The organism is Pseudidiomarina insulisalsae (genome assembly GCF_003987065.1).
Taxonomy (GTDB): domain Bacteria; phylum Pseudomonadota; class Gammaproteobacteria; order Enterobacterales; family Alteromonadaceae; genus Pseudidiomarina; species Pseudidiomarina insulisalsae.
In genome coordinates, this window is the sequence record NZ_PIPY01000002.1 from 115,344 (window position 1) to 173,014 (window position 57,671).

Genomic DNA, 57,671 nt, shown 5'->3' on the forward strand with positions numbered 1-57,671 from the left:
TCTCTAGTGTTTGAGTGTCATCACGGCTGCCGGGCGACGCCACATACGCACGCCCACGGCAACCAATAGCAACATCCAATTGACGGGTGGAATCATTCCACACATTAGTACGGCAAGCATACTCCACAATGGCTGACGGTGGTGTTGCCCCACCAGCACATAAAACAACAATGCCGCCACTAAACCTTGTAATAAAAGAAGGCTAAGAGGCATAGGATAACCCTTGTTTAGTTCTCTGTTTTAATTGTCGGATTAGCCTACCGTAACTTCATGCAATTGTAAAAAAATGTAAATGACCCTTGAAGATCAAGCGTTTAACGCCTGATCCAGATCAGCGATCAAGTCATCCACATCTTCAATACCGACCGAAATACGGACGAAATTATCTAAGATGCCTAACTTTTCGCGGTTCTCTTTTGGAATCGAAGCATGGGTCATAATGGCTGGATGCTCGATCAAGCTTTCCACCCCACCGAGGCTCTCGGCCAGGGCAAAAATCTCAACGCTTTCCAGGAAGCGACGCGCTTTTTCGATGTCGCCTTTCAGCAAAATCGAAATCATGCCACCAAAGCCTGACATCTGGCGTTTTGCCAGCTCGTGCTGAGAATGGCTGCTGAGCCCAGGGAAAATGACTTTTTCAACTTGGGGATGCTGTTCCAGCCACTTGGCAATGGTCATTGCTGCTTCATTATGTGCTTTCATACGCAGCGCCAGTGTTTTCAAGCCGCGCAGCGCAAGGTAGCTGTCAAATGGCCCGGCGACAGCACCGACTGAGTTCTGCAAAAAGGCCATTTGCTCGGCCAGTTCCTCATTATCACCCACCACAGCAACGCCGCCGACCATATCGGAGTGACCGTTCAGGTACTTGGTGGCCGAGTGCATGACAATGTCGGCACCCATTTCCAGCGGACGCTGGTTATAAGGCGTGGCAAAAGTGTTATCCACCACAACGATAATATTGCGATCTTTGGCGAGCTTCACAATCGCCTCAATATCCACCAGCTTGAGCATCGGGTTACTTGGCGTTTCAACCCAGATCATGCGGGTTTTGTCGGTAATGGCGTCGGCCACCGCGTCAATATCGCTTAAATCAACGTAGGAAAACTCAAGTCCGGCAGAGCGACCGCGTACTTTATCAAACAAGCGGAAGGTACCGCCGTACAGATCGTCCATTGCTACAACATGGTCACCACTGTCTAACAGCTCCATAATGGTCGACGTAGCGGCCATTCCCGAGCCAAAGGCAAAACCACGGCTACCGCCTTCAAGGCTGGCGATACCCCGCTCCCAGGCAAATCGCGTTGGGTTGTGCGAGCGCGAGTATTCAAAGCCTTTGTGGACACCCGGGCTTTCCTGAATATAGGTCGAGCTGGTGAAAATAGGTGGCATCACCGCACCGGTTGCCGGCTCGGGTGACTGCCCGCCATGAATCGTTTTGGTTGCGAATTTCATTTTCTTAGCGTCTGCCATGACTTACTCCTCCAGCAGATTCTGAGCGGCCATCCACTCATCGTTATAAAGTTTTGACAGGTAACGGTTGCCGGTGTCACAGGCCAGCGTTACCACGCGTTTCGGTTCAGTTTGCTCGCGGCAATAGCGCAGCGCTGCCGCAATCAGGGTGCCACTCGACGACCCCACCATGACGCCTTCTTTGACCAGCAGTTCCCGTGCCGTATGGAAGGCCTCTTTGTCAGAAATTGCGTACGCTTTATTGGCAAGATCAATGTCACAAATATCAGGAATAAAGTCTTCACCGATACCTTCAACCAGCCAGCTGCCTGCTTCGACTTTCTCGTTACGGTTTACCAAAGGTTCCAGAATAGAGCCATCCGGATCGGCCAGTACCAGATCGATATCAGCTTGCTGCTCGCGCAGATAACGTCCCACACCCGAGAGCGTACCGCCAGAGCCGACGCCACAGACGAAAGCGTCCAGGTTGCCTTCCATCTGATTCCAGATCTCCGGACCCGTGGTTTCATAATGCGCGGTCACGTTCGCTTCATTGGCAAACTGGTTCACGTAAAAGTAGCCATTTTGTTCGGCAAGGCGCGCGGCCATGTCCTGATAATACTCCGGATGACCTTTTTGCACGTCAGAACGGGTACGCACAACATCGGCACCCATAGCTTTAAGGTTATTGACCTTTTCCGCAGACATTTTATCGGGCATGACGATTTTCAACGGATAGCCTTTACTGGCTGCGACCAGCGCCAGCCCCAGGCCGGTGTTACCAGCGGTTGCTTCAATAATCGTCATACCGGGTTTGAGCTTGCCTTGCTGCTCAGCAACTTCAATCATCTTCACGGCAATACGATCTTTAATCGAACCGCCCGGGTTCATCAGTTCCAGCTTTAAATAAAGCTCACACGGACCTGTGTCCATATTGCTGACTTTGACCATCGGCGTGTTGCCAATCATTTCCAGTACGTTTTGATAAACTCGCATGCTGTTTCGTCCATTGTCTTTCGAAGTTGTCGCATTATTGCACGAGCGGGCCCTATGATGCCAATTTGTGCCTGTTCGTGCCTCATGCTTTTTGGCATAAGTTATGGCACATTAGAACAACTTTCACGACACTGATGCCCTTATCGGCACCAAGGATTCACTATGCACGTACATCGAAGCCGCGCGCAAAAGCTGGGCGCAGCCGCTACCGCGCTCTTTGCGACATTATTTGTCGCAGCCTGCCAACCTCAGGCGGAGACCCCGCACGATGCCTTTCTGGCAACGTTTAAGCCTTACTGTGGCAATGCTTATGCCGCTAACGTCGTCACCGATAATCAACCAAGCGCTGCCTGGCAGCAAGAACTGGTAGTGCATATTCGCGACTGCGAAAAGGATACCATTCGTATGCCTTTGCATGTGGGTGAGGATCGCTCGCGCACCTGGGTACTGACCCATACCGGACAAGGTATTGATTTCCAGCATATACACCTGCACGAAGATGGCACCCCCGATGCGATATCGCCGTACGGCGGTCATACTGCCGCGGCAGGCGCTGCCAACCGGCAGGCATTTCCGGTGGATGAAGCAAGTAAGGCCTTGTTTATCGCAAATGGTCTTGATGTTTCGACCGCGAACACCTGGATCATCTCGTTCGACGGCGACACCATGTATTATGAGCTTAGCCGTCCCGGACGCGAATTCGTCGTCGCTGTCGATCTGTCGCAACCTATTGCTGAACCGCCCGCTGCCTGGGGCTACAACCTGTAAATTAATGTGAGGAGTTATCTGTGATTTTAGATTTACGCAGTGATACCGTGACCCAGCCAACCGCCGCGATGCGCGAGGCCATGGCCGCCGCCCCGGTTGGCGATGATGTCTTTGGTGACGATCCGACCATTAACGCCTTGCAACAGCGGGTGGCGGAAATGACTGGTAAAGAAGCGGCGCTCATTGCCAGTAGCGGTACGCAGACCAACTTATTGGCATTACTAAGCCACTGTCAGCGCGGCGAAGAGTATCTGGTCGGTCAGGAGTACCATACCTACCGTTATGAAGCTGGCGGCGCCGCCGTGCTTGGCGGTATTGTCCCGCAACCCTTTGAGATTGAATCGGACGGCACCCTCGATTTGCAAGCGGTAGAGAAGCGCATTAAACCCGACGACCCGCATTTTCCGATCACCCGGTTGCTGGCTCTGGAAAACACTCATACCGGTAAAGTCATGCCGCAGGATTTCATTGCGCAAGCCCGACAGTTCGTCGACAAGCACGGCCTGAAGCTGCACTTAGACGGAGCCCGCATATTCAATGCTGTGGTCGCCACTGGCCGCTCGCTGGCCGAGTTAAGCGCGCCGTTTGACAGCGTGTCGATTTGCTTTTCAAAAGGTTTAGGCACGCCCATTGGTTCCGTGCTGGTCGGCGATCAGGCGTTCATTAAGCGGGCGCACCGCTGGCGTAAAATGCTCGGTGGTGGCATGCGTCAGGCCGGCATTGTCGCCGCTGCGATGGACTACGCGCTGGATCATCATGTTGAGCGGCTGGCCGAAGATCACGCCAACGCGCTTCGATTGGCACAAGGGTTAAGCAAGCTCGAAGGCTTAGCTGTCGAACCGGCACAAACGAACATGGTGTATGTTAACTTTAACTCTACGGAGAAGGCTCACAATGTAAGTGAGTACTTACGTAAGCGTGACATTATCGTCGGTCGCACCCAACGCCTGCGACTGGTAACGCACCTGGGTATACCAGCTAATGCTATTGATCAGATTGTTGCAGCCTTTGCCGAAGCTCTGGCAGATGAGTCCTAATCACAGTTCCTGTAATTGTTGCATCAAGCGGTCGAGCGCGCGGTAGCTAAGCGCCTCGGCCAGGTGTGTTTTGTTAATCTTTTCCGCGCCAGCGGCATCAGCAATGGTGCGCGCCAGGCGCAATACCCGGTGGTAAGCGCGGTGCGACAGCTTAAAGCGTTCGATCGCCGAGACTAAAAAAGCATGGTCGTCGTCGCTCAGGCGACAGTGCTCGGCCAGCTGCGCGGTTTTCAGCTCGCTATTAAGGCATTTCTGGCGCTGTCGTTGCAGTGCACGTACCTTGGCAACCTGGGTGCGCAGCGCAGGCGTCTGCGGCTCTTGCGTCTGATGCTGCTGTTTCAGCACGTCGGGCTGACGCGGTACCGCGACCTGCATGTCCAGCCGATCCAGTAAAGGACCCGAAAGTTTACCCAGATAGCGACTGATTTGATCGGGCGTGGCCCGTGCGCTGGCCAAAGTGCCATCAAAGTGTCCGCACGGCGATGGATTCAGCGCGCATACCAGTTGAAACTGTGCCGGAAACGTTGCCTGATAACCGGCACGGCTAATCGACACCTGTCCTGACTCTAACGGTTCGCGGAGCGAGTCGAGTACATGGCGGGAGAACTCCGGCAACTCATCAAGAAAGAGCAGTGATTTATGTGCCAGTGAGATTTCTCCCGGTTGCGGCGGCGACCCACCACCCACCAATGCTGCCGCCGAGCAGGAATGATGTGGCGAACGCAGACTACGCTCCAGCCAGGCGGTCGGATGTTCAGCGTTGTAGTTATGCCCGGCGACACTGCGAATCGCTGCCACTTCAAGACCTTCGGTGTCAGTTAATGGTGGTAACAGGCCGAGTAAACGCTGCGCCAGCATGGTTTTGCCCGTGCCCGGTGGCCCGACAAAGAGCACATGATGACCGCCCATTGCAGCAAGGATTAACGCGCGTTTTGCCTGCTCCTGACCAATGACATCGGCCAGATCACCAACAGGCTGCTGCGCTGCGGACTCTTGCAGCGCGCTCAGATGCGGTAGTTGATGTGGTCCACGCAGGTGCTCAGTCACATCGCGCAGACTTTCCGCGGCCACACACTGTTGCTCGCGCACCACGCGTGCCTCGTTCTGATTCGCTAACGGGATCACGGCTTCACGTCCCTGTTCGCGACACGCCAGCATAGCCGGTAAAATACCGGGCACACCGCGTAACTCGCCATTAAGGGTCAGCTCACCATAAAACTCGCGGGTAATCACCGCGCGCTCACTTAACTGGCCATCGGCTACCAAAATACCAATAGCGATGGCCAGATCATAACGCGCGCCGTGCTTGGGTAAGTCGGCCGGAGCAAGGTTTACGGTTATTTTCTTGGCCCGGGGGAACTCAAATTCACTGGCCTGGATTGCTGAGCGCACCCGGTCGCGCGCTTCCCGCACCCCCGCCTGCGGCATACCGACCACAGCGAAGGCCGGTAAACCCGCAGCCAGACAAACCTCGACCGTCACCAACGGCGCATCCATGCCGTACAAGGCTCGGGTATAAACCCGCGCCAGCGATATCACATTCCCTGCCATACCTTGCGCCCTTTTCCCTGGCTAAAACACCAAGTCTAGCGCAACTTATCAAAGCCTTGTTGTGCGTCAGGGCGTCACTTGCTGTCAGCGATGACCTCAGCGCGGAAGGTTTTTAGTCGAGTTTCGCAATAAACCGGCGCACCTCGTCAACTTTTAACGGCCGCACCAGACGCGCTACTTCTTTACCGTCGTGTAGCAGTATCAAGGTCGGCCAGAGCTTCACCTTGAACGCGCGCCCGAGTCGTTTGCCCTTGCCGTCGTATATTCTGATATGACGCAGTCCTGAGCGCTCAGCTACGGCTTCTTTTATCGCGGGGGTTGCTGCCTGACAATGTCCACACCAGGGCGCACCAAACTCAAGCACAGTGTCGCCGGATAACTCGCTAATCTCTTCAAATGTAAATGATTCCTCGGTGTACTCGGCGTTAGATCCAATAGGGTTGGTTTTCATTGCGTTTTCTCCGCTTACCAGTAGTGCTCGACGGTGACATTGCCGGGTTTGCGGCGCAGGTTTTTCGGCAAGCCTTTATCGGCCAGCACCTGCCTGGCGTCGCGGATCATGTCCGGATTACCGCAGAGCATGACTTGTGCGTTGTTGTTGAGCGTGTCGTTCAGCGCAGCTTCAAGCTTGCCTTCTAAAATCAATGCCGGAATCCGGCCGCGCAGTGCGCCGATCGCGTCTTCGCGGCTGACAACGGGCTGATAGGACAGCTGGCCCGGGTGCTTAGCAACCCAATCCAGTATTTGCGGCTGATAAGCCAGATCATTGGCGTACCGCACGGCATGAATTAAGTGAATACGTGCAAAACGCTCGTAAGGAATTTGCGTCGTCAGCATCGACAAGTAAGGCCCGATGCCGGTGCCAGTCGCTATCAGCCACAAGCTCTCGCCTTCCGGGACTTCATTCAGGGTGAAAAAGCCGGTGGGAGGCTGGCTTACCTGAATGGCCTGGCCCGGGCGCAGGTCATGCAGACGTGGCGAAAACTCACCGTCGTGGACACGGTTCACAAGGAAGTCGAGCGTCGGATCTTGCGGGCCGTTTACCAGCGAGTAGGCACGTTGAAAACGCTGCCCACCCTCTTCCAGACCTAACCGAACAAATTGCCCGGCAATAAACTCAAATGGCTCTGGTACTTTCACCCGCAGGCTGAACAGCTCGTTATTCCAGGCGTAGTTTTCAACCACTTCGCCGGTCATCCATTGTGCCATAACGTCCTCTTTTGTGTTTCGTGTATCACTGCGCTAGCTTTATTGATAGAGTACGCTTTTCTTCGATTCGAGGCCAGTTTATGGGGTTTAAAAAGTGGTGGGTGCCGTTGCTGTTGACGCTTACCATCAGCGCTTGTGGTGAGCAAAAGCAAGCCGAAGTCGTGCGCTATTCGCATCCACAAGTGTGTGAGTTTGCCGATGCCATGGCTGCTTTGGATGCAACGCAACCTGACCCAAAACAATTACGCTTTTTAAATGAAAGCTGGCGCAGTTTGAAAAATGATGAGCTGTTCCGCCCGGCGGAGGCACCTATTGCCGCGCAACGCATGACCAAGCTGAACTATTATCTCGCGCAGGACACCCTGCAATTGCTGGATGAAGTGCTGGCATTAACGGCCGCAACCTATGAAGAAATTGAAGCCCTGCGTCGTTTCAGCAGTAACCCGAAAGAAATGAAAGTGCCCGAATCGATGATTCGCAATTATCGCAATGCGGTGCAGGCTTGCTGCGCTGACGCATTAAGTCGTAACGCGACGGCGCTGGTGCGCGCCGATAAAGAGTCAGGCCTTTATGCAGTCGGCCGCCGCGCATACTTTATGCAGCGCGACGTCAACGCCTTGCTCGACAATGAAATGTCGTTTGCCGATTACCGCGAAAAACTTGGCGCGGCGCGCGCAAAACTGCCCGCGAGCGCACCGCAACTTAACTTAGCCAGCGACTGGGTCACCTGCCGCTAAGATAACTTACAGCTGTTCAGGCTTGTCCTGGTCCTGCTGTAACTGTTGCACTTGCTGTTCAAGTTGTTCGACGCGCTGACGAAGACGCAGCAACAGTTGTTGCTGCACGTCAAGCTCTTCATGGGTTACCACATCGAGCTTTGCCAGCTGCTGCTGTAAAATTTGTTTAATGCGGTTTTCCATATTGCCAGCAAGATCTTTCACGCCGGCAGGAATGCTGTCGTTAATTTGTTTGGCAATGTCTTCAATTTTTTTCGCATCCATTTCAAACTCCTGGGACGAATGACCGATTAGTCTTTTAGCTTAGCAGGAGTTTAGGCTAAAATCTGCTGTTCCATTGAACCCTCTTTGCCCTGACAGGAACGCCATGCAACTGAATCCGCGCCAGCAAGAAGCCGTACACGCCATTAGCGGACCTGTCCTCGTGCTGGCCGGTGCAGGCAGTGGCAAAACCCGGGTCATTACTGAGAAGATTGCATACCTGATCACCCGGTGTAACTATCAGGCGCGCCATATCGCTGCAGTTACCTTTACCAATAAAGCCGCACGGGAAATGAAAGAGCGCGTGGGTCAGACCCTCGGCAGACAACAGACGCGCGGCCTGACGGTCTCGACCTTTCATACCCTTGGGCTCAATATTATCCGCAAGGAAGTCACGCAACTGGGCCTGAAGTCCGGATTTTCCTTGTTTGATGATCAGGACTCCTTCGCACTTCTAAAAGCGCTCACCGAGCCCGAACTTGACGGCGACAAAGACAGCCTCAAGCGCCTGCAAAGCCAGATCAGCAACTGGAAGAATGCCATGTTGTCGCCACAACAGGCACTTTCCCACGCAAGCACACCTGACGAAGAAGAGTTCGCCGAATTTTACCGTCGCTACCAGCAAAATATGCGCGCCTGCAATGCGCTCGACTTTGATGATCTGATCTTGTTGCCGACGCAGTTGCTAGCCGCAAACGAACACTCCCGTCAGCGCTGGCAGAAGAAGTTTCAGTACTTGCTGGTGGATGAATATCAGGACACCAACACCTCGCAGTATCAGTTAGTGAAACTGCTGGTGGGCGAGCGCGCCCGCTTTACTGTGGTCGGCGACGATGACCAGTCCATTTATTCCTGGCGGGGCGCGCAGCCGCAAAACCTTGCCCTGCTGCAAAAAGACTTTCCGCAGTTACAGGTTATTAAGCTTGAGCAGAACTACCGCTCGCACGGTCGTATACTGAAAGCAGCCAACATACTGATTGAAAATAATCCCCACGTCTTTGACAAAAAGCTATTCTCCGAAATGGAATACGGGGTGCCTCTGCGGGTCATCTACGGTCGCAATGAGGAGCATGAAGCCGAGCGCGTGGTTGCTGAAATCGTGCGCCGTCGCTTTTTGGAGCGCACGCCCTATTCGCAGTTTGCCGTGCTATACCGCGGCAATCATCAGTCACGTATTTTTGAAAAAGCGCTGCTGACCAACCGCATTCCGTATCGGATGACCGGCGGGCAGAGTTTCTTTGCCCGCGCCGAAGTTAAAGACATCATGGCTTATCTGCGCCTGCTGGTGAATCCCACTGACGACACCGCATTTATCCGGGTCGTGAATGTGCCCAAACGGGGTATCGGTCCACATACGGTCGAGCGTATTGGCGAGCTGGCGCACGAGCTGCACTGCAGTATGCTTGAGGCCGCGCAGCATCAGGCTTTGAAAACCCGGCTTGGCAGTCGCGAGTATCAGTCAGTGCAACTGTTTACCCACTTACTGGGACAAACCGCACGGCGCTGCGATGACCCGCGAGATGTCATGCCAGCGCTCTATCACCTGGTGAAAGAAGTCGGCTACGAAGAGTGGCTCTATGAAATGAGCCCTAGTCAGGCGGCCGCCGAAATGCGTTATAAAAATATCAGCGAGCTGCTGCGCTGGGTGGGCGAAATGCTCAAAGGTGACGATGAGTATGAGCCGCTCAATCTTGAGCAAGCGGTGGCCAAACTGTGCCTGCGCGATCTGATGTCGCGTAATGAGGAGGAAGATGTCGGCGATCAGGTGCAATTGATGACCTTGCATGCATCCAAAGGTCTCGAATTCCCGCACGTATTTCTGGTCGGCATGGAAGAGGGTCTGTTACCGCACCAGTCGAGCATTGACGACAACATGGTCGAAGAAGAACGCCGACTGGCCTATGTCGGCATTACCCGTGCCCAGCAGTCGCTGATATTTACCATGGCCAAAGAACGCCGTCAGTATGGCGATGTGATCCGTCCGGAACCAAGTCGCTTTTTGTTTGAGTTACCTCAGGACGATCTGGAATGGGAAGGCAAAACACCGGTAACGCCTGAGCGCGAAGAAGCCTCGCGCGCCAGCGGCCTGGCCATGCTGCGCAATGCGCTAAAAGGCTAAATCGCTTCTTGCTGTGCCTTAAGTTGCAGCCAGGTAGGTTCACCTAGTTGCTCACCAACACCTACCTGTACCCCGGCAGCCCGCAACGCCTGCAATTGCTCAGGTGTATCAACCCCTGCAGCAGCGATGGTAATGCTCAGCTCAGCACAAAGATTGACGACATTGCGCACCATCACCTTGGCACGCTCAGAACGTGTGGTCTCGCTGACAAAGCGAGGATCTAATTTGACATGGGTGAAGGGATAATTCAGCAGGTACTGCAATGCTCCGGCACTACGGCCAAACTCATTGAGAGCAAGCCCGACCCCGGCTTCGGCCAGGGTACGCAGCGCTGTTAGCTGCCGTTTCGAGTTATCACTAAGCTCGGTCTCACTGAATTCAAATACCAGCTTGCCGGGTTTTATCCCGGCGCGTTTAACGATCTCAAGCAAGGCCTTCACGTCGGCCAACTTATAAAGATGACGTGTCGACAGGCTGACATAAATGGGCACCTGCAATTGCTCTTCACGGACAATCTCGCAACAGCGCGTCAGCATCCAGTGGTCAAGCTGCAGAATCATGCCAGTTTTTTCGGCCACATTCAGGAAGCTTTGTGCCGTCAGTAACTGATCACCGCGTTGCCAGCGTACCAGCACCTCACGCGCCTGGGCTTTGCCCGTTGTCAGCGAGACTAAATCATACTGCTGGAGGACGAAGTCCTGATCGAACTGTGCATGGCGCAATTCAGTCTCACGGTGCAGCGATGCCACCAGATCTTTATGAATACTTTCATCGAAGACCACGTAGCGGCCGCGGCCCATGCCTTTGGCCTGGTACATCGCCGCGTCGGCGTCACGCAGCAAACGTTCAGCAGAATCATTGCGCGACTTACACTCAGCAATGCCGACACTGGCACCCGAGTAATGCTCACTTTCACCAAATACGAACGGCTTGCGCATATGTTCAATGATGCGACTGGCGACGTCTTTGGCATCATCGATATGCTTAATCAGACTCAGCAGAATGACGAACTCGTCGCCGCCCAGACGCGCTACCGTGTCGTTGTCGCGTACGCACTCGCCAATGCGGCGGCTGGCCTCAAGCAGAAACTCATCACCTGCCGAGTGACCGAGAGAATCATTGATGTCTTTAAAGCGATCCAGGTCAACAAAGAGCACGGCAAAATTATGTGTCGGAAAGCGCTTCTTCTGTTTTAGCGCCTGCTGCAAACGCTCGGTGAACATGGAGCGGTTCGGCAACCCCGTCAGGGTATCGTGGTGAGCATCGTAAAAGAGTTTTTCTTCGATCTTTTTACGCCGCTCAATTTCGCTGACTAATTCTTCCGTGCGCTCAGCCACTTTCTTTTCCAGAAAGGCATTCACACGCTTAACTTCATCGGCATTACGGCGTCGCTCCAGAGCTACCGCCACGTGTTGTGAAACGAAGTTGAGCACTTCAAGATCGTCGTGCTTATAGCTTATTTCGTCTTTATAGGTCTGAACTGATAATACGCCAATGACTTCATCATCAATGACCAGAGGCGAGCCCAGCCACTGCTTCGGCTGACTACCATAGTATTTAGTCGGGCCCTCAACGCGCCCCTCGCGCACCAAGCGGTCATACGTTGCTTCGTCAATGAACATCGGCTGGTTACTAGAGATAACATACTCGGTCATCCCCTTACCCAATGGACGCCGGTCCATCAGTTGCTGGTCACGTTCGTCGACATAATAAGGGAAGCGGATATGCCGCTTATCGTCGTCTATCAGCGCCACAAAGAAGTTATCGTTGCTCATTAGCAAGCCGATCTGTTCATGAAGCTTGGCGAAGAAGGTCGCCATATTTTCCGAAGTATTGGTCAGCTCTGAAATTGCGTACAGCACCGCTGAAAGTTTTTCGGCACGTTTGCGCTCGGCAATTTGCTCTTCCAGGTTGCGGTTAATGTCACGCAGATTGGCGGTTTGCCGATCAATTTCTTCGCGCATAAACTCGCGCTGCCGAATCCGTTCCAGCGCGTTGACAATGTGTTGCGACACGAACATAAACAGTTCTTTGTCATTCGTGGTATAACCCACGTTTGGCGTGTAGCTCTGTACCACCATGGCGCCAATCACCCGCTCGCCACTTCGCAGCGGCACACCGAGCCAGTCCACCGGCGGTGAGCCTAAATCACGAATTTCGCCCGATGCCACAAGCTCATTGAAATTCTCTTCATTGAACAAAAACGGCTGGCCGGTGCGCATGACATAACCGGTGAGTCCCTGGCGCAGCACTTCCGCCGGAAATTGCTCGTTGCTGGGCATGTCATCGTATTCGTCGACGAAGTAAACAAATTTCACCGTGTCGTCGGTATTGTCATACAAGCAAACGAAAAAGTTCTTCGCCATCATCAGCTCATCAATAATGGCATGCAGGGCGGGATAAAATTCAGACATGTCACGCGCAGAGGAGGCAAGCTCGGAAATACGGAACAAAGCTTTTTGTATGACTTCCGACTGGCGGTACTTTAAAGCAATGTTTTTCAGACGTGCAACAGCCTTGCGCAAGCGCGCAACTTCCTGGGGTGAGACCTTAGGCTGTGGTGATTTGTTCATTGGCTTTTAAAAGCTCTTTGTTTGTTTTTTAGACTGTTTTTATGTTTTTTTGTGAACAAACATGACTTCGATTATATCTTTACATTTAATTACAAGAAAGTCCTTTGCTGAATTTTTCGTCGTTAAAAAGGCAAAAAAAAACCGCCGAAGCGGTTTTTCATCAAACTATACAAGTAGTTCGCTATTAAATGTCGGCGATCATGTAATCAATAGCGGCCTGAATTTCGTCGTCGCTACAGTCTGAACAGGTGCCTTTCGGAGGCATTGCATTGTAGCCTTCAATCGCATGCTTTAGCACAGTGTCCATGCCTTGCGCCAGACGTGGCTCCCAGTCAGCAGCGTTATTAATTTTTGGCGCACCCAGCACACCGCCGGTGTGACATGCGGCACAGAAAGTATTGTAAACCTGTTCCCCGGAGCGCGCTCCGCCAGCACTGGCTGAATCGTTGGCCGCTGCAGCAGCATCGCCGGTGCGTACCTGACCAATTGGAGCGATACGTTTAGCAATGTCTTCGTTGCTGTCTTGCGGTAACATTGTTGCGCCCGCGCTACCCACTACAAAAGCTAAAGCGGCGGCGAGGAAACGACCAGATTTTACGACTTTAAATACGTTCACAGTGGACTCCTGTTTCAATACCGATGAGCTTGCACGCTCACAAAGTTGTTGCGATTATAGCCAGAATCCGTCCAAGGTTAAACATTTCGTTTCATGTCTTCTCCATCACTGTTAAATACGCGGAAAATTGCCCTGTTAGATCTCGACGCTTTCTTTGCCAGCGCCGAGGTTTTGCGTGATCCGAGTTTACGTCATCGGCCCTTTGCCGTGGGCGGTGGTAGTGAGCGCGGTGTGGTTGCGACGGCGAATTACCTGGCGCGTCAGTATGGTGTGCGTAGTGCTATGTCCGGTGCGCACGCGCGCCGCTTATGCCCGCAATTGCACTTCGTAAAACCCGATCATCGCTATTACCGTGAGCTTTCCCGGCAGGTGCTGGCGGTGTTAACTGCGGTTACCAGTGTGGTGGAACCCGCCTCTATCGATGAGTTTTATTTAGACCTGACCGACAACACCCTACACCAGGGCAGTGCCTCACTGACCATGGACGCCATTCGCAGCCAGTTGCGCGAGATGGGTTTAACCGCTTCAGCAGGCATCAGCTGTCAGAAAATGGTGGCCAAAATTGCCAGTGAAGAGCGCAAACCCGATGGCCAGTTTGTCGTGCCTCCCGCACAGGTACTGGACTATCTGGCGCAACTTAGCCTGAAACGCATCCCCGGGGTCGGCCCGAAAAGTCTGGAGCGCCTGCAAAACGCCGGTTTTTATACCGGCAGCGATATTCAACGCGCGGATCTTGCGCGACTGCAACGTTTACTTGGCGATAAAGCCGGATGGCTGCTTTTTCAGCGCTGTACCGGGCACGACCCGCGCGCCGTGGTAACCGAGCGTATTCGTAAAAGCATTGGTTGCGAGGAGACCTTGCGCCACGACTTTCAGCACTTGCGGCAACTGGAACAATTTCTTGATCAGGTACTATTGCCGCAGCTCCAAAAACGCACTGGCCAGAGCCGTTGGCAAGACATTGCCATCAAAAGTCAGACGGTGAAACTCAAATTCAGCGATTTTCAGCAAACCACAGTGTCGCGAACCGCCAAAAGCGCCTCGCCGAGTCTTTTTTACCAGTTGCTGCGAGAAGCCTGGGAACGACGCAACCAACGGGGGGTGCGGCTGGTCGGACTGAGCATTACCCTGCCCGACCCCGACGAACAGCTGCAACTGGAGCTGAATCTCGACTAATCAGACCGCTAGCGGCGCCGGCGGCGCCACCAGAACCACACGCCTGTTACCGGCAGTAAAATTAACGCCAGCCCGCCGAGCAAAGTCGCCGTCAGCCATGCCCAACCGCCGACTGCCGCGACATGCAACGGATAGATGGTCTGTGATAACCGAAAGCCCAGCGCGCGAGCGCGCACGTCATCCGAGCTTACCATAGGGCCATTGTCGGCAAAGACCAAATAGCTGCGGCCGTTCGGGTGCCACTCACCCTCATGCCGTAAGCGCATCCGGTAATTTCCCTCAGCCGTTGGCGCGAGATAAATCAGGCGCGGCGACTGCTGCGGCCAGTAATCCTTGGCCAGCGACAGACGCTGCTGCCAGTTGTAGGCAGGTGTCGTTGGCATAGGAGCACTGCTGATCGCCGAGGTCTGAGGTAACAGGCGTTCCAGCGACTGATTGACAAAAGCCGCGTACATAATGGCAGTGCCGGTTATAAGTAAGGCCGCAATGGGAATAATAAAGATAACGCCACTACTGCGATGCAACTGCCACAAGGTTGCCATAAACTGGCGCTGCCCGGGCCGGACAAAGCGCACACTGAGCACGCGCCAGCTCCAGTGCCGGGGCCACCAGCGGATCAGCCCGGCAATCACCAGCAGCAAACTGAGCAGGCCGAGTATGCCCATGATGTCTTTGCCCAGGTCATGCAGCAGCATGTGGTGGTGAAACTCGACCATCCACGACACCCAGTCACCTAGTTCCGTTCGTGCCAACAGGTGCTCGCCGGCCGCGTTGAAATAATGCGTGGTGCCGTCGCCATCAATAACTTCCGTCCAGGGTTTGTCATCGCGGGGAAGAAAAGCGTAGCCGGCGTCAAAGCGATCAAAAACCGCCGCCGCTTCGGCCATGGTTGGCAGGGTGGTCAGGCGCAATTGCGGGTATTGCAGTTGCAGAAGTTCAGTCTTATATAACAACAAAGTGCCCGTCAATGCGACGAGCACCATCCAAACACTCAGGGCAAGGCCGAGCCATTTATGAACTCGGCCAAAACCATGTCGCCACATCAGAACTGATAGTTCCAGTTAACGCTGACAGTGCGGCCACGGCCAGTAAAGTTGCGATTGTCTGACCCTGCTGTTTGCGCGTAGTAGGTGAAGTAGTACTCATCCAGCAAGTTCTCGACACCGATGGTAAACCGTCCGTAGTCGAGTGTTTCAATCATCACCTGGGCATCCAGGGTTTCATAACCGTCGAAGTTGTTGATCGCTTGTGCGCCCGAATAGATGTCACGATCAAACAGCATGTTGTATTGCAGGCGGCTGCTGACCAGGGTGCCCCACTGCTGTTCCCAGAACAGGTTAGCGCGTTCTGGTGCAATATTACGGCCACCGAGTTCAGTATCGACGCGGTCATCACCATTACTGTCGTATTCACCGTTGGTTTTCGCATAGTTCATACCGAAGCTGGTAACTGGCGACCAGGCATAGCTGGCGCTTAGCTCGTAACCATCAATTTCAGTGCGTTCACGCTTCACGCTATAAAAGCCTTCGGCGTCCGCCTGTAACCGCGCGCCTAAGTCTGAGTCAGACATAAAGTAGCTGGCGCTGAAGGTCATTGCCGAGCTACGATATTCAACACCTACTTCACGGTTATCGGCAATTACTGGCTGTAAGTCCAGGAAGCTGCTAACACTTAAGCCCGGCTCGCTAATACCGCGAAGCACACGCCCCACATCCGGCATACTGAAGCCTTCAGAGTAGCTGGCAAATACACGCCAGTCATTGCTCAGCTCATACACAATACCCGCATTCGGCAATAACTCGTTGAATGATGGCTCGCCGCCTTCAACCAACACACTGCCGTAGCTGGCCAGAGTGGTAAAGTCATCCACACTTAACTGGCCGTACTCATACCGTAGGCCGGCACTTAAGGTTAAACCGTTCGCTTGATAACGCACCTGAGTAAAGGGAGCCCAATTTTTAAACGTGGTTTCCGGTACCCATTTACGGTTGGTCTGTGCCAATTCCTGGAAGGTGGTATCGTTCAGATAATCCAGTCCCGCGGCAATGTTCACCGGCATGGCACCGACATTACGCCAGTTCATGGTCAGGCGCGAACCATACTTTTGTGAGTCGTTACGTGACTGATCAAACAGGTTCTCACCATAAGCCGGGTCCTGGAAGGTCGCGTAAGTGCCACCACCATAGAGCGCCGAGAAATCTTGCGAGAATAGCTGCCAGTTAACATCCGCACCCCATAAGTTGGCGTGACGATAGGTCAAGGTAGCGGTGGTTACCCGGTTGGTTGGAGCGTCTCCGGCAGCTGGTTCTGGAACTGAAATGGTAGGCTCCCCCGCGCTCCGGTCGCCGCCTTGTGAGGAGTAGTCACCGTTTCCTTCAAGCTCAAAATGATTGACCATGGCTTCAAGGCTTTGTTGCGTATCGATGCGATAGCCGAGCTTGGCGAATAGGTCATAACTCTCAGAGTCCATGGTGTCGCCCTGTGCAGTATCAACACCAATCAGCTGCCCGTTTCCATCAACATACATACCCGTGCTACGCAGTTGCACACCAGCGACCACTGATACGTCGTCAGCGGCGCCCCGGAACAGGTAGCCAGTACGATAGCTCAGGCCTTCGCTGGTCTCGCTGGTTGGCGCTGTAAAGCCCGCATTCACTTCATGGCTGGCCCCCTGCGTCGCCGATTTGGTGATGATATTAATCAGGCCACCACTGGCTCCAAGGCCTTGGATCGCGCTGGCACCGTGAATGATTTCGATGCGCTCAATCATGAGTGGATCAATGGTATAAGCTGCGCGTGCGCCGTTACGCAATGGGTTGGACTGTGGCACACCATCAATGAGATAAAGCGGGTCACGACCACGTAAGGTCTCGCCTGAACTGGTTAACTTCTGGCGCGAAGGTGAAAAGGCAGGTACCAGATTACCTAGTACATCCGACAGGGTATCGGCACTTGCCAGTTGCTGGCGCAGCTCTTCACCCTCTATCACGGTGACCGTTGCCGGAATGCTTGCTGCGGTCTGCTCGGTACGGCTCGCGGTTATTTTAATGCGCTCTGCTGCGGCTACCGGCTCCTGATTCTCACTTTGCTGGGCTAGAGCAGGTGCACTTAGTAAAGTAGCAATGGTTAAACTTAACAGTGTTTTTTGCATGTTCACGAATCCTATCAGCGCGAATAATAAAAAGTGCGCTAATGATAACGATTCGCATTTATAGATCAATACCTAAATAGGAATAGTTTTTATTTAGTATCGAGCAAATGATGTGAATTCATGCTTTCTTCCAATAAGGCGTCGACTTTCAGCGTTTGACACATCTGCACATAAAGCACATGACACAGATGCTGCATACCCAGTTGCATCAGCAGGCTGTCGGTGCGCACATGGGTATCACCACCTAAGGCAAATAATGCGATATCGGCCAGAATACTGGTAGGGTTATTGCCATACCGGGTCAGAGAAATCACCTTCGCGCCCTTATTTTTGGCCTGACGCACGACCTTTAGAATGTCACTGTTTTGTCCGCCATCACTGATGGCCACTAACACGTTGCCTTCGCTTAGCGTGGTTGCCATTTGAATCTGTAAAGCCGGATCGGTACTGCTTAAGGTAACCTTGCCCATTTGCATCAGGCGCAGCACAAAGTCTCTGGCAACAATGGCTGACTTACCAAAGCCCACGACCTGAATGGTCTCTGCGGCGACTAACAGCCTTAATGCCTGCTGCAGTTTTTCGTCTTCGTTCAAATCCGCCACGCCCTGCAATACCGCGTAGGTCGCATCACGCAGCTCACTGAACGAGCTTTCAATGGAGCGCTCTTGTGAAGGGCGGCTGGCGGCGCTACGCTGTTGACTGGACGCCGACACCACCGCCTCATTGACCGCAAACTTTAAGTCGGGATAACCGCGGTAACCCAGTTTCTGGCTGAATTTAACGACACTTGACTGACTGACGCCAATGGCATCGGCCAGTTGCTGCGACGAATAGTCGCGTAATAAATGCGTGTTATCGAGAATAAAATCAGCTAATTTGCGTTCAATAAGTGACATGTCATCACGCATGGCGCGGATTTTCAGTAAACAGGACATAAGCGCACGCTACTTCTCATAATCTATGAAAGTGAGTAGACCATATTGAATAATTTATTACTGGTTGGCAATATGGTCGGCGAAAATCCACCTATAACTACAAAATCAAGGTTGCTTTTATGAGCTGGATGTCGGTGCTACCCCCTTTGGTAGCAATCATCGTGGTGTTCTGGCGCAAAGAGGTTATTGTCGCTTTGTTGCTTGCCATCGTTACCTCAGAACTCCTTCTTACCTGGCAAGGCGGCGAGCCTCTGGTCTACACATTCGTTGCCACGATTGAACGCATTATTTCGGTATTTGGCTCGGCTGGCAACACACGTATTCTGATCTTTAGTCTGATGGTCGGTGCCCTACTGGCTTATATTCGTGAATCCGGCGGTGTCGCAGCAACCGTTGAAGCCCTGCTGGCCAAAGGCCTTGGCCGCACCAAACGTTCAGCAAGTCTGATGACGGTCTTCACCGGCATTTTTGTTTTCATCGAATCAAATTTAAGTGTCCTGACGGCAGGTATTCTTTCCCGCGGGTTGTTTGAAAAGCTGGGCATGAGCCGGGCGCGACTTGCCTATATTATTGACAGTACCAGTGCGCCAATTTGTATTTTGATTCTGCTCAATGGCTGGGGCGCGTATATTCTCGGTATGCTCGATCAGCAAGATTTACCAGGTTCCAGTGTCAGTACCTTATGGAGCACCATTCCGTTTAACTTTTATGCCTTGGTCACGCTGATTATTGTTTTCTACACCGCCATCAGTGGTCGGGTTCACGGTCCTATGCGTAAAACCGAACAGCAGCCCGTAGAGCATCAGGACATTCCTGAGCATACCCCAAGTAACAGCAAAGCCCGTTTCATGCTGGTGCCACTGACTGTTATGGTGGTCGGCATGGTGGCATTTATGTTCGGCACAGGCGGCGGCGACATTACCCAGGGGGATGGCTCCAAGTCGGTGCTGTATGCCACAGTATTGGCCTGTGTGGTGGCCTACTTCATGCTTATTTTAAGCCGCCGCAACACCCATCAGCAGCTGGTGGATATTGGCTTTAAGGGCATGAGCGAGTTGCTGCCGCTGGTGTCCATTGTCCTGCTGTCGCTGGCATTAGGCGCGAGTCTGCGCGAGCTTGGCACCGGCATTTTCCTGGCCGGGCTGGTCGGCGAGTTCTTACCGCTGTTTTTAATCGCGCCGATGCTATTCATTGCCGGCGCGCTGATTTCATTTACCACCGGCACCTCGTGGGGCACCTTCGCTATTTTGATACCCATCGCTGCGCCCATGATTCTGGCGCTCGATTTGCCCGCACCCTTGTTGCTGGCAGCGGTTTTAGGGGGCGGTGTATTTGGCGATCATTGCTCGCCGATTTCAGATACCACCGCGGTCTCGGCGCTCGCCTCGGGCTGCGACCTGCTTGAGCATGTGCGCACCCAGTTGCCGTATGCGTTGACGGCCGGCGGTATCACTCTGGTGCTTTATGTTGTCACCAGCTTTGTCATGATTTAGCAGGAGCCAACGCAGATGCAACCGATCACAATGAAACAAACAGTTCTCAGTAGTCTGATCATCGCTCTGGGATTGGTTTTAACCTGCCCTGCTGCTGCTGAACCGAGTAAAATCAGCGCGGCCAAAATTGACGCCACGGCGGCGCGGGTGATGGATACCTACAGCGTGCCTGGCATGGTTGTCGGTATCGTTGAGGGCGATGAGATGGTGTTCGCCGGAAGCTATGGCGTGCAGGAAATTAATCAGCCGCAGCCGGTCACTGACAAAACGCTGTTTAAAATTGCCTCAGTTACTAAAAACTTTACCACCGCAGCACTGGCTCTGTTGGTTGATCAAGGTAAGCTGAACTGGGACGACCCGGTCATTGATCACATTCCTGAATTTCGTGTACAAGACCCCTGGATCACCCGTAACTTCACCGTACGTGACCTGCTAATTCATAAAAGCGGGCTGGGTCTGGGCGCCGGTGACCTAATGTTCTGGCCGACCCCGAATGACTTTAGCCGTGAGGATATTTTACGCGGCCTGCGCTACCTGCCCATGGAAGGCGGTTTTCGTACCCGCTATGCCTACGACAATATTCTGTATGTGATTGCCGGCGAGCTCGCCGAGCGCGTAACCGGTCAGCGTTGGGAGACCTTTGTTGAAGAAAACCTGATGCGTCCTTTAGGCATGGAGTATTGCTTTGCCGGGCCAGTACCCGAGCCGTATAAAAACTACCTTGCGCAACCGCATGGCTGGCTGGACGAGCAGCCGCAGGTGGTGCGCCGTGATTTTGCTGATGACTATTTAACTTCAGCTCCGGCCGGCGGCATACGTTGTTCCTTACGAGCGATGACCAAGTGGATGAAAATGCACAACGCACGCGGCGCCTATGTCGATAAGAACGGCGAGCAACAGCAGCTTATCAGTGCCCGCCAGCATGCAGAAATGTGGTCACCGCAAACCATTATGAACGTCGGCTCACGCGCCTACGAGTGGGACAACACCCATTTCGCCGCCTATGGCCTGGGCTGGCGCATGCACGACGTTGACGGTCTGTTACGAATTCACCATACCGGCACCCTGCACGGTATGAATGCCTACTTGTCGTTCTTTCCCGAGCTTGACGTGGCTTTTTTAGTCATGCTCAACCGTTCGCACAGCGATGCCCGTACCGCCATGATGCAAACCCTGATTAAGGCCTACACCGATGCCCCCGAGCGCGACTGGCTGGCAGTGGTACAGGAATGGCGTGAGCAAGTCAGTCAACGACGCGCGGCCAGCTTTACCGAACCTGAAACCCAAACGGTCACTGATAAAATTGCCAACCGCGTGGTAGGCGAGTACATCGACCCGTGGTTTGGTCAGGTCAGCGTCACCTGGGACGGCGAGCACCTGCGCTGGACCTCACACCGCTCGGCCCGTATGGCGGGCGAGCTGTTTCACATTGAAGGCGATACCTTTGCGGCGCGCTGGGACGACCGCACGCACCATGCCGACGCCTTCGTACGTTTCACCAGCTCGTTGCGCGGCGAAATTGACGGTATGATCATGGCGCCTATTGATCCCGACGCCGACTGGAGTTTCAACTTCGATGATCTGAAATTTACCAAACAAGACGTCACTGATTAGGAAGTTACATCTGCATGAGTAATGGCTTGCATTTTCGACCCACGCGCGCCGAGATCGATACCGATGCGCTGCGTCACAATGCCACTATGGCACGAAAGCACGCGACCCACTGTAAGCTGCTGGGCGTGATTAAGGCGAATGGCTACGGCCATGGCGCGGTCGAGGTGGCGCACGCGATTAATGGTAGCGTCGATGCGTATGGTGTGGCCTTTATTGACGAAGCCCTAAAGCTGCGCGATGCCGGTTTCACACAGCCGGTGGTGTTACTTGAGGGTTGCTTCTCACCCGCTGAGCTGCCGGTTTGTGCCCATTACGATCTGCAGCCGGTCATTCACCAGCAGCATCAGCTGGACGCCATTTTGCAGGCGCGTCTGGTCAAGCCCATAGCGGTCTGGCTCAAAATTGATACCGGTATGCATCGACTGGGGTTTGCGCCAGACGAGATTGACGCGGTGGTCGCCAAGCTCGACCGCTGCCCGCAGGTGGCCAGCATTACCCTGATGACACACTTTGCCAACGCCGATGTCAGTGATCACCCGCTGAATGAGGCACAGCTCGATCGTTTTGACGAAATCTGTGCCCGTACCTCGCCCGCGCTAAGCTTAAGTGCCGCCAACACCGCGGCGTTGCTCAGTAGCGCACTTGATCTTGGCGCGCAAGAATCGCAGTGGTGTCGTACCGGTATCATGCTGTACGGAGTGAACCCGACCGACACGGCCGCGACGTTTTCGTTGTTACCCGCAATGAAGCTCATCGCGCCAGTGATGGCCGTGCGTACGGTGGCCAGTGGTGATGCCGTAGGCTACGGCAGTACCTGGCGTGCGACGCGCACCAGTCGTATTGCGACGCTGGCAATCGGTTATGCCGACGGCTACCCGCGCCACGCCCCGAACGGTACACCGGTCTGGCTCAACGGCCAGCGCGTGCCGCTGGCGGGCCGCGTGTCGATGGACATGATTACGGTTGATGTCACCGAGCTGGCGCAGGTAGCAGTTGGCGATGAGGCGGAGCTGTGGGGACCCAACCTTGCGGTAGACGAGGTCGCCGCAGCGGTGCAGACCATCACCTATGAGCTGCTAACCCGGGTCAGTGAAAGAGTTCCTCGCCACTACAAATAATTTATGCCAGAATAGCTATAATTTTGGAATAATATTCCTTACGCAATTTGCCAGCCCGATAGGGAGTTACTGTGAAAAAACTTGCACTTCTATTCACAATGAGTCCGCTGCTGTTCGCCTGCAGCCCAGCGGAACAAAACACTGTTACGCAACAGCGCGACGCCTCGGTAGCGGTGAGCACCGTCGATTACCAGCAGTTGCCCAATTACACCACCGACGTGCCTGGCATCGAGCAAGACTATCTGGCCCCCGAATTCTGGTTACAACGGCTGGAACAGCCTCATGCGCTGATCATGACGCGCGATGAAATTGCCGATTTCAACGCCCGTTCCTACCGGGTGCAAGACGAAATGGTGTATTTAAACGAGCACCCGCTTGAGCTCTCAGCTGCTGAGCTGACCGCGAAAATTGACAGCATCAGCTCGCTGCCTGGCTACCCGCGCCATTATGCCGACGGCACCCGCGCCACGGCAGAGCAACTGGATGCCTATCGTAATGCCGCCCATTTTGACGCCATTCGCGACGTCAACCCGGTGCGCTTTGCCCTGGTCGTGAAACGCACCCCGATGCGCACTTTTCCAACTCTGGATAAGCTCTACAGCGACGACCTTGATACCGATATCGATCGCTTTCAGGAAACTGGCGTGTTTCCCGGCACCCCGCTGGCTATCTTGCATACCAGCGCTGACGGCCAGTGGTATCTGGCGCAGTCGTATCATTATTTAGCCTGGATTCAGGCCAAACATGTGGCCATCGGCCCACGCGAGGAAGTACTCGGTTTCGTCGAAAAAGAGCCTTTTGCGATCGTGACCGAAGCCAAGGTTCATACCAATTACACGCCGAGTATGACCGCCGTATCTGAGGTTCAACTGGATATGAGTACGCGCCTGCCTTTGCTTAGCGCCGCTGAAACCGGTCACAATGTGCATGGTCAGAATCCTTTCGCCAGCTATACGGTCCAGATGCCGATCCGGGACGCCCTGGGCGATCTGGCCTTTACTCCGGCGCTTATCCCCCGTCATAACGATGTCAGTGTCGGCTACCTACCGTTCACCGAAGCGAACCTGATTGGCCAGGCCTTTAAGTTCTTGGGTGAGCGTTATGGCTGGGGCCACGACTACAACGCCCGCGACTGCACCGGCTTTGTGCTGGAGGTGTACCGCAGCATGGGCATTGATATGCCGCGCAATTCCAGTCAGCAAGGCTATGGTGCCTACGGCACGACCGTGGTGTATGACGAAAACGCCAGTAATGAAGAGAAACTCGCCCGGCTGGCAAAAGCACAGGTGGGCGATCTTATCTACTTGCCGGGTCATGTGGTGATGTATCTGGGCCAAATTGACGGCTACCACTATGTTATTCACGACGTTCATGGCCTGAGCTATACCGATGATAACGGCAATTATTACGAAGGCACCCTCAATGGTGTCTCGGTAACGCCATTGACGACGCTGGGTTTTGGAAAAAACGACACCTATCTTGACCGCATTTATGCCATCAAGTCAGTACGCTAGACAGGAACATTTATGAAAATTACTGATATCAAATTAGCGATGTTACGCGTGCCTCTGAAAACGCCTTTTAAGACCGCGTTGCGTACTGTTGAGTCGATCGAAGATATTGTGGTGATGGTGCATACCGATACCGGCCATATCGGTTATGGTGAGGCGCCGGCCACTGCGGTCATTACCGGTGACACTCATGGCTCGATCATTGAAGCCATCGATCGCATTATCAAGCCCAAACTCATCGGCCAGAACGTTTCGGAGCTGAACCATATCGTCGGCTTGATTCAAAACGGCATTATTCGTAACTACAGTGCCAAGGCCGCTGTTGAAATGGCGGTATATGATCTCTGGGGACAGTTTTATAAGGCCCCACTTTACAAAATGCTGGGTGGCGGCGTACCAACCATTTCCACCGACATCACCATAAGCGTTGATTACATCGATAAGATGGTTGCCGACTCGCTGGAGGCGATTGATCGTGGTTTTGAAACCTTAAAAATCAAGGTCGGCAAAGACATTGGCGTCGATATCGAGCGCGTCAAAGCGATTTATGCTGCGGTCGAAGGCAAAGCCCTGCTGCGTCTGGACGCCAACCAGGGCTGGACACCCAAAGAGGCTGTCTATGCCCTGCACAAGCTTGAAAGTGCCGGGGTGCGGCTGGAACTGGTAGAGCAGCCGGTGAAGGCACGTGATATTGACGGCATGAAATACATTACCGAGCGGGTTCATACCCCGGTGATGGCAGATGAAAGCAGTTTTGGTCCGCGCGAAGTCATTGAACTGATTAAAATGCGGGCCGCTGACATTATTAATATCAAGCTAATGAAAACCGGCGGTATTTCAAATGCGATTAAAATTGCTGATATCTGCTCGGTTTACGACATGCAATGCATGATCGGCTGTATGCTCGAGTCGAGTGTCAGCGTTTCAGCAGCGGTGCATCTGGCCGTGGCAAAAGCCAATGTCATCACCAAAATAGACCTCGACGGTCCGTCGTTATGCGCCTTCGATCCGGTCGATGGCAGTGTTCAGTTCAAAGAGTCTGAGATTTCAATTAACGACGCGCCCGGACTCGGTATCAACTCTATTCAGGGACTGGAACCGATAACCCCAAGAAGCTAAGCAAGCCCAGCAGCAGGGCGTAGCGCCCTGCTTTGCTGATAAACACAATGATTAAAAATTGCCAGAACGACAGACGCATCATTCCAGCGATAAACGTTAGGGTGTCGCCGATAAATGGCGCCCACGCCAGCAGAAGTGACCACTTACCGTAACGCTCGAACCACCAGTGCCCGCGATCCAAAGACTTGCCCTGAAACGGAAACCAGCGGCGCTCGCGATACTGCAATAAGAATCGCCCCAGGCCATAGTTGATAACGCTGCCAAGGGTATTGCCAACGGACGCTACCAGCCAGATCATCCAGGGGTTGTACCCAAGCCGCTGCGCCGTAACCACCAGCACTTCCGATTGTGCTGGCAACACGGTTGCCGCCAGTAAGGCGACCAGAAACAGGCTCAGGTACATAGACGCATCCTAGTCTTTCTGATAGCGCTTGAACCACGCTAATGTGTGTTCAATTTTAGCCACCGTACGTGAAGGTTTTGCCGTTACACCATGGTAGGCGTCGGGTACCCGCACCATCACCGTGTCGACCTTTTGCAGCTTTAATGCCTGATAAAACTGTTCGGTTTCAGCCATTGGCGTGCGACGGTCTTTCTCACCGGTAAACAACAGCGTCGGGGTCGTCACATTACCCACCAGAGACAACGGTGAACGCTGCCAGTAGTGTTGCAGATCTTCCCATGGCATGCCAGGGAACTGGTTTTGGATCTGACCAATCGAGCTGTCTGCTGTCAGCGTCTTACTGACCCAGTTGATCACCGGGTTGGTGGCCGCTGCCGCATTAAAACGATCGGTTAAACCCACAGCATAGGCAGTGGCGATGCCACCTGCCGATCCACCCGCAATAAACAGGTTATTCGGGTCAGCAATGCCCATTTCGATCAGTGTATCAATGCCAGACATGTGATCGGCAAAGTCACGCTCTGAAGCATAGTGCCCGTCAAGCAACATGGCAAAGTCTTTGCCATACGAGGTACTGCCACGGTAGTTCACATACAGCACCACATAGCCCTCTGCGGCATAACGCTGATGCTCGGCGGCAAAGAACGGTCCGTAGGACAGATGCGGTCCACCATGAATTTCAACCATAGTTGGGTAGCGCTTACCCTCTTCATAGTCGGGCGGCAAAATATACCAGCCGTGGATTTCAGTGCCATCAAACGACGACTTATAGCTAATTTCGCGCACTTCACCCAGATCACGCTGCGCCAGTACATCCGCGTTTAACGCGGTCATAGTTTTTGGTGCAGCGCCGCTTTGCACCGCAACGTTGGCAAGGTCATACGCCGATGCCTGCGTATAAGCAACGGCGCCGGTGTTGCTGGCAACAGAGTACATACCCATGGTGTAAGGGCGCGTCGCGTAAATGCCGCCAACGTCCGTGACGCGCGTGGTTAGTTTGCCCGCAAGGTCGACTTCAGCGACGGTAATGCGGCCGCGGTCAGCGTACTGTATCGTCAAGCGGTCGCTCCCCACCCACTGCGGGTTGTCCAGCGAGCGATCAAAGTCAGCAACCAGCGCCCGGGTGTCACCCGAAGCCACCGTCATGCTGTGTAAGCTCGCGTTGCGATAAGGTACCGGCTCGTTGTTACCGTGTAAAAACGCCAGGGTCTTACCATCTGCCGACAAGGTCGCCGCGTATTCGTCACCCGGCCAGTCGGTCAGCTGCTGAAGGCTGTTGTCAGCCAGGTTCACTTGCCACAAGTCGCTCTCGCGCGATTGATACTCCCAATCAGCATTGCGATTGGCAGTGAACACCAATGCGCTATCGCCCTTCACCCATGCAAGTGGGCCACGGTGTTGAAACGGACCAGTGGTCAATTGGCGGGCACTTCCGCCCTCACTGGGAACCACAAAGATCTGATTGTAGGACGATGCCATCACGCCACGGCCATCACGCTGGTAAAGGGTTCGCTCGACAATGACCGGGGCCTTGCCCCATTTGGCTTTTTCCGGCTTCTTAACCGACTTCACGCTTTTAGCGAAGTCACTTTTCGGCTCTGGCAGCGCCATCAGAAACGCTAACTGCTGACCGTCGCTGGACCAGGCCAGTTGACTTGGGCTAGGCACCACCTCGGTCACCGGCGCAGTGCGCTGCTCTGCCACCCAGAAGACGTGAATCTGGTTGCGCCCTGAGCGATTCGAGGTAAACGCCAGGCGGCTGCCGTCAGGCGACCAACTGGGGTTGCCGTAACTGTGCTGATCAGCAAACAGCGGGGTATGCTGTCCCGTTTGCGTGTCCACCAGCCACAAGCTGCGGCGGGTGCTGTCGGTCATAATGTCGAAGCTGTTACGAATATAGGCGACGTAGCGACCATCGGGCGATATCTGCACGTCATTGGCGTATTCAAGGGCAAAAATATCTTCAGCCTGCAGCTTAGGTTTCACTGCAACCTGATGCTCGGCAACGGCAGTTTGGTTCTGAGCAAAGGCAGGAGCGCCCGCAACCGCAGTTGCGAGCAGACTTAAGGTAAACAATAAAGGTGCTTTCATAGGTCGCTCTTGTTGTGTGCTTTCATTTGGATAGCTGTGAGCCTACCTAAACAAGCACCCTTAAGGCAACGAATCGCGACCAATGCGGGGGTTTGAGAGTTTAATTGTCGCCAGTTTTACGGGTCAGCTTGTCAAGATAGCCCATGGCAAAGGCCGAACCCACAAAGGTCAGGTGAATAATCACGTACCATTTAATCTTTTCCACTTCGACATTGTCGGCGTTCATAAAGACTTTCAGTAAGTGAATTGATGAAATCGCGACAATCGATGCAGCAACCTTATTCTTCAGACCACCTGAGTCAATTTTACCCAGCCAGGCTAGCTTTTCGGTACCGCCGCTTATATTCAGCGTCGAGACAAAGTTTTCGTAGCCGCTTAGCATGACCATAACTAACAGTCCGCCAACCAGCGCAATATCAATCAGGGTTAGCGTCAGCAGAATTAAATCGACCTCAGGGGTGGTCAGAATAGCTGGAATTGCGTGAAACAGCTCCTGAAAAAATTTCACGCCTAACAGCATGACCGCCAGACTCAGACCTAAATAGATAGGGGCCAGTAACCAACGCAGGCTGTACATTAAATTTTCGACGATACGCTCCATGTGCGCTCCCTTCAGTTTCAATCTCAGGCATTAGTTTACCTATTCGTGCCGTCGCTGACGAGCAAAGTTCGTTTGCCATACCTCAGGTAGGCCGAGCCATGAATAATAATCCTGAAAAAAATGAGTATTTTACCTACAAATTTTAGTGAACCTACCTACAATTAAGGAGTTCCTGAAATAACTAGGGGTTCCAGCATGATCGAAAGTTTGTTTTCAGATGCGGATGCACTGTTCCTGGCGCGTTTTCAGTTTGCCTTTACGGTCGCTTTTCACATTATCTTTCCGGCGTTTACTATCGGCTTAGCAAGTTACCTTGCGGTACTCGAAGGCCTGTATCTGAAGACCCGCAATCCGGTATATCAGAAACTCTTCCGCTACTGGGTGAAAATATTCGCGGTGGCATTCGGTATGGGCGTGGTGTCAGGAATTGTCATGAGCTACCAGTTTGGTACCAACTGGTCGGTATTTTCTGATAAAGCCGGGCCGGTCATTGGTCCCCTTATGGGTTACGAAGTACTGACGGCATTTTTCCTCGAAGCGGGTTTTCTCGGCGTCATGCTGTTCGGCATGAATCGCGTCGGCGAGAAGTTGCACTTTTTCGCCACCCTGATGGTCGCCATCGGCACCGCTATCAGTGCCTTCTGGATATTGTCGGTCAATAGCTGGATGCATACCCCGGCCGGTTATGCCATGAATGACGCCGGGCAATATATTGTCAGCAGCTGGATGGAGGTGATTTTTAATCCCAGCTTCCCGTATCGACTGGCGCACATGCTGCTTGCTGCTTACCTGACCACCGCGCTGGTGGTAGGTGGTGTCGGTGCCTGGCACCTGCTGCGTGACCGGAGTAACGCCGTGGCACGGAAAATGTTTTCCATGGCCATGTGGATGGCGCTTCTGGTTGCACCATTACAGGTTTTCGTGGGCGACCTGCACGGCTTAAATACACAGGAATACCAACCCGCGAAAGTCGCTGCGATGGAAGGTCATTTTGAAACGCAAACGCGGGCGCCTCTGTATCTGTTTGGTATGCCTGACGAAGCAACTGCCACCGTCGACTACGCCATTAAGATTCCCGGCCTTGCCAGCCTGATCCTCAAGCATGATATCAATGCTGAGGTCACCGGCCTTGATGCCTTCCCGCGCGACGAATGGCCGCCGGTTCCGGTGGTGTTCTGGGCCTTTCGCGTCATGGTTGGACTGGGCCTGTTAATGCTGTTTCTGGGCCTCTGGGCCGGGGTGCAACGCGCTCGTGGCCAGTTGTATCAGGCACCCTGGCTGCACCGTGCCGCGGTGGTGATGGCGCCGGCCGGTTTTGTCGCTGTAATTGCAGGGTGGATCGTGACCGAAGTCGGCCGCCAGCCCTGGGTCATTTATAACCTGCTTCGCACAGCTGACGCTGCTTCACCCATTGCTGCGGAGGGCGTTGGCGGAAGCTTATTGGCGTTTATCGTGGTTTATTTCCTGGTCTTTGGTGCCGGCACTTTTTACATTCTGCGCAAAATGGCCGCCAACCCCGAAGACGTTCATATTCCCGACTACGCCAAACCCCAACCCGTGGGAATGGCTGCTGAACGCTTAATGAATGAGGAGGACTAACCATGGACTATGCGCTTATCTGGGCCATTCTCATTTCAGTTGCAGTGTTCGCCTATGTTGCACTGGACGGTTTTGACTTAGGCGTTGCCATGCTCTTCCCGTGGTTCAAAAAAGAAGAAGAGCGGGACATTATGATGAATACCGTTGCCCCCGTATGGGATGGCAACGAAACCTGGCTGGTGCTTGGTGGCGGCGGCTTACTCGCGGTCTTCCCATTAGCCTACTCGGTGCTTATGCCCGCCTTATATATGCCGGTCATCGCCATGCTACTGGGCCTCATTTTTCGTGGTGTCGCCTTTGAATACCGCTTTAAAACCAAGCGCGCCAAAGTACTATGGGACTGGTCCTTTATTATCGGCTCCTTTGTCGCGGCTATGAGTCAGGGCATTATGCTCGGCGCCATGCTGCAAGGCGTAGCGGTGGTTGATCGTGCTTATGCCGGTGGCTGGTTCGACTGGCTCACCTGGTTTACTGTGTTTTGCGGTTTTGCGGTGGTGGTCGGTTATCTGCTACTTGGCGCAACCTGGCTGGTCATGAAAACTGAAGGTGATCTGCAAAAACGCGCTTACCCACTGGCCTTCAAGGCGGGCATTGGCCTGTTTGCCTGCATCGCTTTCGTCAGCCTGTTTCTGCCCTGGCACGACCCTTACATCTATGAACGTTGGTTTACCTTCCCGGCATCCATTGGTTTGTGGGTATTGCCAGTGTTATTAGTGATACTCACAATTGGCCTTTTGAACGCGCTCACCAAGAAGCAGCAGGTGCGCCCCTATTTATGGTCATTGGGTTTATTTCTGATTGCTTACTGTGGCTTCGCGGTCAGTATTTTTCCGTACCTGGTGCCACGCGAAATCACTTTATGGGAAGCCGCCGCGCCCGACAACAGCTTAATTTTCATGTTAGTCGGGGCTGCCATACTATTGCCAATTATTTTCGCCTATACCGGTTACACCTACTGGGTGTTCCGTGGCAAGGTGCGCGCTGACTCGGGGTATCACGACTAATGGCAAAACAAACCTGGCAACGCCTGGGCTGGTTCATTCTGCTCTGGCTGCTTGGCGTTGTCGCCGTCACTACCGTCGGTTTGCTCATTCGCTGGGTGCTTCTTTGAGTTCAGGTTGAAAAATGCTCATGTGATCTATACTTACTGGTAAGGCGTAAGCAAATTACGACAAAAAAGTAAGGGAGGCTATTGATGTCGAATGCAAAACCAATCGAGAAAAATGCAGACTTTACCGCACCCGGCCTGAAAGATAAGGCTGCCAGCGAAACCATCAAGTTGCTTGATGACAGAATGGTCGCGCTGATCGATCTGCAACTGACACTTAAGCACATTCACTGGAATGTCGTTGGCCCCAATTTCATTGGCGTGCATGAAATGCTCGACCCGCAGGTTGACTCCGTACGCGAAATGACAGATACCATTGCCGAGCGCATTGCGACCCTTGGCGGGGAACCATTTGGCACACCCAAGTCACTGGTCGAACGCCGCCGCTGGGACGATTACACCCTGGGTCGCGCTCTGGTCAAAGACCATCTGGTCGCGTTGGATAAAGTGTACGAAGGTGTCAACTCTGACCACCGCGCAGCGATGGAAAAGCTGGCTGATCTTGACCCAGTGTCCGAAGACATGCTGACCGGACAATTGGCCGAGCTTGAGCAATACCAGTGGTTCGTCCGCGCGCACCTTGAATCAGCAGCAGGCGAACTTAAAAGCTAAGCGACAAAGTTCATATCACCAGAAAGGGCTCGCGCTTCCAGCGCCAGCCCTTTTTTATTTCCTGTGCGCTAACCGGCGCTGGGGTAACTGCCTAAGACAGTGACTTTATTACGCAGTTGAATAAGCGTAAGCGCCGCGCGAATGGCACTGTCTTCAAGATGCCCTTCGCATTCCAGATAGAAATGATATTGTCCAAACTTCTGACCGGTCGGACGCGATACCAACGACGTTAAATTGACACGGTAAGCAGCAAATACTTGCAGATGTTCAACCAGTAAACCGGGATGATCGGTATCGTCAATAATCAGTAGCGAGGTTTTGTAGTGCACGCCAGCTTGCGGCGCTTTTCGACCAGCATGCGGCTCACGTACTGCCACAAAGCGGGTTTCATTATGCGCGTAGTCTGTAATGTCATGCTCAATATGCGCGAAGCTTAGATCACCTAAGCAGTGCTCAGGCACGACAGCTGCGGCAGGCTCGCGACTTTGCTGCAGCAATTGCAACGCCTCACTGTTGCTGGCTGTATTCATAATTGGTACATCATAACGGCTTAAGCATTCACTGCATTGCCCCTGTGCCACAAACTGCGCGTAGATTTTCTCTGGCCGCTGGTGGTTGGCAACCAGCGAAAACCGTACCGGAATACTGAGCTCCCCGACAATCTCAAGTGGCCGTTTTACAAAGGTATCGATGACCGGCGACACCATACCTTCGACAATATTTTCAATGGGCACCACGGCAAGATCAGCATCCTGCGGTACGGCTTTGAGCACGCGCGCCAGCGCTGGGTAAAAAGCTAAGGTGTAGTTCGGCAGTTGGCGGCCAAACTCACAGGCGGCAAGTTCTGAAAAGGTGCCGGCGGGCCCCAAAGTAGCGATGCGCATTGACAATCTCGTCGTTCACAGGTGTTTATCCCATAAGGTAAACAGGAACACTGGCGATTGCCAGAGCAACAGATCTTTTCTGATAACCAAATGTCGGGTTTTGACGAAAAAATACCAGTTTTGACTTAAGCTAGGTTATTAGTCAGCTGCTCTAAAGGAACCTGCATATGTCATTATTACGCCTGTTTAGCACTTTTTTCTGTGTTGCATTTCTCGGTGCCGGCGCTCAGGCGCTACCTGCAATAGACGTTGAAACCGTGGTCCGCAATGTCAACGTAATTACCTGGGACGGTCAGCGCGCCCGCGTACAACCGCAGCAATCCATTGCCATTCGCGACGGCAACATCGTGGCGGTAGGCGACAATGTTGCGGGATCTGAAGCGGCCAAGGTCATTGACGGCAATGGCGGGTACGTGATGGCAGGTTTTACTGAAATGCACGGTCATGTGCCGGCGGCGGTCAGTTTTGGCGGTATGCCGGAGCGTTATGCCGATGACATGCTGTATCTGTATATTGCCAACGGTGTCACCACGGTGCGCGGCATGCTTGGTTATACCGATCAACTGCAACTGAAGCGCGATATCGCCGCCGGCACTCGCATGGGGCCAACGCTCGTACTTGCCGGCCCAAGTTTTAATGACCGCACCGTGACGTCGCCTGAACAGGCCGCCGAGCGCGTGCGCGAGCACGTCGCTGAAGGCTGGGATTTATTAAAAATTCACCCGGGTCTGCAACTTGACGAATACCGCGCGGTTGCCGCTGCAGCGCGTGAGGCAGGCATCGATTTTGCCGGGCATGTACCGCTTGAGGTTGGTATTGATGTCGCCATGGCCGAGGGTCAGCGTACGATCGACCACTTAGATGGCTATCTGCGTTATGTTGGCGCCATCGACCGGCCGGTAACCGGAGCAGAGCTGTCACAGTTGGTCAGTATGACGGTGGAAAGCAATACCACAGTAGTGGCTACGCAAGCACTCTGGGCGACTCTGATTGGTGCTGGCGATGCGCGGCAGTTAGCGGCTTACCCCGAAATTCTGCTGGTGCCGCAGCCCGTACGTGACGGCTGGCTTGAGTACTACCCACGCCAGGGTTCAAGTTACTTTAATGCAGACACTGCGGCTATCCAGCAGGAAAATCGCCAGCGGCTGTTAAAAGCCTTATACGAAGGTGGGGCGACCATTATCTTTGGTACTGACGCGCCACAACTTTTCAGCGTGCCAGGGTTTTCTATTCATCACGAAATTCGCTCTATGCAAGACGCCGGTATCCCCCTGGAAGCCATCTACTACACCGCAACTGCTGCTGCGTCGGATTATTTCGCCGAGAGTCACGACCTTAAAATCGGTCATGTGGCACCGGGCTATCAGGCCGACTTTATATTGCTCAAAGACAACCCGTTGGAGTCAGCCGCAGCGCTGGAGCAACCGCGCGGAGTGATGGTGCGCGGCCAATGGCTTGACCGCGCGACCATTGATGCAAGGCTTGAGGAAATTAAGGCAGCTTATGCAGCACCGCCTCATACACAGCCGTAATGACACTGCCATAGTTACCCGTTTCAAACTGCTTACCCACAAACTCGTAGCCCTCGCCCTCTTCTACAATGGGCGAATGGCGCGTGTTGGTCAGTAAAATAATACCGAGATCTAAAGCTGGATCGATGACGGTTGCCGTGCCGGTCCAGCCGGTATGGCCAAAGGCCTGATGGCTTGCATAGGGACCAAAATGCCAGCGCGTTTCGCCATCAGCGGCACGGCGCCAGCCAAGCCCAAAGGAGCGATCACGCGCGTGGGGCGCGGTGAAAATATCCAGCACGCTCTGCTCGAATAAATGCACGTTGCCATAGCCGCCGCCATTGAGCAGGGTTTGCACCAAAACAGCTAAATCAGGACCGGTGGAAAACAGACCCGCATGCCCCGCGACACCTGCCATGGAGTAAAAAGCTTTTTCGTCATGCACTTCACCCTGTAGGGTGTAGGTACGGATGCCCGGAAACTCAACGCGTCCGCCACGGGTATTGCCTTGAAGCTCTGTGGCCGCATATTCATGCGCTAAGCGCCCTTTGCGTAGCGGGGTGAACAATGTGTCATGCAAACCCAACGGGGCATAGATATGCTGCTCAACATATTGATCGAGCGGCATACCACTAACACGTTCAACAATGGTACCGAGCAATTTAAAACCGGTATCGCTATAGGTCGCCTTGACCTGATTACCGATGCTGAACGGTACCTGGGTGGCGATCAGTTGCTGGGTTTTGGCTTTATCCCGCGAGTAAAATAGTTTGCCCAGTTTATTTTCCGGATCAAAAAAATGAACCTGCGGCCCATAACCCGACTGGTGATTCAGCAAATCGCGCACACGGCGCGCTTCGCGCCCTTGCCCGCGGTATTCTGGCAGGTAGTGGTAAACCGGCGCATTGACATCAAGTAAGCCGCGCTCGACCAGATGCATCATGGCCATCGCCGTCGCAAAGGACTTGGTATTTGATGCAATATCAAAGCCGGTTTGCAGGGTCATGGGCGTTGGCGTGGGCAGCAGTTCACCATTTTCGTCGTAGCGTTTGGCATAGCCATAAGCGCTTTGTTTAATAATTTTGCCATCCTTAACCACGACCAATACTGCACCAGGAAAGCCATCGGCGATGTCCTGCTCAATTAAAGCGTCGACCTCGCTAAAGGCTTCACGATAATCATTACTGGCGTCGACGAGCATCGGATAAGGTATTTGCACGCGCAGCTGCGCACCTTCTGGCTGCACTGATTTAACAAACAAGGTATTCAGGCCGTCTTCGGTGCGACGCCGTAGCGAGTAGTTGTAGACCTTCTCGCCGCGTAGTGGCGTCGCCAGATTCAACGTCTCGCCGTTGACTTGAATCTCCGCAGTCACATCCTGGCTGGCTGAGAGGGTAATTTCGCTACGCCCCTGATAAGCTTTAAAGCCTAACTTGTCATTTACTCCCTCTCGGCTTGAGCGTTCTGCTTCCGGCTCTGGGAAAACTGCATCAATTTGACCCTGTTTAACCTTCGTCACTATCACAGGTGTAGCGGCAGTCTCTGCTTCATACCGTTGCCATAATAACTCTAGCTGATCAGGGAAGTAGCGTTCCAGCAACGCAAATACCGCGGCACTGGTCTGGCTGTCATTTTTGCCGTCCACCTTCCATGGCAAAAAGTGCATCTGAAAGGCTGACAACGCGCTGCGGGTTTGTTCGTCATATACGCCGGTCTCTATCACCCCGTAACCGTAGGCGCGCAACGCAGCTTGTAACAAGCCAATACGCACCGGCTGCAGATTAAACTGACGCCAGAAACGTGCCAGCGTCGCTTGCTCGTACCAGGCGCCCACCCCCTGCTGATACAGTTGGTACCAGGGAAAACGCGGACCCGGATCGTTTTTGCGCATAAAGGCGATATCAGAATGACCCACCACCGCAGTCGGATGAATGTCCGGGTGGCGCGCTAAAATTTCCTGTGCGAGTTCAATCACTTTTTGAATTTGCTCAGGATCGTAGTCCGGGAAGGTGCACAAACGGTTCTCGCCGTGCTCGGCCCGCCCTGGCTGCTGCCGGGTGTCCCACTGACACTTAGGTACATTGACAATCTCGATACCAATGGACGAGTCATTGAGCTCGGTGCGGCCCTGCCAATAGGAGTCGCCGGCATGCCAGGCACGGTCATGTTCATCGACCAACTGGAAGATTTTGATGTCGTCATAAGGGTAGCTGGGGTCGCCGCCCTCGGGCACCAGATAATGGGAACTTAGCCCCTTGGGTTCGACCAGCGCACGCACGCTTTTCTCATAATCAATGGCGGTGTAATGCAGTACTAACGACTTCACCCGCTGGCTGTAATTCGCCGACGGCATTTGCTCATAATCGTTACTGCTACAGCTGCTTAACGCCAGCAGCGCAAGCAGACTTAGACTCGCTTTTTTCATCACTGTTAAACTCATCATGCCTGGCAATGTTTCCGGATAAATGCTGCGTGGCTTGGCAGTTGTGCCACCGACTGTTTAAAAATGCCCTGAATGGTCTTTAAATGCTGCTGTAAATTGGCTGCAGGCATCTGCTCAGCCAGAGGATGCACGTTTTTTGGCGTCAGACCCTGACCATGGAACATTGAAAACCAACTGATTTCATTAAATAGCTCGTTATTACTGTTGCGAAAAATACTGGCATTTTCACGATAGAGCTCGAGCCGCTCCTGCAACGAATCGGGTATCGCCATATCGCGGCAATAGCGCCAAAAAGCAGAGTCATCACGCGCGGTTAACTTATAGTGACACATGACGAAATCGCGAATATTGGTGATTTCTTCAGCCGTGTAACGGTTAAACGCGTGGGCCCTTTCTGTCATACTGCCTGCGCCTGGTAGTAAGCTAATCAAACGCATAATGCCAGATTGCGTGAGTTGCAAACCCGTCGACTCCAGCGGCTCGATGAAACCTGCGGATAGGCCGATTGCGCACACATTGTGCTTCCAGGCTTCATCCCGGCGGCCATTCATCCAACGCAAGTGATTGGCCTTGGAGTCAAAGTTGCCGATGGTTTCACGGAACTCACGCTCCGCTTTATCGCTGTCGGTAAAGCGGCTCGAATAAACCCAACCCTCGCCGGTACGATGTTGCAGCGGTATTTTCCAGCGCCAGCCCTCATGATGCGCAATCGAACGGGTATAGGGCAAAATAGTATCGGCGTCATGCTGGCCCGGCAATGCCACCGCGCTGTCACAAGGCATCCACTTACGCCAGTCATGGTATTCAACACCCAGCGCTTCACCAATGAGTAGCGCTTTAAAGCCACTGCAATCAATAAAGAAGTCAGCCTGTAGCTCGCCGTGCTGTTCCAGTATTAAGGCCTGAAGAGCACCATGCTTCTGCGCTTGTTTTGCTTCGAGCATGCGGTCTTCAAGCGCCACTACACCGCGCTGCGTAGCGTATTTTTTCAGATAGCGGGCGTACGCATGTGCGTCAAAATGATAGGCATACTTAATATGGCCCAGCGGACTGCGCTTGTCGGCAATGGGGCGACTGAATTTGTTGCCATTCGCCATACTCCACTCAAGGTTCAGCTCATGCAAAGGCATCGCCGCACCTTGCCCCTGCTCACGCTCATGGCGTAAATAATAGTGATGAAACGGCACGCCGTTTAATGTCACGCCATAAGGACCAAAGGGATGCATGTACGCATCGCCAATGTTCTGCCAATTCTCGAAAGCGATACCCAGCTTAAAACTACCCTGGGTTTCACGCAAAAACTCGTCCTCGTCAATCTGTAGCAGTTGGTTGAATTCACGTATGCCCGGAATGGTCGCTTCGCCAACGGAAACCGTGCCGATGGCGGACGACTCCACCAGAGTGAGTTTGTAGTGCTTTTGATCGAGCACTTTGGCAAGAGCCGCGGCAGTCATCCAACCGGCGGAGCCGCCACCGAGAATGACAATGTGATAAGGCTGAGTCATGGACACATTCACCCAAAAGCTGAAGGCCAAAATAGCTGCGGCCAGCCGAAGCTGACCGCAGTACCTCTTACTTCCTGCTATTAACTTAGAAGTTGTAAGTCAGTTGCAGGGTGTACGAGCGACCACGAGGGTCGGCGACACGCGGGTCGAACGCTGCACCAGGCGAGTAATCGTTCTGGTGTGCAGTGAACGGTGGATCGCGGTCAAACAGGTTCTTGATACCGAAAGTGATATCCCAGTCTTCCAGCGCCATGTAACGTACGCTGTAGTTGTAGATAGTGTAGCTACCTACTTCGCCGTCATAGTACGTTGGGAAAGCGATGCCTGATTGCACACCTGGTGGGATCTCATCGTCATAGGCATGACGATAAATCTGCGTCAGGTTATGGGCAAAGTCACCTTTTGCATAGTTAAATACAATGGTGTGCTTCCAACGCAGCGGGATATTACCACGTGAGTGCGTACCAACTAAGTTGTCGCCCCACTGTGCGTTGTCGAGGAGTTTTTTCTTATCCTCAATCAGGTAGCTACCATTGAAGTTAACGTCCCACAAACCGCCGGCGAGCTCGCCGTTGGACTGAATACCCACTTCAATACCGGTCGTTTCACGCTCACCTGCGTTGATGTAACGCGAGTCGATGGTTACCAGGTTACCCTCTGAGTCACGAATAAAGTTGTCTTCGAATAACTCGTAGTTTTCAATTAAGTCGCGCAGACTCGGAACCTGAATAGTACCGTCGATGACAATGCGCCACCAGTCAACGTTCATTGAGAAGCTGTCATTCGGCGCATAGACCACACCAAAGCTTTGCTGCTTCGACTCTTCCGGGCCTAAGTCTTCTTTACCACCGAACAGTCGGGTTGGCTGAATGGCTTCGTCACAGTTTGGATCACTTGCGTCCACTTCACCGTTCGGACAGTCGCGCGGGTCAGCAAGATCCTGCCCCGTATAAGGCACTTCAGTTACACCATTAAACAACTGATTGAAAGATGGGGTCCGGAAACCAGTACTGTAGGCACCGCGAACCAAGACATCTTCCGTCGGTGTCCACATCAGGCCAACTTTCGGATTCGTGGTACCGCCAAAACCATCATAGTGGTCATAACGAACCGCAAGGTTCATTTCGAAAGTCTCAACCACCGGTACTAGCGTCTCAACAAAGACCGCTTTTACCGTACGATCGACGTCATCAAGTTCGTTGGCATTATCAAAAGGAGCGCCATAAATTTCAGGACGATCGGCCGCTTCACGGCGGTCGCCATTAAACTCATAACCCTCATTGCGAATATCAATACCACCAGCAACATAAATATTGTCGCCGCCCAAGCCAAGGTTGAAACCCGAGTCGCCGGTAATTGAAGCATCAAACTGGGTCAATGTGGTTTTGCCGCCATAAAGAATGACGCCTTCAGCTGAGGCCGCTGCCAGTGCTGCCATGCCAGCTTCAGACTGTGACTGACTTGGTAATAAGAACGGGTTGATCGCCCCGCTACCGATACCTTGTGCCAGCAAGCTGGTGTAATGGTAACCGCCACCAAGTTGTGACTCTGACTCATTGGTTGCATGGCCTAAGCCAACACGGTAATCCCAAAAGCCGATCTGGCCTTCGACACCAAACTGAATTTTCATCGCCTGGGTGGTGGTTTCAATTTCACGCGGACCACAGTCCATACAACGCCAGCGATATGCAATCGGCGCGCCGATATTCAACTGGTCAGCACCATAATAATCGGTCAAAGCATCAACGATATAGTCGTATGACTCGCCAGTACTTGGGTACCAGCCTTCGCGACCAATTGACCAAGGGGTAATCTGATTCGGTTCAAATACTTTTTCTGAAGTGACTTCTGAGCCCATTAACTCGACAAAGCCTTCGGCATTGTCGCCCAGGGTCATGGTCGCGCGGCCCACGAAGTCAACACTGTCAACCGGCTGTTGCAAGGCTGCAGCACGAGGATAGTCCCAGGCACAACTGACACCAGAGTTGCGCGCACGGTTCCAAAGCTCAGCAGCGTCAGGACCCATATTAGGGTAGACGTCACAGCCTGGCATGCCAGGTAGCGCAAGAACGTTCAGTACGTCGTTCTCAAGGCCGGTGTTCGGGTTAATGAGTCCAGTACCGATCAGGTTGTAGTTCGGACTGGTAGGGTCATCGCCACCCGGACGGTCATTCAGTGACGCGAACGGTGTACCACGGGTATCTGGCGACAAACCACTTTCTGGCTGGAAGGTGTTGGTGAAATCACGATCAACACCGCGCAGAATTTCTGCTTTGCGGTATGACAGTGATGCCATAACATTGTAGCCATCTGAATAAAGGTCACCGGTACCAGCAAGCGCGTTTACACGATAGATATTACCGCCACCAGCTTCAGTGTGATCGACAAAGGTACCGACCTGCGCGCCCTGGTAGTCTTTTTTCAGGATGAAGTTAATAACACCACCGATTGCATCGGTACCGTAAACGGCTGATGCACCGTCACGTAATACTTCAACGCGCTCAATGGCAGAAAAAGGAATTGAGTTCAGGTCAACTGACCGGCCTTTAAGACCGTGTGTCGCTGTGCGACGACCGTTTAACAGAACAAGTGTAGAACCTGAGCCCTGCTGACGCAGGTTGGCGCTTGATGCACCATTATTGCCGCGCTCTTCACCACTTACGATACCGGTATTACTGGCCAGGTTGTCGTTTGAATTTGAAGCAACGTTCAGTTGTAACATTAACTGCTCTGCAGTCGTGATTCCCTGCGCATCAATCTCTTCACGCGAAATAACAGTCAGCGGTAAATCGCCTTCTATCGCGGTACGCTTAATGCTGGAACCTGTGACTGAAATTCGTTCAACTTTTTCTGCTTCTTCGTTTTGCTGTGTGTTCTCTTCTTGACCAACATCCTGAGCATAAGCCATACCGCTCATACTCGTGGTTAGTCCCAGCACGAGTGCTATTTTATTGAGTTTCACTTTGCAATCTCCGCTCGTTGTAAGAATCTGGTACGTATATAACTACGTCTTCTTGTTATATTTCCGGCCGTCGTCGACTGAAAATTACTACAACAGATGGTCAAACCATCAATACGTTGAAAGTATCATATATTCTTATAATGTAAATAATAAATTATTCCAAGTTGTTTTCTGTTCATTTTTTAGTCTTTGCGACTAGTGCTCGTTTGTATACGATGAAGTTTCTTACTTTTTCTCCACACTTAGCGCTACTTCTAGAATTTGTTGCCGAATGTTGCAAAGGTAAATCAGCGTATTCTTTCGCCCTCAACACTGTGACTCGTGCCGATTAAATCACAGTCAGGATCCCGGTGCCGGGTCGGCGTTAGTAATCGCTTGGAATAATTTATTTTTCGTGGGCGCTCACGTAGTATAGCCCCGTACCTTTTCATGTTATTGATCCACTGAGAGAGCATTATGCGCCGTTTTATCGTTCTGTTGTTTAGTTTAATTGGCCTCGCTTCATGTAGCCCGCAACCAGTAACTGACGCGGACGACGTTCGCCATGTGCTCGGCCAGAAACTGATGCTCGATTTTCGCTATTTCTGTCAGGACGGCACGTCTGCCAGCGAATGCAAGCAGGCCGTAACTGAATTACCCGAGGCTTTAGCCGAGGTCTTGCGTCAGGGTCATATTGGCGGCGTGATATTATTTGCCGATAACCTTGAGACCGCGCCGCAAATTGTGTCGCTGATTGATGAAATGCAGCAGGTGATGCATTCAGCAGGGTTGCCACCACTTTTTATTGCCGTGGATCAGGAAGGTGGCCGGGTTGCACGTTTACCGGCAAGTATTTCTACCCGCTTTGCCGGCAATATGGCGCTCGGCGCCACTTATGCTGCACATGGCACCACTTACGCTGAGCAGGTTGCGGCCGGAATTGCCGAAGAGCTAAAACTGTTCGGTTTTAATCTCAATTTCGCACCCACCGTCGATGTCAACGTGAACCCTGACAACCCGGTCATTAACGTGCGTAGCTACGGCGAGGATGCCGAACGGGTTGCCACCCTGGGCCAGACCACCGTCGCCAGCTTGCAACAGTATGGCATCATGAGTGCGCTCAAACACTTTCCCGGTCATGGCGATACGCACGTCGACAGCCATACCGGACTTCCACGGGTTGACCATGACCGTGCGACCATCGACGCTGTAGATTTGCTCCCCTTCCGTCGTATTATTGCCAGCCCTACACCGCCGGCGATGGTGATGACTGCCCATATTCAGTACCCCCAACTTGATAGTACGAAGTTTGTCGCGACGAACGGCGAGCCAACCATTGTGCCTGCCACTATGTCACGCGCTATTCTAACCGGAGTCTTGCGTGAACAGCTTGGCTATGAAGGCATCATCGTCACCGACGCGCTGGACATGGCGGGCATTGCGCATTATTTCGCGCCGCTGGAAGCTACGGTACAAACCTTTCGCGCGGGTGCCGATATTGCATTGATGCCGTACACCCTACGCACGCCGCAGGATATCGAGAATTTCTGGCAGTATTTCGACGGGCTGATCGCAGCGGTAAAAGCGAATCGCCTTGATCGACATGCGCTGCAGCTCTCGGCACAACGCATTGCCAGGCTCAAAGCTGCTTACCAACTGGAGCAACAGGCTGCGGTACCCCGCAGCGAGCGACTGGCGCAACTGCAGCAACTGCCCTTCCCAAGCCTGCGACAACAAGAGCAGGAATTAGCGCAGGCGGCAATGACCCGGATTTACGATAACGGTGTTTTGCCTTTAACGCAGTCGCATTGGCAGCTCGTCATGCCTGATACTTTGCGCTGTCATGCCTTCACTGCGGCTTTGCGCGCGCAAGCACCGCACATTACCAGTACTTGTCTGAGCCTGGCCGCACTGCCAGCGGAGGAGCCATGGCATGACTGGCCAACCGATGTGCCCGTTATTATTGGCGATATTACCCCGCATCACAGCCTGGCGGAAATGGGCGGCATGGATGACTTAGCCAGCTGGCGCGAACGCCCGAGTAAGGAAGAACAGTATGCGTGGGTCACAGACCTGCTGCGCGTTACCGATGCACGGCAACAACCCACGGTGTTGGTCGCGCTGCGCACGCCCTATGTTGCCAGCCGCTACCGTGAGCTGGCTGACGCCGCGCTTGCCAGCTATGACTACAGTGCCGAAGAGACCGCTGAAGGAGAGCTCCACAGCCCCAGTTTCCGAGCTATCGTGCATAGCCTGCTGACGAACGAGGCACCCGGGCAACTACCGGTCAGCGTCGACTAACTGCAACAGTTCTTCAGCTGCGGCGCCCAGGCGCGGCAGCTGTTTCCAGGTCAGTCCCTGCGCTGATAACTCCCGCAGCCCCCGCTGCCCCCGCGCGTCACCGACAAACTCAATCACGTAGGCGCTTGTGTCATTGTCACGACACTTCAATAAGATATCCGCCAGGTAAGGCGCATGCTGACCATCGTCAATAGTCAGCTGCGTAATTTTGATGTCGACAAAGCCGTCTGCAAAGTTGGCCGGAATAGCGTAATAGTCGGCCAGACTGTAGTCCTGATAGACGCCACTAAGAACCGCGCTTAAAGCCGCTTGTAGCGCGATGACATTGAGTCGGCGGGCAACCTGTCGTGTGGAATCGTCACGATGCGCGCCACTTTCAATCAAGATGGTGCTTGCGCCGCAACCCGCTATGGCATCACCAAATGAACGCTCCGAATAGCTATCGTCATAACGGCCGATGCCTTTGGGCAGGTAGTGCGACAAAATTTGTCGCATATGGGCAATCAGCTGCTTCGCCCGCAACCGTGGGCCGTCGACATGTTTGTCGGGATGATACGCCGGCGCCAGAAAGGCGATCGTTGCCGGCTCACCCTGCGGGCCTGCGGCATAATAAGGGTTCTGATCGTGTAGGTTAAATGCTACTGAAGGTTTCAGCTCTTGGACCTGCTGCCATAGCAGGCGTCCTTCCGGGGTTTGCCGGGCTAACGCGTCACGATTCATGTCAATGCCCTGTGCGGTTTCCCGGGTGCCTGCCGCAGCACCATCAGGGTTCAGCATCGGAATGACATGCAAGGTCATCAGTTGCTGCCAGTCAGGGGGCAGTTCTGTCAGTTTCTCTGAGCTAAGTAGTTTTAACCAGTCCAGTACTGCAGCGGTCGCTGTCGACTCGTTACCGTGCATTTGCGTCCAGGCCAGCAGCACCAGCGGTCCCTGCCCAATACTAAAGCGCCGGATCGGGGTGCCCAGATAAGAGCGTCCGATGTGCTGGTGACGGATCATGGGTAGCGCGCTAAGCGCATCGAGCACGGGCTCGATCTGTGTATAAGTCAGTTGACGCGTGGCCAGGTCGGGCCATTTGTGCTGCTGCCAAAGCGACTCGAGTGCGCTCACAGCACTGTTCGGGTGGGTCATAGCGGTTCCTTATTGCTTAAATTGCAAAGTTCATCGAGCACATAAGCAATATGTTGATAGTGAACTTTAGGCTCGCCCTTACTACCGCTGTGGTGGCTCAATCCGATCTCACAGGTGCGGCTATTGCTAACGGCGAAACGACAATTTTCCGGCACCTGCTCGGCCAAAGGCGCCAGTGCACTGGCGTTTAGCTCTGGCTGGGTAAACCCTTTGTCACCAGCAAAGCCGCAGCACTTAATGTACTCAGGCTCAGTTACCTGATGGCTGCATGCCGCCGCCAGAGCGCGCAAGGCGTTGCCCTGATCCAGCCGTCGACTGCTGCAGGTGACATGTAACAATAAAGGTTCATCAGCAGGCTTAAAATCGAGCTCGGGTAAGACGAAGCGGTATAAAAACTCGCTTAATTCATAACTGGTATAGACAGCAGAGTCCTGCAACTGCAAGGCACAGGGGCTGGCGTCCAACACCACCGGCCAGCGACCATCTTCACTAAGCTGCTGTAAGTAGCTTTGCAGTTGCTGTTGCTTGCTTTGCGCCTGTTGCGGATAACCTTTACTCTGCCAGGGCTGACCGCAACATTGCTGTGGGCTATCTGCCAGAATCAGTTCATAGCCAGCGCGCTGGCATAAACGTTGCACCACCTCGGCCAGCGGCGGCTGTCCCGGCGTGCCAAACACCCGATTCGGGCAAGTTGTGAAATAAACCAGGCGCTTTTGCGAAGCGTGCGGCTGCGACAATTTTGTTTTTGCTGCCGGTAGTGGCAGTGCTGGCCGGCGTTGTTGCCAGCGACTCAGCGGAGCGCCTACGCGTAGCGCAAAACGCGCAATGGTTTCGGTGCCACCCTGATGCTCTGCCAGCCAGCTTGCCAGCCGAGGATGTTTTGCCTGCGCGGCGCGCAACTGCTGTACCCAGGTACCGGTATTGATTCCTACCGGACACGCAGTAGCGCATAAACCCGTCGCTGCGCACGAATCGATACCCAGGTGCTGAAAGTCATTCATGATGGTGTCACGCTCTGCGGGCTCTAATGCCGCGGCACGACGCATCAGCGCAATGCGCTGGCGCGGGCTCAGCGTATAATGCAGCGACGGGCACTGCGGCTCGCAAAAACCACATTCAATGCAGGCATCAACGGTACTGTTTACCTCTGGTAGCTTTTTCAGATCTTGCAGGTGCGCCTGCGGGTCGTCATTGAGAATAACCCCGGGATTTAAAATGTCTTCCGGGTCAAGCAGCTGTTTGATACGGCGCATCACCGCCAGTCCCTCGCCGCCCCATTGGGCATAAATATAAGGCGCCATGTTGCGCCCGGTACCATGCTCTGCTTTCAGGGTACCGTTGAAGTCGCGCGTGATGAGTTCGGCCACGGCATCCATAAAGCGGGCGTAATGCTGAATTTCGTTGACACTGTCAAAGGCCTGGGTAAAGACAAAATGCACGTTGCCGTCTAAGGCGTGGCCAAAAATGATGGCTTCATGATAGCCAAAGCTGACTAATAACTGCTGCAGCGCATTCACCGCAAGGGGTAGCGCTTCTAGCGGCACGGCCACGTCTTCAATCACCACAGTAGTACCGCTGGCGCGTACGGCCCCGACCGCGGGGAACAAGCCTTTGCGAATTTGCCATAGCGCCTGGATGGTGGCAGGGTCGGAGCTAAAGGGGCAAAGCGCCAGCACTTCTGCGTCAAGCGTTTTAAAACAGTCATTAATGGCTCTTTCTGCAAGCTGTAGCGCGGCGCGATCATCACGGCCAATATCGATTAACAACGCAACGGCACCGGGTTCTGGCTGCACCTGACTGTGACGCTGCAGTAGAGAAGCAACCGAGGCCAGTGCCCGGTCGTCCATCAGCTCCACTGCCTCTACGCCAATTTCCTTCAGTTGCGGAATGATCGCGCACGCCGCATGGCTGTCGGGAAACAAATACAAACCCGTGGCGCTGGTCTGTGGTAGCGCAACAGTGCGATAGGTAATATCAGCAATGAAGCCGAGCGTACCCTCAGAGCCAATGAGCAGATGGCTGAGAATAGCAACCGGATCATGATAATCAAGCAATGCGTTCAGGCCGTAACCCATGGTATTTTTCAGGCGATACTGACTTGCGATTGCAGCCGCCAACTCGGTGTTTTCCCGTACTTCTTCTGCCAGTTGTGCCAGGCCGTCAAGCAGCTCATGGTGGCTGCTACGAAAGGCATTTACAGAGGCTTCATCAGCAGTATCCACACAGGTGCCGTCGGTCAGCACAAAGCGAATGCCAGCCATGGTGTGGTAACTATTATGCTTAACCCCACAGCACATACCCGATGCGTTGTTCGCCGCAATACCGCCAATCTGGCAGGTATTAATAGAGGCCGGGTCCGGACCGATTTTGCGTCCATAAGGCAGCAGCGCCTGGTTCGCATGCGCGCCAATAACACCGGGCTGAAGTTTTATGTAAGCACCGTTAGCCAGAATCTCGTGGTTTTGCCAGTCGCGGGTCAACATTACTAATACCGAGTCCGAGATAGCCTGACCCGATAAGCTGGTGCCTGCTGCACGAAAGGTCAGCGCAATGTTATGTTGCCGCGCCAGACGAAGCAGCTGCTGCAACTCAGCTAACGCAGCAACTTGCACCACCAACTGCGGCAGCTTGTGGTAAAAACTGGCATCGGTGCTGTAAGCCATACGCCGGCTCAGATCTGTGATCAACCGCTGCGCAGGAACCACATGGCGCAACTGGCGCAAAAACATGTCAAACTGTTCGGTCACCGTTTCTCCTGCTGTCGCCTTTATCTACGGAGGCTCTGGTCATTAAAGGTGATTTTGATATTCACATCAACTGGTTTATATTTGAATAAAAAATTCCGCAGATCTTCTGCAAGCTCTCAAAAGGTGGGACACGATGTCCGCATTTGCAAAAATAAAAGCCATTCAAAAATCGTTATCCAACAGTGAAGCCAAACTGGCCAGCTTTACGCTGGAGTCGCCTGCCGCACTGCGTGACTTATCGTCGCAAGAGCTGGCTAGCACCGTCGGCGTCAGTCAGTCCAGTGTCGTCAAGTTTGCGCAAAAGTTGGGCTACAAGGGTTACCCTGCGTTTAAACTCTCTGTGATCGATGCCCTGAATAAAAAGGCCCACTTAAGCGCACGGCTGCATGGCGAAATTACGCTTGAAGATGACTTCAACGAAATGGCTGATAAGCTGTTAGCCGGAAAAATTAATGTCCTTAGCGAGACGCGCAACCTTAATGAAAAAGCCGCGTTTCAGCAGGCTGTAAGCAAGCTTCTGGCGGCCCGGCGGATTCTTATTGCGGGTATCGGTGGCTCAGCGCTGGTGGCCAAAGATTTGTCTTACAAATTACAAAAGCTCGGTTTGCAGGCTATTGCCGACCCTGACAGCCACATTCAGCTAGCCAATGCCGCCACCTTTGGGCTTGACGACGTGGTGGTTGCCATTAGTGAATCCGGCAGCACCAAAGAAATCACCCGCGTGGTAAAAGAGGCGCGGCGCCATGGCAGCGCGGTCATTAGTATTACCCGTTATGGCAAAACCCCCATTAGTCAGGTATCGGACATTAAGTTATACTCCGTTGCCGAGAGCGAGCCGGCCCGACTGTCGTCTATTCATGCCCGGACCGCGCAAAACCTGGTCATTGATCTCTTATTTATTGCCCTGATTCAGGCTTCCGAGTCCGGCCGCGAAACCCTTACACGTACCAATCACGCATTTCAACGTTTGCGCCAGAATTAATCATTGTCCGGATACAGCAGGTACCGCTCGCGCTGCTTTTTAAACTGTGCCAGTTGGTCCTGCCAGCCGGCGCGTATCTGCGCTTCGCTCTGCCCTGCTACAATCGCCAGGCGCAGCTTGTCGGTGCCACTTAACTTGTCCATGAAATCCGGCGACTGGAAAAAGGTAACGCCGGCCTCGCTAAAGGCCTGGTGTGCCTGCAACAGCAGGCTCAAATCAAAACCTTCGATCGCGCTATTACGTAAATCAAGGCCATACAGGGTCTCACCCTCAAGTTTCGGGTGTGGCGCACTGGTTGGCATACTGCGCGGCGAGAACTGAAACTCGCCCAACCTCACTTCGTCGTGACCGATCACCTGAAATGGAAATTCGGTACCGCGGCCGACACTGACCGCGGTCGGCTCGAACAGACACAGCGACGGGTACAACTGAATCGCCTGTGCGTTCGGCAAATTCGGGCTCGGCGCGACAGGCAGCTGATAATCCATGTCACGACGATAATGGGCCACCGGAACCACCTTTAGTTGCAGCTTCTCCGCCTGGTTTATCCAGCCTTCGCCTTTAATCATCTGCGCCAGTTCAGCGACGGTCATACCGTGGAGCAGCGGAATCGGATGCATCCCGACAAATGACTGAAATTCCGGCGCAAGCACTGGGCCGTCAACGAAGCTACCGTTCGGGTTGGGCCGGTCAAACACCCACATGGTCAGGCCCTGCTCAGCAGCCGCTTCCATGACATAGTGCATGGTGCTGATATAGGTATAGAAGCGCGCGCCGACATCCTGAATGTCAAAAATGATGGTATCGACGCCTGCCAACATTTCCGGCGTCGGCTTTTTGGTTTTTCCGTAGATCGACAAAATCGGCAAGCCGGTACGCGGGTCGATGGCATCATCGATGGTCTCGCCCGCTCCTGCGTCACCGCGAAAACCATGCTCTGGCGCCAGCACTTTAACCACCTCAACACCTTGCGCAAGTAAGAAGTCGACCAGGTGCTCATCGCCCACCCGCGAGGTCTGATTCACCACCAGGGCCACACGCTGATCGCGCAACTGCGGCAGGTAATCCTCACTTTGCTCGGCGCCTACAATAATCGGTAGTGAGGCACTGACCGGCGCGGCCGTTTCGGTTTTCTGACAACCCGCTAACAGGGCGCAGGTGAGCGTGATAACGGCCAGCCACTTCATAACTGCGACTCCACCGCGGCGCGTAAGAAGCCATTCTGCTGCGCCAGCAGTTGCTCGGCGGTCGTTGCGTCAAGTCCGGTCAGGATCATCAGAATGGCCAGTTTCGCGCGGTTATCTGCGGCTTTCAGTGCCTGCTCGGCCACCTCGCGCTCGCAGTCGGTGGCCTGCATGACAATACGAATGGCGCGTGCCCGCAACTTTTCGTTACTGGCGTTCACGTCAACCATCAGGTTCTCGTATGACTTGCCAAGGCGGATCATGCTGGCGGTGCTGAGCATATTCAGCACCAACTTCTGCGCCGTTCCCGACTTCATACGGGTGGAACCGGTTAAGGCCTCGGGCCCTACCACCGGGCAAATACCAATGCTGGCGGTGTTCATTAACGGGGAGTCAGGGTTACAAGTTACAGCCACGCTGACTGCTTTGATGCTGTTTGCGTACTCAAGAGCCGCGACGACATAAGGCGTGCGGCCACTGGCCGAGAGCCCGACCAGCACGTCATTAGCACTAAGGTTGACCGCCTGCACATCGGCAACGCCAGCCTCGCGGTCATCTTCTGCGCCTTCAACGGCAAACTGAATGGCTTGCTCACCGCCGGCAATAATGCCCTGCACCAGATCATCAGGCACGCTGAACGTCGGACGGCACTCCACTGCGTCGAGAATACCGAGCCGGCCACTGGTACCGGCGCCGATGTAGAATAACCGCCCGCCTTGCTGCAGTTTATCGACAATAGCATCCACCGCCTGTGCAATTTGCGGAACCTCGGTTGCCACCGCCGGCGCGACTTTGGCGTCTTCATGATTAATTTTTCGCAAAATGGCTTCGCTCGATAGCAGGTCAATATCGAGCGTGTCAGGGTTACGCCCTTCGGACACGATACTATTAAGTTGTGCCAGCAAATCTTCCGTTTTCTTTATGTTTTCCATGCGAACTCTTCACGTGCTTGTGGCTGCTTTGTCGGGCGCCCGGCCAGACAAATAAGCGTCGAGATGGTGGTGCCGATCATCAATTGCCAGGTGAAACCAATATCGGTCACCCAAGTGGCCGGCAAGAGTAACTGCTGTGTGTATGGCTGCATCAGTAGCGGTGACAAAAAGCCAATGACTAATGCGGCTGTGACTGTGCGACGGTTGCCCCGCTGACTGAACAAGGTGACAAAATAGACCCCTAACAGACCGCTATAGGAGAAAACCATAACACTTAAGGCAAATTGCAGCAGCGGTGTTTCGGTATATTGTTGCCAGTAGTAGCAAAGACATGCCATCAGTGCCAGCGCCGCGGCGACCAGCGCCATACCTACCTGCCCCGCCCTGACGAAGTGCTTATCGTCGCGCGCTTTACCGCGACTTTGCTGCCAGGGCCGGTAAATGTCCTGAATCAACACGCTCGACATGGAGTTCAGCCCCGAATTCAGGGTTGAGAGCGCGGCCGCGATTATGCCGATAGTCACCAGTCCGCGAACGCCTGCGGGTATTTCCGTTAAAACGTAGTACATGAAAATGGTGACAGCTTCGCCGGCAAAGGTTGGCACGGGCTCGGAACCTGATGCGCTGGCCATGATGTCGGGGCGCTGATAGTAAATAAACAACAGCAAGCCGATGATAATAAACAGCAGCATGACCGGAATAACCATGACCACCGACATGAGAATAGCTTTGCTGCCCTCTTTCGCGTTCTTACAGGTCAGAACCCGTTGCGTCATATCCTGATCAAGACCGAAGGCGGCAATATTAAGTAGCACAAAGCCAGTCAGCACCGACCAGATATTAAATACACCGGAACTGCTGAAGTCGACGTCGGTGTCAATGAGCTGTAGCTTCGAGCCCATGCCCGGCGCAGGGTTTTGCAAGGCGTGGAATAACTCACCAAAACTTAACGGAATGGCGTTATAAAGGACAATAATTACCGCAATTGCAGCGCTGATATAGACCAGCGCCTGCAGCACATCGGAATAAATAACGGTGCGAATACCGCCATAAACCGTGTAAACCAGACCGACGAAGGTCAGAATGAGCGTGGCGGTAATAACACTGTTGGCCTCAATATTGCCGAACAAGATCATCGCGACGGCAATGGCCGCCATATACAGCCGCGCGCCACTGGCAAACACCCGCCCGAATAAGTACATAAGCCCCGCCTCGCGCTTGGCACGCGCACCAAAACGTTGCTCCAGCAGCTCGTAAACCGTGTAAACGCGCTGCTGATAAAACTTCGGGATCAGGAAGACTGCGACGAAGGCAACCGCAATGAAGGCACCAATATTGGTTGCCAGATAGGTAAGATCGCCACGATAGCCCTGATCAGGCCCACCCAGGAACGTCGCCGCTGACTGCGAAGTTGCCAGCACCGAAATCGCAACCACCCACATCGACATTTTATTGCCGCCGAGAAAGTAGTCCTGTGTCGATTTACTCTGCCGGTTAAACAGCCAGCCGCTGCCCAGCAACACCAAGCCATACGCCACAAACACCAGCACGTCGGCAAGAGAATATTGACCTAGCATAATCCTTCGCTTTGCTTCTACATTGTGCCCATAAAATAAATTATTCCACCCACAAAGTATAGATGGAATATAAATTTGGAATAAAAAGAGGGGGCTGCCCCCCCTTGCCAAATGTTATAGGCGGGTGGTGAGGAGTTGCTGGATGGTGCGGCGCAGCAGGTCCTCGAGCTTGGCGCCGGCGTGGCCGACGTTGGCTTCGGTGTTGTCGTCGACGCTGGTCTGCGCGGCGATAGTGAACTCGCGGGTGCCGTCGTGCAGTGGCAGGCAGATGTGCGCTAAGGCAACGACTTCGCTGGTGCCACGGGTTTCGCTGGGTCCGGCGCCGAGCTTATGGAAAATACGCCAGTTGCCGCCGGTTGCGGTATCTAAGGTGTCCTGCAGGCTGCGTCCGGCAAGAATGGGGTATTGCGCCTGCAACGCCTTTGCCACTGCGCGATGCGGCATCAGACTGGCACCGGCCATCATGCCACCGGCGTTGGCCACATTCTCACTATGCCCCGGACCATAAAACAGCATCATGACAGCGTCGTCACTGACCCCCGGCAGGCGCGTCTCAGGCACGCGTTTGTGCGTGGCGAGGCGTTTTAAAAACTCGGCCGAGGCCAATGTTGTCATTGGTTTATTACCGGTCAGGCCGCAGTCTTCGCAACGATAGGTCAAAGCGCCGGGATCATTGTCTCGGGCGACAAACTGGGCGCTGACAAAACGCGACGGCGTACGCCAATAATTATCTTCCGGCACGAACGCAGAAGGACCATAGGCCCCGCGAAACTTAACTTCGGGCTGGCCAATATTCAGCCATGCGTCGTGAAACAACGCGGTCAGGTAGTCGCGCCCGGCAAGGTTGGCAAAGTAATAGGCGATAGCGTTCGAGTTGCCATCGGCCAGCCCGGAGCTCTCATAGCTATGAACGCTGGTGATTAAGTCGGCGAGCTTCACGTCACCGACCAGGGTATCGGGCTGGGCCAAATTCGCACTCACCAACGACATGGCGCCAGCATACGCCATCACTTTTGAAGAACTCCACGGCTCATATAAGTCGTCATGCGTGCGCGCATTGGCAAGGTAACGAAATGCCAGTTCATCGCCCTTTTGCGCATAATCAATCACCAATACTTTCCCATCCTCCACCGAGGCCGGGAAAAAGGTCCAGTCGTGCACCGTCTGCTCAACCCAGCCCTCGCCGGTGCCGGTCTCGGCCACGGTCGCATAGTTTTCATTGTCCGCAGCGACGGTTGGCGCGCAGGCCTGCCAACGTGGCTCTGGTTGCGCCGGCAGCAGTGGCGGTGCCCCCATGATCTGCTCATAATAAGTCAGACCTTCCGGCTCCTGCTCGGCAGTACAGGCCACTAACGGCAGAAAGGCGCACAGGCTCATCAGGCATTTTGTTGTATTTTTCATCGTTTGATTCCTTATTATTCCCAGTTCAAGAATAAAGTATTACAAATCGAGAGGCAAAGTATGGCAGTATGTTGGCCATTAACGCACACGAACTCATAAGAAAGATAGTCTATGACGCACGAAACGACGCCTTTATCGCCAGCCGGTACGCTTTACGCTGGCATTGACGGGGGTGGCACTAAATGTCGGGCCGAATTGTACAACGCCGATGGCAAGCTATTAGGCGCTGGCATTGCCGGCGCAGCCAATATCGCCCGTGACAGTGAAATCGCCAAGCGATCCATACTGGATGCGGTTACCGCGGCGGTTAGTGAGGCGCAACTGCCGCCTGAAAGCCTTGGACAGATACGCGCTTGTGGTGGCTTTGCCGGCGCTAATTTGCCCTCAGCTGCGAATATAATGCGTCAGTGGCAGCACCCTTTTCAGAGTTTTGACTTCAGTTCAGATCTGCACACAGCACTGTATGGCGCCCACAATGGCGAAAATGGCGCGGTACTGGTCATCGGCACCGGCTCCTGTGCCGCTGCGCTGGTAAGCGGTCAGCTACAACAGTTCGGCGGTCACGGTTTCTTACTGGGCGATAAAGGCAGTGGCGCCTGGTTGGGTAAGCAAGCGGTCATTCATACGCTGGAAGCTATTGATGGCATTCAGCAGCACGGCGCGCTTGCCGCCGCCGTGCAAGCTCATTATCAATGTCACAGCGCCACCGCTTTAGTCGACAAACTCAATCAGGCTCACCCCGGGGTGTTTGGTGAGTTATGCCCGCTGATACTGCAACTTGCCAATGATGGTGAAGCTAGCGCCAGGGCGCTGGTAGCCGAAGGCAGTACTTACCTGAGCGCTATAGCCCGCAAAGCCCTGCAAAACAGCGGCGGTAAGTTAGTGCTCACCGGTGGCGTTGCGGGTGCGCTGCAGCGGTGGCTCGATACCGACATTCGCGAACAGCTGAGTACGAGCCACTATGGCCCCGAGTGGGGTGCGATTATGCTCTACCAAAACGGAGGCATGCCAAGCCATGGTAACTGAAACACGCATGCAGCAAGAGGCCCTGGCGGTCCCCCAGGTCATTGCCGCGCAACTCGAGGCCAACGCAGGACGCTGCGCCGCCTTAGGTGCCGCACTGCGCGAAACGCCACCGCAGGCCATCATGATGATCGGTCGTGGCACCTCCGATCATGCCGGTGTGTTCGCCAAATATCTGTTTGAAGTTGAAGCAGGCATTCCGGTATTCGCTGCCGCACCCTCCGTTGCCGGCATTTACCAGCGACAGTTAAAGCTTGAGAACTGTCTGGCGATTTGTATTTCGCAGTCCGGACAAAGCCCCGATATTGTCCAGCAAGCCGAGCTGGCAAAAGCCGGGGGTGCCAAACTAATCGCGATCGTCAATGTTACCGACTCACCGCTGGCGCGCCTCGCTGATACGGTACTGCCGCTGCACGCGGGACCGGAACTGGCGGTCGCCGCGACCAAAAGCTACCTGGCCAGTCTAAGCGTCCTGGTACAAATGTGTGCCTACTGGCAACAGAGTCACCAGTTGCATGCCGCACTAGAACAGCTGCCAGAGCAGCTGCAGCAGGCCCAAAACGAACCTGCAATGCTACATACCGAACACCTGCAACAGCTGCGCCACTGCGTAGTACTCGGTCGCGGCTTTGGCTATGCCATCGCCCGTGAAGTGGCACTTAAGCTCAAAGAAGTTCTGGGCATTCACGCCGAGGCATTCAGTAGTGCTGAGTTTTTGCACGGCCCGGTCACTCTGGTCGAGAAGCACTTGACGGTATTTAATATTCACATTCATGATGAAGGCAGCACGATGCATCAGCGCCAACTGGCCGATATTGAACAACGTGGTGCCGAGGTTATTCAGATGAAAGCCCCTGCGAACATGCACCCGCGCCTACAGCCACTGGCGGTCATGCAGCGCTTCTATCTGGACATTGAACACGCCGCGCGACAGCTGGGCCTGAATCCCGATGCGCCGCCAGGTCTGAAAAAAGTTACGGAAACCCACTAATGTTTGTTTGCGATTACGTCCTTACCCCCAAAGGCTGGCAACATCATCAGCAGGTCAGCGTTGAGCATGGCCGTATTGTCAGTGTCAGCGATGCTCCTGAAGACCACCAGTTACCCACTTATCATGGACGCCTGGTTCCCGGCTTCATTGACGTACAAGTAAATGGTGGCGGTGGCGTGCTGTTTAACCAACAGCGCTCACCAAAAGCATTGCGCCACATCATGGCGGCGCACCTTGAGCATGGCACCACCGGCATGTTGCCCACGCTTATTACAGACAGCATAGAAGCCATGACCGACGCCGCTCAGGCCATTAAAGATGCCAAACAACAAGGCGTTGCCGGCATTCTGGGGGTACATTTTGAAGGCCCCTGGCTGTGCAGCAAACGCAAAGGGGTACATAGCGAAAAGTATATTCGTGAACCCAGCGAAGAAGAGCTTGCGTTACTCACCGACCCCGAGCTGGGATTGGTTATGGTGACACTCGCGCCGGAAACTGCCTCTACTACCATCATCAGTAAGCTGGCGAATGCGGGCATCAAAGTCTTCTTAGGCCACTCCGACGCCAGCGCAGAACAGGTGAACGAGGCGTTAAAAGCCGGTGCCGTGGGCTTTACCCATTTATACAATGCCATGTCGCAACTGCATTCCCGCGCACCAGGCATGGTGGGTGTTTGTCTGGCCAGCGACGCCTATGCCGGACTGATTGTTGATGGCTTTCATGTCGACCCACAAGCCTGTCAGGTTGCCTTTCGGGCGAAAGGCAAAGGCCAGATGATGCTGGTCACCGATGCCATGGCGCTGGCCGCGACCGATGCTACCGAAGTTGATTTTTTTGACACCAAAATTCGCCGCAAAGGCAATAAGCTGACCACCCCCGACGGCACGCTGGCGGGCTCCTGCCTGACCATGATCGAAGCGGTTAAAAATACCGTGAACCTTTGCGACATGCCCTTAGCTGACGCGATTGAAATGGCGAGCCTGACCCCGGCCAAAATGCTTGGCATTGCCCACGAGGTAGGCAGCATTGCCCCGGGCCACCAGGCCAATTTTATGCTCTTAGATGAACACTTGAATATCGCGCAACTCTGGTTGCACGGCGAAACCACCCGTAAGGACGCGTAATCATGGCAACCTTTATTCCCATGCTGGTTATTGGCTTACTGTTTTTTATTTTTGGCTTCGTGACTTGGCTAAACGGCGCGCTGATCCCCTTTTTGCAGACTATTTCGGATCTCAACGAGTTTCAGGCCCTGCTGATCGCGTTTTGCTTTTACATTGCCTACGTGGTGATGGCGCTGCCTATGTCATGGGTGCTTGACCGCACCGGCTATAAAAATGGCATGGTGCTTGGGCTTGCTCTCATCGGCTGTGGCCTGCTGTTGTTTGTACCTGCCGCGCAAACGCATCTGTTTGGCATCTTTTTGCTGGCGCAGTTTGTCGTCGGCTCCGGGCTGACCATTTTACAAACCGCCTCAAACCCTTACATTGTGCGCATTGGCCCTCACGATTCTGCCGCGGCGCGAATTGCTATTATGGGCATTTTGAATAAAGCCGCCGGGGTTATCGCGCCATTATTTTTCACCTGGCTGGTACTGGCTGACTTCCCCAACGTGAGCGCGGCGAGTATGGCCGAACTGAGCGCGGTTGAGCGTGCCGCCCAAGTGAATGCTATGGCGGCCAAAATTATTCCGCCCTACGTTGGTATGGCTATTGCTATGTTCGTACTGGCGGGTGCTTTTTACCTGGTACGTCTGCCTAAAATTAAAGAAGAACCGCCAAGCGGTGCCGCAGTACATGAGTCGGTGTTAAAATATCCGCAGCTGGTACTTGGTGCCATTGCCTTGTTTTTCTATGTGGGTGTTGAGGTCATTGCCGGTGACACCATTGGTATGTATGGCTCAAAGCTGGGCCTGGCGAATTATTCCAGCCTGACCTCGTACGTCATGACCGCCATGGTAGTCGGTTATGTACTTGGTTTAATCCTCATTCCACGCTGGCTGAGCCAGCAAGGCGCGCTGACGGGCTCTGCGCTATTAGGCGTTATTTTTACCGGTTTACTGTTAGTTAGCTCCGACACCAGCACAACCATCGCTAGCGTGCTTTGGGGCTGGAGCGGCGCACCGCTGGTGCCTGACTCGGTAGCCTTTTTAGCGCTACTTGGCTTCGCCAACGCCATGGTCTGGCCCGCCATCTGGCCTCTGGCGCTGGCAGATTTAGGCAAATTCACCGCCCGTGGCTCGGCCATCTTAATTATGGGTATTGCCGGCGG

General features: G+C 53.8%; 45 protein-coding genes (1 of these 45 only partly in view). 20 read left to right on the plus strand and 25 right to left on the minus strand.

The genetic code is table 11. From position 1 onward, the window contains the following. Positions 1–3: 3 nt before the first annotated feature. The 3 genes from CWI71_RS02130 to CWI71_RS02140 form a co-directional block, all read right to left on the minus strand. Positions 4–213, minus strand: a complete 210-nt coding sequence (locus CWI71_RS02130) for a hypothetical protein (protein ID WP_126753615.1) — start codon at positions 211–213, stop codon at positions 4–6. Between the two features lie 93 nt (positions 214–306). Next, on the minus strand, positions 307–1,470 hold the full coding sequence (locus CWI71_RS02135) for a cystathionine gamma-synthase (protein WP_126753616.1): 1,164 nt from the start codon (positions 1,468–1,470) through the stop codon (positions 307–309). A gap of 3 nt (positions 1,471–1,473) precedes the next feature. Next, positions 1,474–2,445 carry a PLP-dependent cysteine synthase family protein gene (locus CWI71_RS02140; RefSeq protein ID WP_126753617.1) on the minus strand — a complete coding sequence of 324 codons (972 nt, stop codon included), beginning with the start codon at positions 2,443–2,445 and terminating at the stop codon, positions 1,474–1,476. A 162-nt stretch (positions 2,446–2,607) separates the two neighbouring features. Here CWI71_RS02140 and CWI71_RS02145 point away from each other — a divergent pair, with 162 nt between their 5' ends. After that, positions 2,608–3,213, plus strand: a complete 606-nt coding sequence (locus tag CWI71_RS02145) for a hypothetical protein (protein ID WP_126753618.1) — start codon at positions 2,608–2,610, stop codon at positions 3,211–3,213. Positions 3,214–3,233: 20 nt separating this feature from the next. Next, positions 3,234–4,250, plus strand: a complete 1,017-nt coding sequence (gene ltaE, locus CWI71_RS02150) for a low-specificity L-threonine aldolase (RefSeq protein WP_420849279.1) — start codon at positions 3,234–3,236, stop codon at positions 4,248–4,250. Here ltaE and CWI71_RS02155 read toward each other — a convergent pair whose 3' ends face one another. The 3 genes from CWI71_RS02155 to CWI71_RS02165 form a co-directional block, all read right to left on the minus strand. After that, positions 4,251–5,786, minus strand: a complete 1,536-nt coding sequence (locus CWI71_RS02155) for a YifB family Mg chelatase-like AAA ATPase (RefSeq protein ID WP_126753770.1) — start codon at positions 5,784–5,786, stop codon at positions 4,251–4,253. It lies immediately after the preceding gene. Positions 5,787–5,913: 127 nt separating this feature from the next. Continuing rightward, positions 5,914–6,252, minus strand: a complete 339-nt coding sequence (locus tag CWI71_RS02160) for a thioredoxin family protein (protein ID WP_126753619.1) — start codon at positions 6,250–6,252, stop codon at positions 5,914–5,916. 14 nt (positions 6,253–6,266) lie between these two features. Then, positions 6,267–7,010, minus strand: a complete 744-nt coding sequence (locus CWI71_RS02165) for a ferredoxin--NADP reductase (protein ID WP_126753620.1) — start codon at positions 7,008–7,010, stop codon at positions 6,267–6,269. 80 nt (positions 7,011–7,090) lie between these two features. Here CWI71_RS02165 and CWI71_RS02170 point away from each other — a divergent pair, with 80 nt between their 5' ends. Beyond that, positions 7,091–7,747 (plus strand): hypothetical protein, encoded by a 657-nt coding sequence (locus CWI71_RS02170; protein WP_126753621.1) that lies wholly within the window; start codon positions 7,091–7,093, stop codon positions 7,745–7,747. Between the two features lie 6 nt (positions 7,748–7,753). Here CWI71_RS02170 and CWI71_RS02175 read toward each other — a convergent pair whose 3' ends face one another. Continuing rightward, complete coding sequence (locus CWI71_RS02175; RefSeq protein WP_126753622.1) at positions 7,754–8,011, minus strand: accessory factor UbiK family protein; 258 nt, start codon at positions 8,009–8,011, stop codon at positions 7,754–7,756. Between the two features lie 103 nt (positions 8,012–8,114). On the opposite strand from CWI71_RS02175, the gene rep reads away from it, so the two are divergent. After that, positions 8,115–10,127, plus strand: a complete 2,013-nt coding sequence (rep, locus tag CWI71_RS02180; RefSeq protein WP_126753623.1) for a DNA helicase Rep — start codon at positions 8,115–8,117, stop codon at positions 10,125–10,127. Here the strand turns inward: rep and CWI71_RS02185 are convergent. Continuing rightward, positions 10,124–12,700 carry a sensor domain-containing phosphodiesterase gene (locus CWI71_RS02185; RefSeq protein WP_126753624.1) on the minus strand — a complete coding sequence of 859 codons (2,577 nt, stop codon included), beginning with the start codon at positions 12,698–12,700 and terminating at the stop codon, positions 10,124–10,126. The genes rep and CWI71_RS02185 overlap by 4 nt on opposite strands. Before the next feature lie 184 nt (positions 12,701–12,884). Then, positions 12,885–13,235, minus strand: a complete 351-nt coding sequence (locus CWI71_RS02190) for a c-type cytochrome (protein WP_126753771.1) — start codon at positions 13,233–13,235, stop codon at positions 12,885–12,887. A 174-nt stretch (positions 13,236–13,409) separates the two neighbouring features. On the opposite strand from CWI71_RS02190, the gene dinB reads away from it, so the two are divergent. Next, positions 13,410–14,492: a DNA polymerase IV gene (dinB, locus tag CWI71_RS02195; RefSeq protein WP_126753625.1), complete on the plus strand. Its 1,083-nt coding sequence runs from the start codon at positions 13,410–13,412 to the stop codon at positions 14,490–14,492. 8 nt (positions 14,493–14,500) lie between these two features. On the opposite strand, the gene CWI71_RS02200 is transcribed toward dinB, so the two are convergent. The 3 genes from CWI71_RS02200 to CWI71_RS02210 all read right to left on the minus strand — a co-directional run bounded on the left by CWI71_RS02200 (position 14,501) and on the right by CWI71_RS02210 (position 18,578). Beyond that, positions 14,501–15,535, minus strand: a complete 1,035-nt coding sequence (locus CWI71_RS02200) for a PepSY-associated TM helix domain-containing protein (RefSeq protein WP_126753626.1) — start codon at positions 15,533–15,535, stop codon at positions 14,501–14,503. Next, positions 15,535–17,643: a TonB-dependent receptor gene (locus CWI71_RS02205; protein WP_126753627.1), complete on the minus strand. Its 2,109-nt coding sequence runs from the start codon at positions 17,641–17,643 to the stop codon at positions 15,535–15,537. The genes CWI71_RS02200 and CWI71_RS02205 overlap by 1 nt, the downstream gene beginning before the upstream one ends. Positions 17,644–17,732: 89 nt before the next feature. Beyond that, on the minus strand, positions 17,733–18,578 hold the full coding sequence (locus tag CWI71_RS02210; protein ID WP_126753628.1) for a MurR/RpiR family transcriptional regulator: 846 nt from the start codon (positions 18,576–18,578) through the stop codon (positions 17,733–17,735). Positions 18,579–18,697: 119 nt separating this feature from the next. Between CWI71_RS02210 and CWI71_RS02215 the strand changes: the two genes are divergently transcribed. The 5 genes from CWI71_RS02215 to CWI71_RS02235 all read left to right on the plus strand — a co-directional run bounded on the left by CWI71_RS02215 (position 18,698) and on the right by CWI71_RS02235 (position 25,433). Then, positions 18,698–20,071: a Na+/H+ antiporter NhaC family protein gene (locus tag CWI71_RS02215; RefSeq protein WP_126753629.1), complete on the plus strand. Its 1,374-nt coding sequence runs from the start codon at positions 18,698–18,700 to the stop codon at positions 20,069–20,071. A gap of 15 nt (positions 20,072–20,086) precedes the next feature. Then, on the plus strand, positions 20,087–21,685 hold the full coding sequence (locus tag CWI71_RS02220) for a serine hydrolase (protein ID WP_126753630.1): 1,599 nt from the start codon (positions 20,087–20,089) through the stop codon (positions 21,683–21,685). A gap of 14 nt (positions 21,686–21,699) precedes the next feature. Further along, positions 21,700–22,803 (plus strand): alanine racemase, encoded by a 1,104-nt coding sequence (gene alr / locus CWI71_RS02225; RefSeq protein ID WP_126753631.1) that lies wholly within the window; start codon positions 21,700–21,702, stop codon positions 22,801–22,803. 71 nt (positions 22,804–22,874) lie between these two features. Continuing rightward, positions 22,875–24,317, plus strand: a complete 1,443-nt coding sequence (locus CWI71_RS02230; protein WP_126753632.1) for a C40 family peptidase — start codon at positions 22,875–22,877, stop codon at positions 24,315–24,317. A gap of 12 nt (positions 24,318–24,329) precedes the next feature. Then, entirely contained in the window at positions 24,330–25,433 is a 1,104-nt protein-coding gene (locus CWI71_RS02235; RefSeq protein WP_126753633.1) for a dipeptide epimerase, read from the plus strand. Here the strand turns inward: CWI71_RS02235 and CWI71_RS02240 are convergent. The 3 genes from CWI71_RS02240 to CWI71_RS02250 form a co-directional block, all read right to left on the minus strand. Then, a complete protein-coding gene (locus CWI71_RS02240; RefSeq protein ID WP_126753634.1) occupies positions 25,396–25,836 on the minus strand; it encodes a YqaA family protein in 441 nt (146 codons plus the stop codon). The genes CWI71_RS02235 and CWI71_RS02240 overlap by 38 nt on opposite strands. A gap of 9 nt (positions 25,837–25,845) precedes the next feature. Beyond that, a complete protein-coding gene (locus CWI71_RS02245; RefSeq protein WP_126753635.1) occupies positions 25,846–27,927 on the minus strand; it encodes a S9 family peptidase in 2,082 nt (693 codons plus the stop codon). 100 nt (positions 27,928–28,027) lie between these two features. Continuing rightward, positions 28,028–28,528: a TIGR00645 family protein gene (locus tag CWI71_RS02250; protein WP_126753636.1), complete on the minus strand. Its 501-nt coding sequence runs from the start codon at positions 28,526–28,528 to the stop codon at positions 28,028–28,030. Positions 28,529–28,723: 195 nt separating this feature from the next. On the opposite strand from CWI71_RS02250, the gene CWI71_RS02255 reads away from it, so the two are divergent. From CWI71_RS02255 to dps, 3 genes are all read left to right on the plus strand, one after another. Continuing rightward, on the plus strand, positions 28,724–30,127 hold the full coding sequence (locus CWI71_RS02255; protein ID WP_198678708.1) for a cytochrome ubiquinol oxidase subunit I: 1,404 nt from the start codon (positions 28,724–28,726) through the stop codon (positions 30,125–30,127). Between the two features lie 2 nt (positions 30,128–30,129). After that, on the plus strand, positions 30,130–31,131 hold the full coding sequence (gene cydB, locus CWI71_RS02260; RefSeq protein WP_126753637.1) for a cytochrome d ubiquinol oxidase subunit II: 1,002 nt from the start codon (positions 30,130–30,132) through the stop codon (positions 31,129–31,131). Positions 31,132–31,322: 191 nt separating this feature from the next. Further along, positions 31,323–31,847, plus strand: a complete 525-nt coding sequence (gene dps, locus CWI71_RS02265) for a DNA starvation/stationary phase protection protein Dps (RefSeq protein ID WP_126753638.1) — start codon at positions 31,323–31,325, stop codon at positions 31,845–31,847. A gap of 68 nt (positions 31,848–31,915) precedes the next feature. Here the strand turns inward: dps and CWI71_RS02270 are convergent, their stop codons facing one another. After that, the gene (locus CWI71_RS02270) at positions 31,916–32,731 is read right to left on the minus strand and encodes a prephenate dehydratase (protein WP_126753639.1); all 816 of its coding nucleotides are present in this window, start codon (positions 32,729–32,731) and stop codon (positions 31,916–31,918) included. A gap of 167 nt (positions 32,732–32,898) precedes the next feature. Here CWI71_RS02270 and CWI71_RS02275 point away from each other — a divergent pair, with 167 nt between their 5' ends. Then, on the plus strand, positions 32,899–34,263 hold the full coding sequence (locus CWI71_RS02275; protein WP_126753640.1) for an amidohydrolase family protein: 1,365 nt from the start codon (positions 32,899–32,901) through the stop codon (positions 34,261–34,263). Here CWI71_RS02275 and pbp4b read toward each other — a convergent pair. The 3 genes from pbp4b to CWI71_RS02290 all read right to left on the minus strand — a co-directional run bounded on the left by pbp4b (position 34,223) and on the right by CWI71_RS02290 (position 41,152). Beyond that, a complete protein-coding gene (pbp4b, locus tag CWI71_RS02280; RefSeq protein WP_241967580.1) occupies positions 34,223–36,667 on the minus strand; it encodes a penicillin binding protein PBP4B in 2,445 nt (814 codons plus the stop codon). The two genes, CWI71_RS02275 and pbp4b, sit on opposite strands and share 41 nt — an antisense overlap. Before the next feature lie 14 nt (positions 36,668–36,681). Next, positions 36,682–38,190: a tryptophan halogenase family protein gene (locus tag CWI71_RS02285; protein ID WP_126753642.1), complete on the minus strand. Its 1,509-nt coding sequence runs from the start codon at positions 38,188–38,190 to the stop codon at positions 36,682–36,684. 85 nt (positions 38,191–38,275) lie between these two features. Next, the gene (locus CWI71_RS02290; RefSeq protein ID WP_198678709.1) at positions 38,276–41,152 is read right to left on the minus strand and encodes a TonB-dependent receptor domain-containing protein; all 2,877 of its coding nucleotides are present in this window, start codon (positions 41,150–41,152) and stop codon (positions 38,276–38,278) included. A gap of 456 nt (positions 41,153–41,608) precedes the next feature. On the opposite strand from CWI71_RS02290, the gene CWI71_RS02295 reads away from it, so the two are divergent. Beyond that, positions 41,609–43,432 carry a glycoside hydrolase family 3 N-terminal domain-containing protein gene (locus CWI71_RS02295; RefSeq protein WP_126753643.1) on the plus strand — a complete coding sequence of 608 codons (1,824 nt, stop codon included), beginning with the start codon at positions 41,609–41,611 and terminating at the stop codon, positions 43,430–43,432. Here CWI71_RS02295 and CWI71_RS02300 read toward each other — a convergent pair. Further along, positions 43,412–44,563, minus strand: coding sequence for a M14 family zinc carboxypeptidase (locus tag CWI71_RS02300; RefSeq protein ID WP_126753644.1), 1,152 nt, complete (start codon positions 44,561–44,563; stop codon positions 43,412–43,414). The two genes, CWI71_RS02295 and CWI71_RS02300, sit on opposite strands and share 21 nt — an antisense overlap. Further along, a complete protein-coding gene (locus tag CWI71_RS02305) occupies positions 44,560–47,310 on the minus strand; it encodes an FAD-binding and (Fe-S)-binding domain-containing protein (protein ID WP_241967581.1) in 2,751 nt (916 codons plus the stop codon). The genes CWI71_RS02300 and CWI71_RS02305 overlap by 4 nt, the downstream gene beginning before the upstream one ends. A 133-nt stretch (positions 47,311–47,443) precedes the next feature. Between CWI71_RS02305 and CWI71_RS02310 the strand changes: the two genes are divergently transcribed. Next, a complete protein-coding gene (locus CWI71_RS02310; RefSeq protein ID WP_126753645.1) occupies positions 47,444–48,292 on the plus strand; it encodes a MurR/RpiR family transcriptional regulator in 849 nt (282 codons plus the stop codon). Here CWI71_RS02310 and CWI71_RS02315 read toward each other — a convergent pair. The 4 genes from CWI71_RS02315 to CWI71_RS02330 all read right to left on the minus strand — a co-directional run bounded on the left by CWI71_RS02315 (position 48,289) and on the right by CWI71_RS02330 (position 53,386). Beyond that, entirely contained in the window at positions 48,289–49,479 is a 1,191-nt protein-coding gene (locus CWI71_RS02315) for an exo-beta-N-acetylmuramidase NamZ family protein (RefSeq protein ID WP_126753646.1), read from the minus strand. The two genes, CWI71_RS02310 and CWI71_RS02315, sit on opposite strands and share 4 nt — an antisense overlap. Continuing rightward, positions 49,476–50,408, minus strand: coding sequence for an N-acetylmuramic acid 6-phosphate etherase (murQ, locus tag CWI71_RS02320; RefSeq protein WP_126753647.1), 933 nt, complete (start codon positions 50,406–50,408; stop codon positions 49,476–49,478). Before murQ ends, CWI71_RS02315 begins: the two co-directional genes overlap by 4 nt. After that, the gene (locus tag CWI71_RS02325; protein ID WP_126753648.1) at positions 50,396–51,985 is read right to left on the minus strand and encodes a sodium:solute symporter; all 1,590 of its coding nucleotides are present in this window, start codon (positions 51,983–51,985) and stop codon (positions 50,396–50,398) included. Before CWI71_RS02325 ends, murQ begins: the two co-directional genes overlap by 13 nt. A gap of 114 nt (positions 51,986–52,099) precedes the next feature. Next, positions 52,100–53,386 (minus strand): hypothetical protein, encoded by a 1,287-nt coding sequence (locus CWI71_RS02330; protein WP_126753649.1) that lies wholly within the window; start codon positions 53,384–53,386, stop codon positions 52,100–52,102. A gap of 111 nt (positions 53,387–53,497) precedes the next feature. Between CWI71_RS02330 and CWI71_RS02335 the strand changes: the two genes are divergently transcribed. The 4 genes in view from CWI71_RS02335 to CWI71_RS02350 are tightly spaced (at most 2 nt apart) and all read left to right on the plus strand, a layout consistent with a single transcriptional unit that may run on beyond the window. Further along, entirely contained in the window at positions 53,498–54,412 is a 915-nt protein-coding gene (locus CWI71_RS02335) for a glucosamine kinase nucleotide-binding domain-containing protein (RefSeq protein ID WP_126753650.1), read from the plus strand. Next, the gene (gene nagB-II / locus CWI71_RS02340) at positions 54,402–55,400 is read left to right on the plus strand and encodes a glucosamine-6-phosphate deaminase NagB-II (protein WP_126753651.1); all 999 of its coding nucleotides are present in this window, start codon (positions 54,402–54,404) and stop codon (positions 55,398–55,400) included. Before CWI71_RS02335 ends, nagB-II begins: the two co-directional genes overlap by 11 nt. Continuing rightward, a complete protein-coding gene (gene nagA / locus CWI71_RS02345; RefSeq protein ID WP_126753652.1) occupies positions 55,400–56,524 on the plus strand; it encodes an N-acetylglucosamine-6-phosphate deacetylase in 1,125 nt (374 codons plus the stop codon). The genes nagB-II and nagA overlap by 1 nt, the downstream gene beginning before the upstream one ends. A 2-nt stretch (positions 56,525–56,526) precedes the next feature. Next, positions 56,527–57,671, plus strand: the 5' portion of a protein-coding gene (locus CWI71_RS02350) for a sugar MFS transporter (protein ID WP_126753653.1). Its footprint extends 133 nt past the window's final position; the window shows 1,145 of its 1,278 coding nt (coding positions 1–1,145); its start codon is at positions 56,527–56,529; the stop codon falls past the right edge of the window.

What these genes read in the sequence shown, in the direction of transcription:
- CWI71_RS02130 (WP_126753615.1), bottom strand. Translation starts at nt 213, where the DNA reads ATGCCTCTTAGCCTTCTTTTATTACAAGGTTTAGTGGCGGCATTGTTG.
- CWI71_RS02135 (WP_126753616.1), bottom strand. Translation starts at nt 1,470, where the DNA reads ATGGCAGACGCTAAGAAAATGAAATTCGCAACCAAAACGATTCATGGC.
- CWI71_RS02140 (WP_126753617.1), bottom strand. Translation starts at nt 2,445, where the DNA reads ATGCGAGTTTATCAAAACGTACTGGAAATGATTGGCAACACGCCGATG.
- CWI71_RS02145 (WP_126753618.1), top strand. Translation starts at nt 2,608, where the DNA reads ATGCACGTACATCGAAGCCGCGCGCAAAAGCTGGGCGCAGCCGCTACC.
- CWI71_RS02160 (WP_126753619.1), bottom strand. Translation starts at nt 6,252, where the DNA reads ATGAAAACCAACCCTATTGGATCTAACGCCGAGTACACCGAGGAATCA.
- CWI71_RS02165 (WP_126753620.1), bottom strand. Translation starts at nt 7,010, where the DNA reads ATGGCACAATGGATGACCGGCGAAGTGGTTGAAAACTACGCCTGGAAT.
- CWI71_RS02170 (WP_126753621.1), top strand. Translation starts at nt 7,091, where the DNA reads ATGGGGTTTAAAAAGTGGTGGGTGCCGTTGCTGTTGACGCTTACCATC.
- CWI71_RS02175 (WP_126753622.1), bottom strand. Translation starts at nt 8,011, where the DNA reads ATGGATGCGAAAAAAATTGAAGACATTGCCAAACAAATTAACGACAGC.
- rep (WP_126753623.1), top strand. Translation starts at nt 8,115, where the DNA reads ATGCAACTGAATCCGCGCCAGCAAGAAGCCGTACACGCCATTAGCGGA.
- CWI71_RS02185 (WP_126753624.1), bottom strand. Translation starts at nt 12,700, where the DNA reads ATGAACAAATCACCACAGCCTAAGGTCTCACCCCAGGAAGTTGCGCGC.
- CWI71_RS02190 (WP_126753771.1), bottom strand. Translation starts at nt 13,235, where the DNA reads ATGTTACCGCAAGACAGCAACGAAGACATTGCTAAACGTATCGCTCCA.
- dinB (WP_126753625.1), top strand. Translation starts at nt 13,410, where the DNA reads ATGTCTTCTCCATCACTGTTAAATACGCGGAAAATTGCCCTGTTAGAT.
- CWI71_RS02200 (WP_126753626.1), bottom strand. Translation starts at nt 15,535, where the DNA reads ATGTGGCGACATGGTTTTGGCCGAGTTCATAAATGGCTCGGCCTTGCC.
- CWI71_RS02205 (WP_126753627.1), bottom strand. Translation starts at nt 17,643, where the DNA reads ATGCAAAAAACACTGTTAAGTTTAACCATTGCTACTTTACTAAGTGCA.
- CWI71_RS02210 (WP_126753628.1), bottom strand. Translation starts at nt 18,578, where the DNA reads ATGTCCTGTTTACTGAAAATCCGCGCCATGCGTGATGACATGTCACTT.
- CWI71_RS02215 (WP_126753629.1), top strand. Translation starts at nt 18,698, where the DNA reads ATGAGCTGGATGTCGGTGCTACCCCCTTTGGTAGCAATCATCGTGGTG.
- CWI71_RS02220 (WP_126753630.1), top strand. Translation starts at nt 20,087, where the DNA reads ATGCAACCGATCACAATGAAACAAACAGTTCTCAGTAGTCTGATCATC.
- alr (WP_126753631.1), top strand. Translation starts at nt 21,700, where the DNA reads ATGAGTAATGGCTTGCATTTTCGACCCACGCGCGCCGAGATCGATACC.
- CWI71_RS02235 (WP_126753633.1), top strand. Translation starts at nt 24,330, where the DNA reads ATGAAAATTACTGATATCAAATTAGCGATGTTACGCGTGCCTCTGAAA.
- CWI71_RS02240 (WP_126753634.1), bottom strand. Translation starts at nt 25,836, where the DNA reads ATGTACCTGAGCCTGTTTCTGGTCGCCTTACTGGCGGCAACCGTGTTG.
- CWI71_RS02245 (WP_126753635.1), bottom strand. Translation starts at nt 27,927, where the DNA reads ATGAAAGCACCTTTATTGTTTACCTTAAGTCTGCTCGCAACTGCGGTT.
- CWI71_RS02250 (WP_126753636.1), bottom strand. Translation starts at nt 28,528, where the DNA reads ATGGAGCGTATCGTCGAAAATTTAATGTACAGCCTGCGTTGGTTACTG.
- CWI71_RS02255 (WP_198678708.1), top strand. Translation starts at nt 28,724, where the DNA reads ATGATCGAAAGTTTGTTTTCAGATGCGGATGCACTGTTCCTGGCGCGT.
- cydB (WP_126753637.1), top strand. Translation starts at nt 30,130, where the DNA reads ATGGACTATGCGCTTATCTGGGCCATTCTCATTTCAGTTGCAGTGTTC.
- dps (WP_126753638.1), top strand. Translation starts at nt 31,323, where the DNA reads ATGTCGAATGCAAAACCAATCGAGAAAAATGCAGACTTTACCGCACCC.
- CWI71_RS02270 (WP_126753639.1), bottom strand. Translation starts at nt 32,731, where the DNA reads ATGCGCATCGCTACTTTGGGGCCCGCCGGCACCTTTTCAGAACTTGCC.
- CWI71_RS02275 (WP_126753640.1), top strand. Translation starts at nt 32,899, where the DNA reads ATGTCATTATTACGCCTGTTTAGCACTTTTTTCTGTGTTGCATTTCTC.
- pbp4b (WP_241967580.1), bottom strand. Translation starts at nt 36,667, where the DNA reads ATGAAAAAAGCGAGTCTAAGTCTGCTTGCGCTGCTGGCGTTAAGCAGC.
- CWI71_RS02285 (WP_126753642.1), bottom strand. Translation starts at nt 38,190, where the DNA reads ATGACTCAGCCTTATCACATTGTCATTCTCGGTGGCGGCTCCGCCGGT.
- CWI71_RS02295 (WP_126753643.1), top strand. Translation starts at nt 41,609, where the DNA reads ATGCGCCGTTTTATCGTTCTGTTGTTTAGTTTAATTGGCCTCGCTTCA.
- CWI71_RS02300 (WP_126753644.1), bottom strand. Translation starts at nt 44,563, where the DNA reads ATGACCCACCCGAACAGTGCTGTGAGCGCACTCGAGTCGCTTTGGCAG.
- CWI71_RS02310 (WP_126753645.1), top strand. Translation starts at nt 47,444, where the DNA reads ATGTCCGCATTTGCAAAAATAAAAGCCATTCAAAAATCGTTATCCAAC.
- CWI71_RS02315 (WP_126753646.1), bottom strand. Translation starts at nt 49,479, where the DNA reads ATGAAGTGGCTGGCCGTTATCACGCTCACCTGCGCCCTGTTAGCGGGT.
- murQ (WP_126753647.1), bottom strand. Translation starts at nt 50,408, where the DNA reads ATGGAAAACATAAAGAAAACGGAAGATTTGCTGGCACAACTTAATAGT.
- CWI71_RS02325 (WP_126753648.1), bottom strand. Translation starts at nt 51,985, where the DNA reads ATGCTAGGTCAATATTCTCTTGCCGACGTGCTGGTGTTTGTGGCGTAT.
- CWI71_RS02330 (WP_126753649.1), bottom strand. Translation starts at nt 53,386, where the DNA reads ATGAAAAATACAACAAAATGCCTGATGAGCCTGTGCGCCTTTCTGCCG.
- CWI71_RS02335 (WP_126753650.1), top strand. Translation starts at nt 53,498, where the DNA reads ATGACGCACGAAACGACGCCTTTATCGCCAGCCGGTACGCTTTACGCT.
- nagB-II (WP_126753651.1), top strand. Translation starts at nt 54,402, where the DNA reads ATGGTAACTGAAACACGCATGCAGCAAGAGGCCCTGGCGGTCCCCCAG.
- nagA (WP_126753652.1), top strand. Translation starts at nt 55,400, where the DNA reads ATGTTTGTTTGCGATTACGTCCTTACCCCCAAAGGCTGGCAACATCAT.